The 57671-nt window shown below is 68.0% G+C and carries 42 protein-coding genes and 1 pseudogene (1 of these 43 running past the window's edge); 36 read left to right on the top strand and 7 right to left on the bottom strand.

The annotated features are described in order from the left end of the window. Positions 1 to 9339 carry the 3' portion of a non-ribosomal peptide synthetase gene (locus AMD30_RS17990; RefSeq protein ID WP_156354314.1) on the top strand. The gene continues 444 nt to the left of window position 1, outside the view, so the window shows 9339 of its 9783 coding nt (coding positions 445-9783); its start codon lies beyond the left edge, outside the window; its stop codon occupies positions 9337 to 9339. 101 nt (positions 9340 to 9440) lie between these two features. Here AMD30_RS17990 and AMD30_RS17985 read toward each other — a convergent pair whose 3' ends face one another. Further along, a complete protein-coding gene (locus AMD30_RS17985) occupies positions 9441 to 10487 on the bottom strand; it encodes a helix-turn-helix domain-containing protein (RefSeq protein ID WP_084817308.1) in 1047 nt (348 codons plus the stop codon). 260 nt (positions 10488 to 10747) lie between these two features. Between AMD30_RS17985 and AMD30_RS17980 the strand changes: the two genes are divergently transcribed. From AMD30_RS17980 to AMD30_RS25825, 15 genes and pseudogenes are all read left to right on the top strand, one after another. Beyond that, a complete protein-coding gene (locus AMD30_RS17980; RefSeq protein WP_231632770.1) occupies positions 10748 to 11989 on the top strand; it encodes an acyl-CoA dehydrogenase family protein in 1242 nt (413 codons plus the stop codon). A 218-nt stretch (positions 11990 to 12207) separates the two neighbouring features. Beyond that, positions 12208 to 12576, top strand: a complete 369-nt coding sequence (locus AMD30_RS17975) for an ArsR/SmtB family transcription factor (protein WP_055476544.1) — start codon at positions 12208 to 12210, stop codon at positions 12574 to 12576. A 256-nt stretch (positions 12577 to 12832) separates the two neighbouring features. After that, on the top strand, positions 12833 to 14002 hold the full coding sequence (locus AMD30_RS17970) for an ABC transporter substrate-binding protein (RefSeq protein ID WP_231632769.1): 1170 nt from the start codon (positions 12833 to 12835) through the stop codon (positions 14000 to 14002). A 363-nt stretch (positions 14003 to 14365) separates the two neighbouring features. After that, entirely contained in the window at positions 14366 to 15922 is a 1557-nt protein-coding gene (locus AMD30_RS17965) for an amidase (RefSeq protein ID WP_055476542.1), read from the top strand. Between the two features lie 198 nt (positions 15923 to 16120). Beyond that, positions 16121 to 16822 carry a nitrile hydratase subunit beta gene (nthB, locus tag AMD30_RS17960; protein ID WP_055476541.1) on the top strand — a complete coding sequence of 234 codons (702 nt, stop codon included), beginning with the start codon at positions 16121 to 16123 and terminating at the stop codon, positions 16820 to 16822. Further along, the gene (gene nthA, locus AMD30_RS17955; RefSeq protein WP_055476540.1) at positions 16819 to 17424 is read left to right on the top strand and encodes a nitrile hydratase subunit alpha; all 606 of its coding nucleotides are present in this window, start codon (positions 16819 to 16821) and stop codon (positions 17422 to 17424) included. Before nthB ends, nthA begins: the two co-directional genes overlap by 4 nt. Next, the gene (locus AMD30_RS17950) at positions 17421 to 17837 is read left to right on the top strand and encodes a nitrile hydratase accessory protein (RefSeq protein ID WP_055476539.1); all 417 of its coding nucleotides are present in this window, start codon (positions 17421 to 17423) and stop codon (positions 17835 to 17837) included. Before nthA ends, AMD30_RS17950 begins: the two co-directional genes overlap by 4 nt. Positions 17838 to 17883: 46 nt before the next feature. Beyond that, positions 17884 to 18111, top strand: a complete 228-nt coding sequence (locus tag AMD30_RS17945; protein WP_055476538.1) for a CbtB domain-containing protein — start codon at positions 17884 to 17886, stop codon at positions 18109 to 18111. A gap of 22 nt (positions 18112 to 18133) precedes the next feature. After that, positions 18134 to 18946 (top strand): CbtA family protein, encoded by an 813-nt coding sequence (locus AMD30_RS17940; RefSeq protein WP_055476537.1) that lies wholly within the window; start codon positions 18134 to 18136, stop codon positions 18944 to 18946. Between the two features lie 25 nt (positions 18947 to 18971). Further along, complete coding sequence (locus tag AMD30_RS17935) at positions 18972 to 19445, top strand: group I truncated hemoglobin (protein ID WP_055476536.1); 474 nt, start codon at positions 18972 to 18974, stop codon at positions 19443 to 19445. A gap of 62 nt (positions 19446 to 19507) precedes the next feature. After that, positions 19508 to 19729 (top strand): ferredoxin, encoded by a 222-nt coding sequence (locus AMD30_RS17930; protein ID WP_055476535.1) that lies wholly within the window; start codon positions 19508 to 19510, stop codon positions 19727 to 19729. Positions 19730 to 19849: 120 nt separating this feature from the next. Beyond that, on the top strand, positions 19850 to 20917 hold the full coding sequence (gene oxdA, locus AMD30_RS17925) for an aliphatic aldoxime dehydratase (RefSeq protein WP_055476534.1): 1068 nt from the start codon (positions 19850 to 19852) through the stop codon (positions 20915 to 20917). 264 nt (positions 20918 to 21181) lie between these two features. Next, positions 21182 to 22231, top strand: coding sequence for an ABC transporter substrate-binding protein (locus tag AMD30_RS17920; RefSeq protein WP_055476551.1), 1050 nt, complete (start codon positions 21182 to 21184; stop codon positions 22229 to 22231). Further along, positions 22228 to 23313 (top strand): FecCD family ABC transporter permease, encoded by a 1086-nt coding sequence (locus AMD30_RS17915; RefSeq protein WP_055476533.1) that lies wholly within the window; start codon positions 22228 to 22230, stop codon positions 23311 to 23313. Before AMD30_RS17920 ends, AMD30_RS17915 begins: the two co-directional genes overlap by 4 nt. Positions 23314 to 23341: 28 nt before the next feature. Then, a pseudogene (locus AMD30_RS25825) lies at positions 23342 to 23851 on the top strand (ABC transporter ATP-binding protein); the annotation flags it as partial. Between the two features lie 322 nt (positions 23852 to 24173). On the opposite strand, the gene AMD30_RS17905 reads toward AMD30_RS25825, so the two are convergent. The 4 genes from AMD30_RS17905 to AMD30_RS17890 form a co-directional block, all read right to left on the bottom strand. Beyond that, positions 24174 to 26522 carry a HelD family protein gene (locus tag AMD30_RS17905; protein ID WP_055476532.1) on the bottom strand — a complete coding sequence of 783 codons (2349 nt, stop codon included), beginning with the start codon at positions 26520 to 26522 and terminating at the stop codon, positions 24174 to 24176. Next, positions 26519 to 27181: a hypothetical protein gene (locus AMD30_RS17900; RefSeq protein ID WP_231632768.1), complete on the bottom strand. Its 663-nt coding sequence runs from the start codon at positions 27179 to 27181 to the stop codon at positions 26519 to 26521. The genes AMD30_RS17905 and AMD30_RS17900 overlap by 4 nt, the downstream gene beginning before the upstream one ends. A gap of 136 nt (positions 27182 to 27317) precedes the next feature. Further along, on the bottom strand, positions 27318 to 28412 hold the full coding sequence (locus AMD30_RS17895; protein ID WP_010844351.1) for a DoxX family protein: 1095 nt from the start codon (positions 28410 to 28412) through the stop codon (positions 27318 to 27320). Positions 28413 to 28678: 266 nt separating this feature from the next. Continuing rightward, positions 28679 to 29377 (bottom strand): MBL fold metallo-hydrolase, encoded by a 699-nt coding sequence (locus AMD30_RS17890; protein WP_014927051.1) that lies wholly within the window; start codon positions 29375 to 29377, stop codon positions 28679 to 28681. 242 nt (positions 29378 to 29619) lie between these two features. On the opposite strand from AMD30_RS17890, the gene uvrA reads away from it, so the two are divergent. Continuing rightward, positions 29620 to 32502, top strand: coding sequence for an excinuclease ABC subunit UvrA (gene uvrA / locus AMD30_RS17885; protein ID WP_055476531.1), 2883 nt, complete (start codon positions 29620 to 29622; stop codon positions 32500 to 32502). A gap of 95 nt (positions 32503 to 32597) precedes the next feature. On the opposite strand, the gene AMD30_RS17880 is transcribed toward uvrA, so the two are convergent. Together AMD30_RS17880 and AMD30_RS17875 are read right to left on the bottom strand one after the other, a co-directional pair. Then, positions 32598 to 32885, bottom strand: a complete 288-nt coding sequence (locus AMD30_RS17880) for a hypothetical protein (protein WP_010844354.1) — start codon at positions 32883 to 32885, stop codon at positions 32598 to 32600. A 69-nt stretch (positions 32886 to 32954) separates the two neighbouring features. Continuing rightward, positions 32955 to 33380, bottom strand: coding sequence for a DUF1844 domain-containing protein (locus AMD30_RS17875; RefSeq protein ID WP_010844355.1), 426 nt, complete (start codon positions 33378 to 33380; stop codon positions 32955 to 32957). A gap of 267 nt (positions 33381 to 33647) precedes the next feature. Between AMD30_RS17875 and infC the strand changes: the two genes are divergently transcribed. From infC to tyrS, 19 genes are all read left to right on the top strand, one after another. Then, complete coding sequence (infC, locus tag AMD30_RS17870; protein ID WP_084817310.1) at positions 33648 to 34289, top strand: translation initiation factor IF-3; 642 nt, start codon at positions 33648 to 33650, stop codon at positions 34287 to 34289. Positions 34290 to 34405: 116 nt separating this feature from the next. After that, entirely contained in the window at positions 34406 to 34600 is a 195-nt protein-coding gene (gene rpmI / locus AMD30_RS17865; protein ID WP_004018754.1) for a 50S ribosomal protein L35, read from the top strand. 43 nt (positions 34601 to 34643) lie between these two features. Further along, positions 34644 to 35024, top strand: a complete 381-nt coding sequence (gene rplT, locus AMD30_RS17860) for a 50S ribosomal protein L20 (protein WP_010844357.1) — start codon at positions 34644 to 34646, stop codon at positions 35022 to 35024. Between the two features lie 47 nt (positions 35025 to 35071). Further along, positions 35072 to 35881 carry a TrmH family RNA methyltransferase gene (locus AMD30_RS17855; protein WP_055476530.1) on the top strand — a complete coding sequence of 270 codons (810 nt, stop codon included), beginning with the start codon at positions 35072 to 35074 and terminating at the stop codon, positions 35879 to 35881. A gap of 46 nt (positions 35882 to 35927) precedes the next feature. Continuing rightward, positions 35928 to 38402: a Tex family protein gene (locus AMD30_RS17850; protein ID WP_055476529.1), complete on the top strand. Its 2475-nt coding sequence runs from the start codon at positions 35928 to 35930 to the stop codon at positions 38400 to 38402. A 157-nt stretch (positions 38403 to 38559) separates the two neighbouring features. Beyond that, entirely contained in the window at positions 38560 to 39954 is a 1395-nt protein-coding gene (locus AMD30_RS17845) for an acyltransferase family protein (RefSeq protein WP_055476528.1), read from the top strand. Between the two features lie 118 nt (positions 39955 to 40072). After that, the gene (pheS, locus tag AMD30_RS17840; protein WP_010844361.1) at positions 40073 to 41125 is read left to right on the top strand and encodes a phenylalanine--tRNA ligase subunit alpha; all 1053 of its coding nucleotides are present in this window, start codon (positions 40073 to 40075) and stop codon (positions 41123 to 41125) included. 59 nt (positions 41126 to 41184) lie between these two features. After that, entirely contained in the window at positions 41185 to 43662 is a 2478-nt protein-coding gene (pheT, locus tag AMD30_RS17835) for a phenylalanine--tRNA ligase subunit beta (protein ID WP_014927043.1), read from the top strand. Positions 43663 to 43849: 187 nt separating this feature from the next. Continuing rightward, positions 43850 to 44875, top strand: coding sequence for an N-acetyl-gamma-glutamyl-phosphate reductase (gene argC / locus AMD30_RS17830; RefSeq protein ID WP_197282802.1), 1026 nt, complete (start codon positions 43850 to 43852; stop codon positions 44873 to 44875). Continuing rightward, complete coding sequence (argJ, locus tag AMD30_RS17825) at positions 44872 to 46140, top strand: bifunctional glutamate N-acetyltransferase/amino-acid acetyltransferase ArgJ (RefSeq protein WP_055476527.1); 1269 nt, start codon at positions 44872 to 44874, stop codon at positions 46138 to 46140. The genes argC and argJ overlap by 4 nt, the downstream gene beginning before the upstream one ends. Further along, a complete protein-coding gene (gene argB, locus AMD30_RS17820) occupies positions 46137 to 47054 on the top strand; it encodes an acetylglutamate kinase (protein ID WP_055476526.1) in 918 nt (305 codons plus the stop codon). Before argJ ends, argB begins: the two co-directional genes overlap by 4 nt. Beyond that, the gene (locus AMD30_RS17815) at positions 47051 to 48259 is read left to right on the top strand and encodes an acetylornithine transaminase (protein ID WP_055476525.1); all 1209 of its coding nucleotides are present in this window, start codon (positions 47051 to 47053) and stop codon (positions 48257 to 48259) included. The genes argB and AMD30_RS17815 overlap by 4 nt, the downstream gene beginning before the upstream one ends. Beyond that, complete coding sequence (gene argF / locus AMD30_RS17810) at positions 48256 to 49179, top strand: ornithine carbamoyltransferase (RefSeq protein WP_010844367.1); 924 nt, start codon at positions 48256 to 48258, stop codon at positions 49177 to 49179. The genes AMD30_RS17815 and argF overlap by 4 nt, the downstream gene beginning before the upstream one ends. Before the next feature lie 65 nt (positions 49180 to 49244). After that, entirely contained in the window at positions 49245 to 49751 is a 507-nt protein-coding gene (locus tag AMD30_RS17805; protein WP_010844368.1) for an arginine repressor, read from the top strand. A gap of 156 nt (positions 49752 to 49907) precedes the next feature. Then, on the top strand, positions 49908 to 51107 hold the full coding sequence (locus tag AMD30_RS17800) for an argininosuccinate synthase (protein WP_010844369.1): 1200 nt from the start codon (positions 49908 to 49910) through the stop codon (positions 51105 to 51107). After that, positions 51104 to 52576, top strand: a complete 1473-nt coding sequence (gene argH, locus AMD30_RS17795; RefSeq protein ID WP_014927038.1) for an argininosuccinate lyase — start codon at positions 51104 to 51106, stop codon at positions 52574 to 52576. Before AMD30_RS17800 ends, argH begins: the two co-directional genes overlap by 4 nt. 81 nt (positions 52577 to 52657) lie before the next feature. After that, on the top strand, positions 52658 to 55654 hold the full coding sequence (locus AMD30_RS17790) for an AMP-binding protein (RefSeq protein ID WP_010844371.1): 2997 nt from the start codon (positions 52658 to 52660) through the stop codon (positions 55652 to 55654). A 5-nt stretch (positions 55655 to 55659) separates the two neighbouring features. Continuing rightward, positions 55660 to 55875 carry a Trm112 family protein gene (locus AMD30_RS17785; RefSeq protein ID WP_035718125.1) on the top strand — a complete coding sequence of 72 codons (216 nt, stop codon included), beginning with the start codon at positions 55660 to 55662 and terminating at the stop codon, positions 55873 to 55875. Positions 55876 to 55916: 41 nt separating this feature from the next. Continuing rightward, positions 55917 to 57251 carry a tyrosine--tRNA ligase gene (tyrS, locus tag AMD30_RS17780; RefSeq protein ID WP_055476524.1) on the top strand — a complete coding sequence of 445 codons (1335 nt, stop codon included), beginning with the start codon at positions 55917 to 55919 and terminating at the stop codon, positions 57249 to 57251. Positions 57252 to 57671 lie beyond the last annotated feature (420 nt).

Raw genomic sequence — 57671 nt, 5'->3', positions numbered from 1 at the left:
ATCCTGCGGACCACCTACCCGATCGGCCGCGACGGGCGCCCGGAACAGCTGATCCGCGAGGTCGATCCGGGGTCGCCTGCATTCGACGGAGATGTATTCGACTGGTCAACTGTGGATTCTGAATCCGAAGCACTCGCCGTGGCCGCCGAACCGTACGATCTGACGCGCGACCTGCCCGTGCGTGCCCGAGCACATGTCGAGCCCGGAACGGGTGCGCTGCTGGTCATCAGCATCCACCACATCGCGGCCGACGGCGAGTCGGGTCGAGCGCTGTCACGCGACCTGCTCATCGCGTACGAGGCGCGACGCGACGGTCGGACCCCGGACTGGTTGCCGCTGCCGATCCAGTACGCCGATCACGTCGTGCGCACGGCCGGACGCGTGGACGAGCAGGACGAGCACCGGCACTGGTGGGTCCGGCAGCTCACCGGTGCGCCGGTTCTTCTCGATGTGCCCACCACATATCCTCGTCCGGCCACGCCGACCATGCGAGGTGCCGCGGTCGAGTTCGTCATCCCGGGACGAGTGGCGCAAGGCGTGGACGCACTCGCACGGCACTGCGACGCCACCGCATTCATGGTGCTGCACGCGGCACTGGCCGCGGTACTGGGCCGGCTGGCGGGGACCCGCGACGTCGTCATCGGGACCGCCGCGGCGGGCCGGGACGGCGACACCGACGACCTGATCGGCATGTTCGTCAACACCGTTGCGTTGCGGACCCCGATCGTGCCCGCACAGGCATTCGCCGACCTTCTGCGGGTGGTGCGCGAGGTCGATCTCGACGCCCTCGATCATGCCGACGTGCCGTTCGACGACGTCGTCGACGAACTCGGCGTGGTCCGCGCTGCCCCTCACGCACCGCTGGTCCAGGTTCTGCTCACCACCTCCGAACTCGCCGTTCCCGTCACACCCGACGGTCGATTCGCCGGACTCGAGATCGAACCCGTTTCGGTCGAGGACAATTCGGCGAAACTGGACCTCACTCTGGGTGTCCTCACCGACCCGGCGCAGGGGGCTCCCTGGCGCGGTTCACTCACCTACGCGACGGACCTCTACGACGAATCCGACGCCCGCCGTCTCGTCGATCGCTTCGTCGGCGTGCTGGCGGCCGCGGTCGGCGACAGCACGTGCCCGGTCGGTGACCTCGACGTGCTGACCGGGGATGAGGAGATGGTCCCCCTCGTGTCCGGCATTCCCGATCCCGATCCGACGCTCCTCGCCGACCTGCTCATCGGCGCGACGCGGACGCGTCCGGCGCACCCGGCCGTCGTCGATGGCGAGGAGATCTGGAGCTACGCCGAACTCGACACGGCGAGTTCACATCTCGCGTATGACCTGGTCGAGCGCGGCATCGGCCCGGAGGACGTGGTGGCGTGCGCGTTTCCGCGGTCGGCGACCGCGCAACTCGCGTTGTGGGCCGTGGCCAAGACCGGTGCGGTGTATTGCCCGATCGATCCCCGGTATCCGGCGGAACGCATCGCTCGCGTCCTCGCCGCCGCGGACGCCGCGCTGATCCTGACCGATGGGACCGTGGACGGACTCACCACCGACGTGGCCGCGACGTCGTCGGCGCCGTTGCTGCTCACCCCGGACCTCGTCCGCGACCTGCGACGGCGACCGGTCGTCGACCCCCCTCGTCCCCTCCGACCGATGACCGCCGATTCCGGCGCCTACATGATCTTCACCTCCGGGTCGACCGGAACTCCCAAGGGAGTGCTGGTGACGCACCGAGGACTCGCGGGCGTCGCCGCGGTGCTGCGCGACCGGCACCGGTCCGGGCCGCAGGCGCGCTGGCTGGGTATCAGCTCGCCGGCCTTCGATGCCGCCATTCTCGAGGTTCTCGGAACCTATGGCAGCGCCGCAACGCTCGTCGTCGTACCTCCCGACGTCGTCGGCGGTCGTGACCTCGCCGATTTCGTCACGGCGAACAATGCCACCCATGCCTTCCTGGTGACCTCGGTGGCGGCGTCATTGCCGGACCCCGCCCGTCTGCCCATGACCGACGTACTCGTCGGCGGCGAGGCCGTCCCCGACACCGAGAAGAACCGGTGGGCCCCGCACGTGGGGTTCCACAACGGCTACGGACCGACAGAGACCACGATCATCAGCGTCACCTCGCCCCCGATCGGGACCGACGAGCCGGTCCATCTCGGCAGCCCGGTCCCCGGTGCGAGCGCGGTCGTCCTGGACGAGCGGCTGCACCCGGTACCGCCGGAGGTCGTCGGGGAGCTGTACCTCGCCGGACCCGAACTCGCGCGCGGCTATAACGCAAGGCCGGCGATGACGGCCGAGCGCTTCGTCGCCGCGCCGTTCGGTGAGCCGGGGACGCGGATGTACCGAACCGGAGATCTCGTGCGCCGGTCCCGTGACGGCGCACTGACGTACGTCGGCCGGTCCGACTTCCAGGTCAAACTGCGCGGCCAGAGGCTCGAACTCGGTGAGATCGAGTCGGTCCTGAGCGCGCACCCGGAGGTGCGGACGGCCGCGGTCGTCGGCGTCGGGAACCCGGTGGCCTCGCTGGCCGGCTATGTCGAACCGGTCGATCCCGGGGGCGGACCGGACCAGGCGCGACAGATGACCGCCGCGCTCCGGGAGCATCTGGCGGCCCACCTCCCGCCGCACATGATCCCGGCCGCGCTCGCGGTCCTCGACACCATGCCGCGCAGCCCGATCGGGAAGATCGACCGTGCGCGCCTCCCGGCCATCGAGCCGACGAGTGCCGACGCCGAGCGCGTTCCGCCCTCGACCCACACCGAGCGGGTACTCGCCGCCATCGTCGGTGACGTCCTCGGCGTCGACGAGGCGGCGTCGGACGGCTCGTCCGGCACCGGGGTTTCGGTGACCGCGGATTTCTTCGCCATCGGCGGCAACTCGTTGTCGGCCACCCGCGTCAGTGCCCGCGCCGGCGACGCCTTCGGGGTCCGCGTGGGTGTGCGCGACATCTTCGAGGCGCCCACGGTCCGTCGGCTGGCGCGTCGCATCGACGCCGCCTACGACGACGCATCGCGCCCGCCGCCGTTGCGCCGGGCCGATCCGCGGCCGGCGTTCATCCCGTTGTCGTATGCGCAGCAGCGCATCTGGTTCCTCAACCGGCTCGACCCGGGATCGGGTGCCTACACCATCCCGCTGCTCGCCCGTCTTCGCGGCCGACTCGATCGGGACGCCCTGCGCGACGCCGTAATCGACCTGATCGCCCGCCACGAGGTCCTGCGAACGATCTTCCCGGCGCAGGGTGGCGAGCCCCGCCAGCACATCCTGCCGGTCGACGAGGCCCGTGCCCGCCTGCGGTGGGAGACCGTCGAGGTGTCAGGGGATCTCGCCGATCCGGACGAGCTCGTCGGGGACGTGACCTTCGACGTCACCACCGAACTCCCGCTGCGGGTCCGACTCGTCGCGGTCGGCCGCGATGGGATGCAACCCGACGAGCACATCCTGGTCGTCGTGCTGCATCACATCGCCGCCGACGGCGAGTCGATGCGCCCGCTCGTCGCCGACCTGTGGAGTGCGTATCTGGCACGCGCCGAAGGAAGGGCGCCGGAACCCGGCGCCGGGAGCGGAGCGAGCGGGCCGAATACCATCGCCGCGGCACCGCTGATCCAGTTCGCCGATCACGCTCTGTGGCAACGGGACACGCTCGGCGACATCGACTCGGCGGAGTCCGTTCTGGGTCGCCAGGTCAGCTACTGGACGAACCGACTCGCCGGAGTTCCCGACCTGCTCCCGCTGCCGACGGACCGGCCGCGACCGCCGGTGGCGTCGCAGCGCGGGGGCCGCGTGACCGCGAACATCCCGGTTGAGCTGACGGGGCGCATCGCGGCCACGGCCCGCGCACACGGCGCCACCGAGTTCATGGTGGTCCACGCGGCACTGTCGATCATGCTGGCGCGGCTGTCGGCGACCCGCGACATCGTGATCAGCACACCGGTCGCCGGTCGCGGGCACGCACAGCTCGACGATCTCGTCGGCATGTTCGTCAACACCGTGGTACTGCGTACCGACGTGGACCCGCGGACACCGATCGGAGAGTTTCTCGAGCGGGTGCGCGTCGACGACGTCAACGCGCTCGCGCGTGCCGACGTGCCCTTCGAGTACTTGGTGGACCGCCTCTCCCCGGTCCGGTCGGAGGCGTTCGCCCCGATCAGCCAGGTGATGCTGTCGGTCCTGCATGACCGGGAGGATCCTGACCGGGCCGACGCTGACCGGGACGGCACCACCCCGCGGGTGCCGGTCGTCAGATCCGGCGCGGTGGGGTCGGACGTACTCGTCCTCGAACCGATCGAAGCAACCACCGGCACCACCCAACTCGACCTGACAGTGGCGGTGACGATCCGTCCCGGACGCCCGTGGGCGGTGGAGATCGTCTACGCCACCGACTTGTTCGACGAACCGACCGCGCGCACCGCGATCATCCGGCTGACCAGGATCCTCGAGGCGATCGTCGGGGAAGGTGACCTGCCCGTCGGCGCGATCGACCTGACCGACGGGGCCGAGCGTGCGCGGATCGCCGGGCTGGTGGCGGGACCGGACCTGCCGGTGCCGTGGTCGACGATCACCGATGCGTTCGTGGCCGCCGCGCGCCGCTCACCGGAGTCGACGGCCCTCGTGGCAGGCGAGCGGACGGTGACCTACCGCGAGTTCCTCGACCGGGTCACCCGGCTCGCCGAGACCCTGACCACCCGCGGGGTGGGGCCGGATGTGGCGGTGGGCGTGTGCATCCCGCGCTCGGTCGAACTCGTCCTGGCGATCCATGCCGTCATCATGGCGGGCGGCAGCTACGTCAGCATCGACCCGTCGACACCCACCGACCGGGTCGCGGCCATGGTCGACGCCGCGTCGATCGCGATGATCCTGACGGTCGACGTCCGACCGCCCGCGCTCTCCGCACTGTCCACGCCGACGCTCGTGGTCGACGGAAGCGCGCCGCAGGCGGCGATCTCCGGTCCACGACCGGAACTGCGCCGGCCTCGTCCGAGCAACGCCCTCTACACCTTGTTCACGTCCGGATCGACGGGAACGCCCAAGGGCGTCACCGTCAGTCACGGTGCCGTACTCAACCGGCTGACGTGGATGTCGGTTCGTTCCCCGCTGCGTCCCGACGACGCGGTCATGCTCAAGACACCGGTCACCTTCGACGTGTCCGTCCCCGAGCTGTTCGAGGCGCTGATGGCCGGCGCCCGCCTGGTCATCGTCGAGGACGGTCGGCATGTCGACCCGGCCCACGTCCTCGCCGAGATCGAGCGGCACCGGGTCACGTCCGTCCACTTCGTGCCGTCGATGATGGCGGCGTTCGTCGAGTACATCGGTGACCATCCGCAGCGGCGGGAGGCACTGTCGTCGCTGCGGCGGATCAACGCCTCGGGTGAGGCCCTGCCTGCCGCCGTAGCGGAGGCGATGACCGCACTGGCACCGCAGGCCGACCTCGACAACCTCTACGGTCCGACCGAGGCAGCAGTCGAGGTGACGGCGTATCGCTTCGCTCCCGGTGATGTGCTCGTGCCGATCGGCCGGCCCAACGCGAACACCACGACGTGGGTGCTCGACGACATGCTGCGTCCGGCGCCGGTCGGGGTGGTCGGCGAGCTGTACGTCGGCGGGGACCAGCTGGCGCGCGGGTACGCGGGTCGACCCGATCTCACCGCCGAGCGCTTCGTGGCCGACCCCACCGGGGTGGTGGGAGGGCGGCTCTACCGGACCGGTGACCTGGTGCGCTGGAACGTCTCCGGCGCGCTCGAGTATCTCGGCCGGGCGGACTTCCAGGTGAAGCTGCGCGGGCAGCGAATCGAACTGGGCGAGATCGAGACCGTCCTGGCTCGCGCCGACGGTGTGACGCACGCGGCCGTCACCGTCCGGAGCGGTCCGGCGGGCGATGCGCTGGTCGGATATCTCGCCGGCAGCGTCGACCTCGACGCGATCCGTGAGCACCTCCGACAATCGTTGCCGCAGTACATGCGTCCGGCCCAGTGGGTGATCCTCGATTCGGTCCCGCTCACGGCGACCGGCAAACTCGACCGTCGAGCACTGCCCGCACCGGGCGGCGAGCTGACCGGGATGGAGCCGCCTGCCGACGCCGCCGAACGAGCGGTCGCCCTCGTCTTCGCCGAGGTGCTCGGACTCGACGAGGTGTCGGTGACGGTGCCGTTCTTCGATCTCGGTGGCAACTCGCTGGCCGCGATGCGGGTCGTGGCCCGGATCGGCGAGCAACTCGGTGTCGACCTCGATGTCCGCGACCTCTTCCGCACCCCGACGGTCCGCGAGCTCGCGCGGATCCTGATGCGACGTCGGGTCGCCGAGCATCCGCTCGTCGCGCGCCCCCGTCCGCAGCGCATCCCGTTGTCGTATGCGCAGCAACGCCTCTGGTTCATCAACCAGTTCGACGTGACCTCTCCGATGTACAACATGCCCGTCGCCTTCGACATCCGCGGATTCCTCGATGTCGGTGCGCTGCGCGCGGCGGTCGTGGCCGTGATGACCCGACACGAACCGCTGCGGACCGTCTACCCGCTGGGCGAGGACGGGGTACCCACACAGCACATCCTCGATCCGGCGACGGCTGCGGACGAACTGCGCTTCGACTCGGCCGGCACGCCAGAGGAAGCGATGGCGTTGTGCGCGGAGGGATTCGACGTGTCGACGCAGTTGCCGCTGCGCGTCGCGATCGCCACGTCACGACCGGAGGCGTCGAGCGGTACGCCGCCGACGCATCGGGTGGTGCTGGTCCTCCATCACATCGCCGGCGATGCGGCGTCCCTGGCGATCCTGGCCGGGGAAGTGCTCGGCGGATACCGCCACGACGCGACGATCGACGTGCCGGAGATCGCGTACGCCGATCACGCTCTCTGGCAACGCGACGTGCTCGGGGACATCGACGATCCGACTTCGCCCATGTCCGTGCAGTATTCGTACTGGGCCGAGACGCTCGCCGGCGTCCCGGCCGCGCTGGAGATACCCGGTGACCGTCCGCGTCCGCCGGTCGCCGATCCCACCGGCGGCCGGCTGTCTCTCGAACTCGGCGAGCGACGCAGTGCGGCAGTGGCATCGACTGCACGAGCCCACGGGATGACGCCGTTCATGGTCTGTCACGCCGCGTTCGTCGCCGCACTCGCGCGCGTGGCCGACGTGGACGATGTCAGCGTCGGCGCCGCCGTGTCGGGGCGCGGCCACGCGGCCACGGCAGGGCTGATCGGGATGTTCGTCAACACGGTGGTGCTACGGACCGAACTGCGGGTCGCGGACACGGTCGGGGACCTTCTCCGTCGGGTACGCGACACCGACCTCGCGGCGTTCGCGCACGCCGACATCCCCTTCGAGACACTGGTCGAGCATCTCGCGCCGGTTCGTTCCACGGCTCACGCGCCGCTCGTCCAGGTCATGCTCAACTACATCGCCGAGTCGTCGGGGGGACCGGCCGTACCGGGACCCGGTCGTGGCCCGGTGATCGGTGTGGACTCCCACCCGTTGATCGTGGACGGTCTCGAAGTGGTGGCTGTCGAACCGGGGCCGCCGCCGGCGAAGGTCGATCTCACCCTCGGTCTCGCGGAGCGACCCGTCGGCGCCGGTTCCGGTGTCGAGCTGGTCGGCGAGATCGATTATGCCGCGGCGCTGTTCGACGTCGAGACGGTGATGACGATCCGGGACGTCTTCCTGCACATGCTCGATGCCGTCACCGGTGACGTCGACGCCGTCGTCGACGAGGTCGACGTGTCCGGTGCCGGGGATGGGGTGTCGGCGATCGTCGACTCCGCCGGCCGGGCCGTGCCCCCGCGGGTGCCGGGGGAGCTGTACGAGCGCGCGGAGGACGGTGCGCTGATCCCGACGGGAGTGCGGGCGCGGTGGGTGGACGCACCGGGGTCACGACCCGAGATCGTGGGGCCGATCGCGCGCCATCCCCGGATCGACGGGCGACGAGTGGATCTGGATGTGGTGGAGGAGGCGTTGGCCGCGGTGACAGGCGTGACCGCGGCGGCCGCTGTCGGTCTGCCGACCGATGACGGCGTCGAGGTGGGCGCCTGCGTCGTACTCGACCGTGACGACCTCGATGTTCCCGGGCTCCGCCGCGAACTGTCGCAGACTCTGGCAGCCCATTGCGTGCCGACGATGATCAGCATCGTCGAGAGCATTCCGCTCGGGACCGACGGCCGGCCCGACCACGGCGAGGTCGCCGCACGGATGACCGCCGACGGTGGCGTGCGGAACGGCACCGAGGACACGGCGCCGACGGGTCGTTGGGAGGTGACCGTCGCGGAAGCCATGACGGAGATCACCGGACAGGCGGTGACGAGCGCGGGCCAGGGATTCTTCGACGCGGGTGGGACGTCGTTGTCGGCGGTGCGGTTGGTGTCGCTGCTGCGTCGTCGAACCGGTGTGCCCGTCGAAGTCGCCTGGATCTTCGCCGGACCCACGCCGCGCGATCTGGGCGCGCGACTCGCCGCGTACGTCGTGCAGGAGGACCCGGGCGCCACGGACGTCCCGCGGGGCGAGGTGGTCGTTCCGCTACGTGCGGAGGGCAGCCGCGCGCCGGTCTTCTGTGTTCACCCGGCCGATGGGTTGGCGTGGCTCTTCGCCGGCTTGACCCCGTATCTCGACGATCGGCCGGTTTTCGGTCTGCAAGACCCCTTCGTCGTGGCCGGCGACACGGCCGACGCGTCGATCAGTGACCTCGGCGCACGGTATGTGACCGAGATCCGACGGATCGTCCCGCACGGCCCCTACCACCTCGTCGGCTGGTCCATCGGTGGGCTGATCGCCCAGGAGATGGCAGCCGAACTACGTTCGCAGGGTGCCGAAGTCGGTGTCCTCGCCCTCCTCGACAGCTATCCCGCCACCGGTGACGACCTCGAGATCGACGACGAGACGGCGCATTCCGGGGTGTCCACCCAGGACGCGCCGGCCGGCGCCGCGAACGCGAGAACAGCGGACACACGGACCACGGTCGCGGACCTGCTCGGCGGGTGGCAGGCCGTCATCGACATCGACACGGTCACCGCGGCGGACGATCCGGCCGTGATCGCCGCGGCGATCCGCGAGCGGGTCACCGGACTGGGCCTGCTCGACGGCGTTGCCTTCGATCGCATGCTGCAGCGGATGGCGACGTCGGCCGAGCGCACCGTCGACCACCGGCCGCGTGCCTACGACGGCGACGCGATGCTCGTCATCGCTGCCGCCGGTGAAGCCGACCCGGACATGACGGCCGAGCGCTGGGCACCGTTCCTCCGTGGGCGGGTCACCCGCGTCGATGTCGATGCCGATCACCTCGGGATCGTCGGCAGCGATGCGCTGCGGGAGATCGGACCGCGGATCGACGCGGCGATCGCGGAGGCAGAGGTTACGACTCCTGCGTGAGGAGTTGCACGGTGACCCAGCTGGTGGCCTCGGTCGGGTGCGCACTTCTACCCACTGACGACCGTCGGCGTCCGGGCCCCGGCGATGAGGTCTGTGCCGGTTCAGTCCGTGAGGTCGGTGGTCGTCGATACCGTCGACGCGCGGAACTGCGGAGATCGCTCCTGCCGGTACTGGCCCGGGGTGCAACCGAAGTGTGCGCGAAATGCCTTGGCCATGTGGGCGGAGTCCGCGTACCCCCAGCGTGCCGCGAGCTCGCCGATCGGCCGACGGTGGTCGCCGCTGAGCAGGTCATGGCTGCAGGCGTGGAGACGGCGCTGGCGAACGGCCGCGCCGAAGGTGGTGCCGGATCGTTCGAAGACCTTGTGCAGCGTGCGTACCGAGACGTTGATGGCTCGGGCGGTCCCGGCGGCCGATACCGGCCCGAGCGGCAGATGCGTGTCGATGTAATGGACCGCGGCGGCGTGACGAGCGGCGTTGTCGACGTGACTCGAGTCAGGTGTCGGGGATTGCCGGGCTCCCGCCAGTACGGCGCGGATGACGGCGGTGTGAGCAGCTCCGAGCATCTGGAGTTCGGCCGCGTTCTCGACGCTGCCGGCCGACTGCCACGTCGAGGTCATGAGTGTGCGCGCGATGTTGGCGCTACCACCATCACCGGTGAAAGTCGTTGCGGTGGCTGCCCGAGACGGGTCCGCTACGAGGTCTGCGACAGACTCTCGTGGAAGACGAAACGACAGCACCCGCCACAGCTGTGAGGAGTCCTCGGGCTCCACGAATTCGAGGCTGTAGGGCCGTGTGGAGTCGACGATGGCGAACTCGCCGCGTCCCACGACGCAGCGGCGGCCGTCTTGCTCGGTCAGGCACTGTCCATCGATCTGCAGGTTCACGAAGATCACGTCGTCCGCGGTTCGGGAAACCTCTCGTTCGCCGTGATCGACCCGCTGAGTGCATGACGCGATCTCGGCGGCATTCGAGGTACCGATGGGCAACGAACGCACCCAACCGGGGAGGCCGGTGCTGACGCGGCTGCGCTCCATGTGGTCGCGTGAGCGTGACGGCGCCAGTGGCGTGAATGCCTGGCACAGCACGTCGGCCCAATAGCCGACCTGGTCGGCGGCCCCCAACTCTGTGGTCGTCCAAAAGTCTGTCATTGCGCACTCCGCGATCCGCCGCCGCCAGGTCTCGTACGGCCACTGGGTCCACCCAACCGCATCGACGGGCTCCTCGCCTGTCGAACGGAATATCGGTGCAGAAATCTACTGCGAACTGCGCAGACAGATCCAAGACCGGCGACCCGAGGGTCGGGCACAGTTTCTCCACATGTGACTCGGCCCCACCATCGTCTACCCCGGTCACTGTCGAAGCAGGAGGGAATCCCATGTCGTTGAGTTTCGAGCTCAGCTCTGAACAGATGGCCGTTCGTACTCAGGCACGTCACGTCGCCGACACGGTGCTGTCGCAGGTCGCGGACGCCATCAGCTCGTTGGACAAGCCTGAGGACAGGTTCTACGCGTTGCTGCCCATCTACAAGCAACTTGTCGGAATGGGCTTCCTGAAAGGGTTGGTGCCCAACGAGTATGGCGGCGCCTACTTCGACAACCTGACGTTCGCACTGGCTGCTGAGGAACTGGCTCGGGTCGACGTGAACGTGCCCTCGGCCCTTCTCGGTACCGGACTGGGGCTCAACCCGATCATCAATTTCGGCACCGAGGAGCAGAAGCAACGGTGGCTGCCCCTGTTCTGCGGCGACGAACCTCGCCTTGCGGCGATCGCCTACACCGAGGTCACCGGGGGAGCGAACTACGATTCACCCGATCCGACCGTCGGCATTCAGACGTTCGCGGTTCGTGACGGAGACGAATGGGTCATCAACGGCGCCAAGCACTACACCACCAACGCCTCAGGCTGGGACGGACTCGGTGCTGACCTGATCAGTGTGGTGTGCCGCACCGACCCGGCGTTGCCGCCCGCCGAGTCCCTGGCCGTGATCGTCGTCGAGCGGGGCACGCCCGGAGTGTCGATCACCGGAATGATCGACACCATGGGCCACCGCGCAACCAACTCTCCGCGTGTCGAATTCTCCGACGTCCGTGTTCCGGTCGGCAATCTCATCGGCCACCCCGGTGATGGGCTCGACATCGTGGCCACCGCCTTCTCGTGGACCTGTTCATCCATCGGCGCGGCGTGCGTCGGGCGGATGCGCGCAGCCTTCGACTACGCCTATCAGTTCACGACCACCGATCATCGGTCCGGACCGGTCCCGGTCATCGATTACCAGAACGCCGGGTACATGCTCGCCGACATCAAAACCCGGATCGAAGCCGTGCGCTACTTCGCCTGGAAGGCCGCAGACCACTTCGATCGCACCGGCGGTAAGGATCGTGAACTGGCCAACGGCGTCAAGATCTTCGCTTCGGAAACCGCCGTCCAGACCGTCTACGACGCCATGCGCCTCGTGGGTGTCGACGCGTACACCAACCTCACCCCGATCGCGTCGATCATGGAAGACGTGCTGTGTTTTCCCGTCTATGACGGCGGCAACATGGGCGTCCGGCGCCGCAACCTGCACAAACTCTTGAAAGACCCCTCGTTCGACCCGCTTGCTGCCGCCGAAAACCGGTTGACGACAGGAGCTGACGCACCGGATCGGTGACTCCGCCACCGACCACGGTCGACTCTCCCGAGTTACGCATACAGCCTGGCGTGGCCATCCGAGCGGTGCCACCGCGTTCGGGGCGAACGCGGTCCGTGGACACTCGGCAAGTGGGCCGCGAGCTCGCTGGGGTGGCCGCCACGCACGGAAGTACGATATGTTGACTGTCACTGACGTATCTACTTCTTGAGTGGCCGATGACGGCGAGGGTTGTGGCAATGAGCGTGACCGATGATCAGCAGAGTCGTGAGCTGGTGTTCGCCGCGTTGGCGGATCAGGTTCGCCGCCAGATTCTCGACACGCTTGCGTCGCACGGCGAATGCAGTGCTGGTTTCATCAGCGATCAGATCTCATCGGTCGGCCGCACCACGGTGTCGACTCACCTCAAGGCGCTGAAGCTGTCGGGAGTCGTCGTCGAGCGACGCTCGGGACGGCACCGTTACTTCTCCATCGATCCTGCCGGACCGGCGAATGATGCCTTGCAGTTCTTGCAAGGTGTGCTCGAGCGGGCCCTGAGTTTGGATGAGGACGCTCGAACCGGCGATGTGCGCGACGACAGCGGATCACGCGTGCGGCGCCGAGCCTGACCTTCTGTCTGTCGCCGGCTACCCGGGGTGGTGTTCTGTGCCGACTCTTTCTGTGACTGCCCAGATCTCGACTGTCGACCCGCCAGAAGCCGCCTTCCGTCGATTCGCTGACGGCGGACTTCTCGAGCTGGAATGCACCAAGCTCGTAGTCGGTGCGGCGGTATCGGTGTCGTTACCGGTCGGTGGGGGCCCGGGTGTTGCCGGGTCACCCATCACATTGCTGGGTCATGTCGCGGCGGTTCGTTGGGGAACTTCGGTGACGATCGTCCACCATCAGCCCTGGCGCGGTCGCCTGACCATCCGGTTCTTCGCCGACCGCGACGGTTCGCGAGTGGTGGTGGAATCCAGCCTGGACCAGGATGGCGTGACGTGGCTGGCCCACAAGCGCGGTTACGATCCGCCTGAACCATTGCGTCCCGACCGTCACCGGATCGGATTGCTCGTGAGCAAGTCCGGGTCCGCGGCGGTCTTCGCCCAAGCGACAGAATCACTGGCGCAGTTGGCCGTCGAGGAGATCAACGCCGGCGGCGGCATCGGTGGTGTACCGGTCGAACTCCTGATCGGAGACGACGCATCGGACTCCCTCGCGGGAGCCACGGCCGCCACCCGGTTGTTGCGCAGCGGTTGCCGAATCATCTTCGCCTGCGTCACCTCGGCGACTTTCAACGCCGCAGCCTCCGCGCTGCGGGGCACGAACGCGCTGCTCGTGCACACGGTGCTCAACGAGGGCGGCAGACCGAGTCCGACCACAGTGCGGCTGGGTGAACGGCCGTTGGCGCAAGCGCGCGCCGCGGTTCCGGTGTTGATGACGGAAACGGGCAGCCGCAGATGGTTTTTCGTGGGCCATCGGTACTCCTGGTCCTACGGCGCCCACTGGGCGGTACGGCGGGTGGTGGCCGAGAACAACGGGTCGGTCCTCGGCGACGTCTACGTGCCGTTGGGCACCCAGGACTTCAGCTCCACCGTCGCCGCGATCGAGGAGTCGGGTGCCGAGTTGATCCTCTCGACGCTCGTGGGTCACGACGAAGTCGTCTTCGAGCGGCAATGCGCTCAGCAAGGGCTGCGCAGTACGACCAGAACACTCGCTCTCGTGCTCGACGAGGCCACCCTGCAGCTGATCGGCGACAGCGCTGCCGACGGGGTATGGGCGGCATTTGCGTATTTCCAAGGCGCTCTTGACGGTTACCGGGATCTCGAGCGCCGCTACCGTGACGAACAGCGGGGGCCGGTACCGCCCATGAGTTCACTGTCCGAGACAACGTACGAAGCGATCAAGATCTACGGCCAGCTGATGACGAGCGAACCAGGACTCGACAGAGAAGAGCTGCGGCACAGGATGATCGCCGGTACAGCAACTTCGAGCAACGAGACTGCCCGACCCATTCTGCTCGCCGAATCGCGTCGGGGCACTCTGCGCCCTCGATAGGCAGACGTCGATATGTCTGTACTCATTGACATATGTGCAGTGGGCCACTACCGTGTGCATATGTGCGGGCAGCCACCAGGGTTCTCCGGGTCGTCCAGAGAGGCTCGACAGCCTGATCGGTGCGCGCCGCCAGCCGTTCGATGGTGACCACGCGAGCCAAAACATATGGCAGGCAGTGTAGTTCGCATCTCACCGGTGAGGTGCGGACCCATCCGGCCGGCGAGAAACACAACCTTAACATGTCAATATGTCGGCATATGTTGACGTATTGGAGGTGGTGTTCGTAGCCTCGAGTTGTTCAGACATCGGCGGAGGCGCCGGCGGGCGCCGGTCTCACACGGTTCACTTCGAGAAGGGGATAGCATGGCGGTTCTTCGTCCTGACGGAAATGACATCAGTGCTGCTGCAGCGCATTTCGGACTGACGCTGACGAGAGCGGACTGCGATGAGTTCGCGGCACTCGTCGACGGCGCCCTGGGGTCCTACGACGTGGTCGACGACCTGTACGAAGCATCGGCGGCACCGGTGGCCCCGGCTCGGACCTACGACGTGGTGCCGCCGGGGGAGTCGAATCCGCTGGGCGCGTGGTACGTGAGAACCGCTCTCACCGAGGACGCACCAGGAGATACCCGACTCGCCGGCCGCCGGGTGGCGATCAAGGACAACGTCGCGGTGGCCGGGGTGCCGATGATGAACGGGTCTCGATCACTCGAGGGTTTCGTTCCGGCCCGGGACGCGACCGTTGTCACGAAGTTGCTCGATGCAGGTGCTGAGATCGCGGGCAAGGCCGTCTGTGAGGACCTGTGCTTCTCCGGTTCGAGTTTCACCCCGGCCTCCGGGCCGGTCCGCAATCCGTGGGATCGCGACCGTGAGGCCGGCGGGTCCTCGGGTGGCAGCGCGGCGTTGGTCGCCAACGGCGACGTGGATCTCGCCATCGGTGGAGACCAGGGCGGGTCGATACGGATTCCGGCATCGTTCTGCGGAATCGTAGGGCACAAGCCGACTTTCGGACTCGTCCCGTATACGGGCGCTTTCCCCATCGAGCGCACCATCGACCATGTGGGCCCGATCACCCGTACGGTCGCAGACGCGGCTCTGGTGCTGTCGGTGATCGCCGGTCGCGACGGGCTCGATCCACGCCAGCCCGACGCGATCACGCCCGCTGATTATCTGTCGGGTATCGCCGATGGTGTGCGCGGATTGCGGATCGGTGTGGTGGCGGAAGGTTTCGGCCACGATGCGTCACAGCTCGAGGTCGACGCCACGGTGCAGGATGCGGCCCTGAGGTTCGCCGATGCCGGAGCGGTTGTCGAGCAGATCAGCATTCCGTGGCATCGGGACGCTTTCCACGTGTGGAATGTGATCGCCACCGACGGCGGCGCTTATCAGATGCTCGATGGGAATGGGTACGGTCTGAACGCCGGCGGTTTGTACGACCCTGAACAGATGGCCTACTTCGCCGGTGGTCGCGTGGAGTTCGCGGACGAACTCTCCGAGACCGTCAAACTCGTTGCACTGTGCGGCCATCACGGCGTCAGCGCCCTGGGTGGGGCGAGCTACGGCAAGGCCCGCAACCTCGTTCCACTGGTTCGAGCAGCCTATGACAATGCCTTGCACGACTACGACGTCTTGGTGATGCCCACGGTTCCCTACGTTGCCACCGAACTCCCCTCGGCCGGGATCGATCGCGCCACGTACCTGACCAAGGCCCTGGGGATGATCGTCAACGCTGCACCCCTCGACGTCACCGGACATCCCGCGTTGTCGGTGCCTGCCGGTCTCGTCGACGGACTGCCCGTCGGAATGATGATCATCGGCAAACACTTCGACGACGCCACTGTCTTGCGCGTCGGGCACGCCTTCGAAGAACTGAGCGGTGGATTCGCCACACCACAACGTGATTCGGTGTCCGCGCGCTGATGAAGGGGACGCGAGGGGTCCGTCTGGTGAGGGAGCTGCCGCCCGACCGCACCGCTGCTCGAACTCTCCGGAGAACAAGAGCGTGAGCAGGATCGCGAATCGGGATTCTCGCGGACCGGGCTCCGCGAGAACGACTGTCAAGCGTCAGACGGTGCGCGACGTGCTCGCCGTTGCACAAGAAAACAAGGAGGCCATCTCATGAACGGTGTTTTTGATCTCGGTGGGACCGACGGTCTCGGTCCGGTCGTCGTCGTCGAGGACGAGCCGGTGTTCCGCGCCGAGTGGGAAAAGCCGATGTTCACCATGTTCCCGGCGTGCTTCCGTGCCGGGTACTTCGGAGTCGATTCGTTTCGGCACGGCATGGAGAAGATGGACCCTGCGGTCTATCTGAAGGCTCCGTACTACGAGCACTGGCTGTACTCGATCGAGAATCACGCCATTGCCGCCGGTGCGATCGATCCGGCCGAACTCGATCGCCGCACCGAGTACTACCTCGCGAACCCGGATGCCCCGTTGCCTGAGCACGAGGAGTCCGAGGAACTCATCGATTTCGTCAACGCTGTCGTCCCGGCCGGCGCGACAGCCATCCGCGCGACCGACAAAGTCGCCAGGTTCAGTCCGGGTGATGCGGTGACGGTGACCGACGTGAGCCCGTTTGGTCACACCCGGCGTGCACGGTACGTCCGGGGCAAGACGGGAACCGTTGTGGCGCATCATGGCTCGTTCATCTACCCGGACACCGCCGGCAACGGACTGGGCGAAGACCCCGAACACGTCTACACGGTGAAGTTCGCCGCCGCGGAACTGTGGGGTACCGGCTACGCAGACCCGAACAGCTCCGTCTACTTCGACGTGTGGGACCCCTACATCGAATTCGCAACAGAAGGAGCAGACAAGTGAGCAACGGAGTACCCAGCCAGGAAGAAATCGCCGCGCGCGTCAAGGCCCTGGAGTCGATGCTCATCGAGAACGGAGTGATGACCACCTCGATGGTCGACCGCATCGTCGACATCTACGAGAACGAGGTCGGCCCACAGCTCGGCGCCAAGGTCGTCGCCAAGGCCTGGACAGACCCCGACTACCGCGCGCGGCTCCTCGCCGATGCCACCGAGGCCTGCAAGGAATTGGGCATCAGCGGCCTGCAGGGCGAGGACATGCGGGTCCTCGAGGACACCGAGACCGTCCACCACGCGATCGTGTGCACCCTGTGTTCCTGCTACCCGTGGCCGGTGCTCGGGCTGCCGCCGAACTGGTACAAGGAACCTCAGTACCGTGCGCGCATCGTGCGTGAACCACGCAAGGTCCTCGCCGAGGATTTCGGGTACGACATCCCCGAGACCACCGAGATCCGGATCTGGGACTCCAGTTCAGAAATGCGGTACTGGGTCCTGCCCCAGCGACCCGCCGGCACTGACGGCTGGACCGAGGAACAGCTCGCCGACCTGGTGACCCGGGACTCCATGATCGGTGTCGGACCGGTCAAGGAAGCGATGGCGTCATGAGGACCATCGCACCGATCTCGGCCGAGCAGCGTCAGACAGTCGAAGACCTGGTCTGTGATCTGCCCGGTGGTCGACCCGAGGACCTCGCATTCAACAGCCCGTGGGAGATCAGGGCGTTCGCGCTCGCCGTGGCGGCCCACCAGAGCGGCCACTATGAGTGGACACAGTTCCAGGGCGCGCTCATCGCCTCGATCCAGGAGTGGGAGACCTCGGTCGCGGACCTGTCAGACGAATCCTGGTCCTACTACCAGCACTGGGTCACAGCGCTCGAACACGTCCTCTCCGAAGTCGGCGCCGTGCACCCCGGCGATGTCGCCGGCCGCACCGCTCGTGTCCTGGCCACGCCACCGAACCGCAACCACCACAAAGCCGTTCTCGAACCAGTCGCCATCGACCGCGCCACGACGTCCTGAGGCATCAGGGCACCCGCCGGTCATCCCGCCCCAAGGAGGCAACGTCATGTCCAACACCGCAGCCCACACCCGCACCGCCGTCCGCGGCTGGGCGGTACCGCATCTGGAGACCGCGTCCGTCGCACTCACTCTGAGTCTGACGACCGCGCTGGCACTGCTTGCGTACTACTTCATCGGCTACGACCAGGGAGCGGTGTCGATCTTCGGATCCGACACCCACGTGCACGAGTTCGTGCACGATGCCCGCCACTTCCTCGGCTTCCCGTGCCACTGACGCACCGACGGACACCAGACCAATGGAGAAGAAGTTCATCGGCGCGGGTCTCTGCGCCGGCCTGATCTCAGGCATCATCACCTATGTCTTCGCCCGCCTCTTTCTTCAGCCACAGGTGAGCGCGGCGATCACCTATGAGGAGGGTCGCGCAAGCGCACAGGAGGCACTCGACAGCGCCGGTGCACACGCGCACGACCACGGCGAGGTCTTCAGCCGGGCCATGCAGGCGAATCTGGGCGCCGCCGTCGGCAGCATCGCGTTCGCGCTCTGCATGGGCGCCCTGTTCGCCGTCGCATTCACCCTCCTGTGGAGCCACGTCGGCAGTCGCCACCCCGACACCGACCCGCGGTGGGTTGCCGCGGCGCTGGGCGCAGCCGGGTTCATCTCGGTGTTCGCCATCCCGTATCTCGTCTATCCCGCCAACCCGCCCGCGGTCGGCAGCGACGAGACCATCGGAGCACGGACCAGCGCATTCCTCACCATCACACTCGTGTCCGTTCTGGCCGCGGTCGCCTCGACGATGCTGGTGACCGGTTGGCTACGAGCGCGATTCGGAGGGCTCGTCTCAGCACTGGCCGGTGTGGCCGTGTACCTGGCGGCCATCGCGGTCACAGCCACCATCCTGCCGAGGTTCGACGAAGTGCCCGGTCCACTCATGAACGGCTCCGCGATCGCCTACCCGGGTTTCCCCGCCGATGTTCTCGGCGCCTTCCGGATGTACACCATCGCCGATCATGCCGTTCTGTGGGCCTCACTCACGACGGTGTTCGCCCTGTTCCTCACGGCGCTGCGGCAGACACGACGGCCCGAAGCAGCAACGTTTCAGCCCAAATGATTCATCGACACACCAAGGAGAGAACATGACCGAGCCCGCAAGCCTCTACGACCGGCTGGGTGGACTGGAGACAGTGAAGTTCCTGGCGAAAACACTTGTGGTACGGGCAATGTTGAACCCGACCATCGGGCACATCTGGAACCACAAGACCGAAGCCGAAGTCCAGGAGGAGATCAGTGGATTCGTCGAATTCCTGGGCATGCACTGGGGTGGCCCGCACACCTACCACGGACCCGACATGGCCACGTCCCACAGGGGCATGGGAATCACCGAAGAGTACTGGGACGCACTGTTCGACGACATCGTCACACCGGCGTTCGCGGAGTTCGACATCCCGGCGAGGGAAGCAGAGGACATCGAAGCCTTTCTGAGGTCGTACAGGTCGGTCATCGTGGGCAGCCCGACCTTCAAGGATGTCATCAAGGAACACCCTGACATGGACGTGATGGCAGGGATGAAGAGTGTCGGCGTGACCTGGCCGGCATCAACGGACGCATAGGTGCCCGACTGTCTCTGTGGCCGGTTCCCGAGACGACCTGCGAAGTGACGGAAGGAGTTTCGATGTCCGAACAGCGCTGGCATTCGGAGGTCTCGCGCCACTGCATCGGTGCCGGCCTCTGTGTCTCTGTCGCGCCCGACCACTTCGAGTTCACGGAGGGGCGCGCACAGAGCACAACTGCGGTCATGGAGAGCGCGGACGATGTCGTCAGCGTTCGCCGGGCCGCCGCCATCTGTCCCGCGCAAGCCATCGCAGTGACGACGATCCAGACCGGCCCGTCCTGATTCCGCGACGCCGCACCACATTGCCGCGAACGCGAGCCCGCCTCCGGTGGCAATCCCGGCCCGTGGCGGCAGACCTCGGCCGGCGACTCAGTACAGAATCTCTGAAAGGAGCAGCCCTCCATGGAATCCGCGATCGACACCCACCTCGCCTGTCCGCGCAGTATCTCCCGCCGGGTGCCAGCCGACTATCAGCCACCGTTCCCCATGTGGGTCGGACGCGCCGACCACCAGATCGAGCAGGTCACCATGGGCTACCTCGGGGTCCAATCCCGCGGTGAAGACCAGCGATTCGCCGCGTTGGGGGCGGTCAGACACCTGGTGGACAGTCTTTCCACCGCCGACGGCACGCAGCACCACGACATCACCCACCATGTCGACAACCAGGGTTACGACAACTACATCGTCGTCGGCTACTGGAACGACCCCGCAACCTTCCGCCGATGGTTGCGTTCACCCGAGGTCGACCAGTGGTGGACATCAGAGGACCGAATCACCGATGGCATCGGCTATTTCCGAGAGATCATCTCCCCGCGAGTCGACCAGTTCGAGACTCTCTACGCATTCCAGGAGCAGCTTCCCGGAGTCGGTGCACTCATGAGCGACATCAGTGGCGAGATCAACGAGCACGGATACTGGGGATCGATGCGCGAACGTGTCCCGCTCTCCCAGACGGACTGGATGCAGCCCGCGGAGACCGACACCCTCCACATCGTTTCCGGGGACCCACATTCCGGCGGCCGAGTGGTCGTGGCCGGTCACGACAACATCGCGCTGATCAGGTCCGGTCAGGACTGGCGCGAAGCCGGAGTGGAAGAGCGAGCACTCTATCTCGACGAAATCCAACCGACACTACAAGCCGGCATGGATTTCCTCCGCGACAACGGCGCCGACGTCGGTTGCTACAGCAACCGGATGGTGCGCAACATCGACGTCGACGGCAATCCCGTCGACGAGTCCTACAACATCGGACACTGGCGATCACTCGAGAGGCTGGAACGCTGGGCAGAATCCCATCCCACCCATCTGCGCATCTTCACCACATTCTTCAAGGTCGCCGGCGATCTCGACAAACTCCGTCTGTATCACGAGGTCTCGGTATCCTCCGGTGCCGATCAGACCTTCGAGTACATCAACTGCCATCCCGCGACCGGAATGATGCGAGATGCCACACCGGGTCCCGCCGCCTGACCTGACACTCGTGCACCGCTGATGTGAGGCGGACGATTCGGACAAGACGGATTCGGACAAGACAAGGGGACGGCGTATGGTGACCCTGGCCGCTGGTGCGGCGCCGATCGGTCGAGAGAATCCGGTGTGAATCCGGAACTGACGCGCAACGGTGAGTGTCCGGCCCCCGCCTGGGGCCGGATGCGAGTCCGATCGCTCCTCCGATCCGGCACAGGTGAACCGAGGTCCCGCGAACGGACCTACGACCAGAAAGTGTTCCCACTCATGCCCATGTCAGCTCTGCGCTGCGCACTCACCCTGGCTGTGTCGGCCCTGAGCCTCGCCGCGTGCGGCAGTTCGACCACCGGACCTGACGCCTCGGCGGGCGGCAAGGAAACCTCCATCTCGCTCGAGAACTGCGGTCGAACGATCCACGTCGAGACTCCGCCACAGCGAGTGGTCTCGCTCAACCAGGCCTCCACGGAGATCCTGCTGTCGTTGGGACTTGCTGATCGCATGGTCGGGACCGCGACGTGGACCGATCCGGTGCGCGCGAACCTTGCCGAAGCCAACGCCTCGGTCCCGAGGCTCGCCGACAACAAACCCACCATGGAGACGGTGCTCGGGGCCAATCCCGATTTCGTGACCGCGTCGTTCGGCTCGTCTGTGGGCGACGGGGGATCGGCGGGCCGGGATCAATACGAGAAACTCGGTGTGCCCACCTACCTTTCGCCGACCGACAACGGTTGCAGCGGTGAGGTGTCGTCGGCATCCAACGCTGACGGTGCGCGGACGACCCCGTACACGATGGACAGCGTCTATCAGGAGATCCGGGATCTCGCAGCGATCTTCGGGGTCGACGAACGTGGCGACGAGTTCATCGGCGAGCTGCAGGACCGCGTGCGAGCGGCATCTCATCCGGTCGACGAGGCAGGCGTATCGCTTGCGTTCTGGTTCGCCGACACCCACACCCCGTACATGGCGGGTTGTTGTGGTTCCTCGGGCGCGATCAGCCGAGCCGTCGGCGCGACGAACGTCTTCGCCGACACCACCGACGAATGGCCGCAGGTGCCATGGGAGACGGTCGCCGATCGCGATCCCACCGCACTGGTACTGGCCGACCTGAGCAGGCGCAGCATCGACGGCGACGCACTCGACAGCAAGATCGCGTTCCTCGAATCCAATCCGGTCACCTCCCAGATGAGGGCCGTGCGTGACAAGCGCTACGTCATCGTCAACGGCGCGGACCTGAACCCGACGATCCGCACCGTCGACGGGATGGAGAAGGTCGCCACTGCCCTCCAGGACTGGAACCTCGTGACTCCTCGGTCATGAGCACCGGTGCAGTCGAATCGGGGGTTCGGGTGTCCGGCGGCCCCGCTGTGCCCGCGCCGCGTCATGAGTCCGCGACCGTTTTCGCGGCGGTTGTCGTCGTCGGCGTCGCGCTACTGGTCGTCTCGGTCGCGGTAACGGTCACGTTCGGGCCGGCGGACCTGTCGGTACGCGACGTGTACGCCGTCATCGGTGCGCACTGGGGCATCGGCTCATCAGGTCTGACCGCACTGCAGGACGGCATCGTCTGGCAGCTCCGGCTCCCGCGCACCCTACTCGCCGCGGTGTGCGGTGCGGGTCTCGCATTATGTGGCGCGATCATGCAATCGCTGCTCCGCAACCCGCTGGCCGACCCCTTCGTCCTCGGCATCTCCTCGGGTGCCTCGACCGGCGCAGTCCTGGTGGCGATCCTCGGGATCGGGGGCGGCGCCGTCTCGCTGTCGATGGGCGCGTTCGGCGGCGCGGTGCTGGCGTTCGCCACAGTCATCGCCCTCGCCGCCGGCGCGGGAGGAGGAACCGCGCGGGTCATCCTCGCGGGAGTCGCGGGCACGCAACTGTTCTCCGCGGTGACCTCGTTCATCGTCATGTCCTCGGCGAACGCCGAACAGACCCGTGGCGTGCTGTTCTGGCTACTCGGTTCACTCAGTGGCGCCGACTGGACCGACGTCATGGTCTGCGGTGCGATCACGAGCTTCGGAATCATCGTGTGCCTGCTGATGTCCTCGTCGCTCGACGCGTTCACCTTCGGCAACTCCGCCGCGTCGTCGTTGGGCGTGTCCGTCCGTCGGGTCCGGTTCCTGTTGCTCACGGTGACCGCTCTGATCACGGCGTCACTGGTCAGCGCCGCCGGCGCGATCGGATTCGTCGGCCTGGTCCTGCCACATGCGGCCAGGCTCCTCGTCGGCCCGCGGCATGGGCGGTTACTTCCGGCCACCATCCTCGTCGGTGCGGTGTTCATGGTCTGGGTCGACGCAGTCGCGCGCACTCTCTTCGCTCCGCAGGAGATTCCGGTCGGTGTCGTCACGGCGCTGGTCGGCGTCCCGGCCTTTGCTCTCATCCTGTTCCGGATGCGTGGCAGCCAGTGACCCCACCCACGCGGAGATCGGTGCGCTGATGCCGCTACACGCCAAGCACATCGGATGGAGCCGCGGCGGCCACCTCGTACTCGACGGGGTCACCGTCGAACCCACCCCGGGTGAGACCATCGGACTCCTGGGGCCGAACGGGTCCGGAAAGTCGTCGCTCCTCGGTCTCCTGGCCGGGGTTCACCATCCAGACACCGGGCGAGTTCTGCTCGACGACAACGACATCCGAACGCTGCGCCGGCGTGACGTCGCGCGACGAGTGGCCATCGTCGAGCAACAGGCCGACACAGAAGTCGACATCACGGTCGGCGACATCGTCCGACTCGGGCGCATCCCACACCGAGGCATGTTCGGAGGTGACGAGGTCGCCGACCGCTCGGCGATCGACGAGGCACTCGCCCACACCGGCATGCTCGGGTATCGGAATCGCCGTTGGCACACGCTTTCCGGCGGCGAGCGCCAACGCGTCCAGATCGCGCGGGCGCTTGCACAGCAACCCGACGAACTGCTTCTCGACGAACCGACGAACCACCTCGACATCTCTCACCAGCTCGACCTCCTGGCCCTGGTCTCCGATCTCCCGATGACCAGTTACATCGCGCTGCACGATCTCAACCTCGCGGCGATGTTCTGCGACCGCGTCGTCGTTCTCGCCCACGGGTCGATCGTCGCACTCGGCACCCCGGCCGAAGTGATCACCGAGCAACTCGTCGAGCACGTGTACTCTGTTCGCGCCCACATCACCGTCGACGATGGAATCCCGCAGGTGACGTGGAGCAGGTACAGACGAGACCGGCTGCTGCACAACGAGTCACCGCACCAGCACGTCGCCGGCACGCGACCCTGACCCCCGCGGCCGATCAGCCGTCCGGGAGGTCGTCGAGTACGTCGGGGAGGTCGTCGCGATGGACGACGACGAGTCGCTGGGTCGCCCGGGTGAGGGCGACGTACAGGTCGCTGAGTCCGCGCGGCGACTGGTCGATGATCGCAGCGGGCTCGACGACGATCGTCGTGTCGAACTCCAGGCCCTTGCAGCTTCGTACCGTGTACACCCGGGGCGGCTCGCGGTCGGTGAGGGCGAAGCCGTCCGGCGACAGAGCCGCATGGATCACGTCGTGCAGGTGATCGGGGACCACGACGGCGGTGAGGCCCTCGGGTTCGGCGAGCGCGACGGCTCGGAGGACGGTGGCGACGATGTCCTGCGGCGACCCACCGTTCGCACGCAGTGCCACCGGTTCGATCCCGTTGCTGCGCAGAGAGGTCGGCGCCTTCTCGCCGTTGCCGATCTCGTCGAGCACACGGGCCGCGTACTCCATGATCTCGCTGGGCGTTCGGTAGTTGACCGATAGTTCCTTGAACTGCCAGCGGCTCGCGACGTACGGCTCGAGGACCTCGCCCCACGAGCGGGTGCCCGCCTCGTCGGACGTCTGGGCGGTGTCGCCGATGATCGTCATCCACCGATTCGGGATGCGCCGCATCACCATGCGCCAGGCCATCGCCGAGAGCTCCTGGGCCTCGTCGACGATGACGTGGCCGAACGTCCAGGTCCGGTCGCCGTAGGCGCGCTCGGCTGTGGTGGCGCGCCGGGTCTCGGTCTGGCGGGAGGCGAGTTGCTCGGCATCGATCAGGTCGTAGGCCATCAGGATCTCGGGGTCGAGTTCGTCCTCGAGGTCCTGAGGCGCCGAGCCGGTCAGGATGTCCAGGGCGTCTTGTGCGTCGGCGAGCTGGCGGCGCCAGCGTGCGCGTTCGGCCCGCTCGGCGTCCTCGGTGCCATAACCGATCAGCTCGGCGAGCTCGTCCAGCAGCGGGACGTCGGCCGGTGAGAAATCCTCGCCCGTCGTCGTGGCCGGCCGCGACGACCGCTGCAGCGCAGCACGATCGGCGTCCGTCCATCCCGGGGTGGCCTTGCGTATCGCGCGCTCGTCGGCGAGGAGGTCGCGCAACAGTGCCTGCGGCGTGAGGGTCGGCCAGTATCGCAACAGCGCGGCACGGATGTCGGGATCGCGGCTCATGTCGTCGCGGATGTCGGCGATGTCGGCGGGACTGAGCAATTGTGAGCCGTCGAGCAGGCTCGATCCGATCGTCGCCGCGTGCCGCGCGGCGAGCTCGGCGAGTCCCGCCTTGAGGAAGGCGTTCTGCGACAGGTTGTGGGCGCGACGCGTGGCGCGGGCCTTGGCGCGCGCGGTCTTGATCAGCTCGGAGTCGATCTCGACCCGGTAGCTGTCGAAATCCACCGCCTCGGGCCGGGACGGCAGCGACTGCTGTGCGCGGACCGCTCGCTTGAGTACGTCGACCATCCGCAGTCCACCCTTGACCGCCGCGGTCGGCCGCGGGTCCTCGGTGCCCGCCCGCACGCCGGGGAACAGATCCCCGATGGTCGACAGGAGTACGCCGGACTCGCCCAGTGAGGGGAGCACCTGGCCGATGTAGTTCAGGAAGTCGTCATTGGGTCCGATGATGAGAATGCCACTGCGCGAGAGGTTCTCGCGATGGGTGTAGAGCAGATAGGCGGCCCGGTGGAGTGCGACCGCGGTCTTGCCGGTGCCGGGGCCCCCCTGGATGACGGTGACTCCCCGGTGGGTTGAGCGGATGATCAGGTCCTGCTCGCGCTGGATGGTCTCGACGATGTCGGTCATCTCACCGGTGCGCGCCGCATTGAGTGCTGCCACCAGTGCCGACTCGTTGACGACGTCGCCGTGCCCGAAGTCGTCGAGTAGGGCATCGCCGGCGGTCAGGGACTCGTCGCTGACGCCGCGGACCTTGCGGCTGCGGGTGCGGATGTGCCGACGGCGCGCGACGTCCTCGGGCGCCGCCGGGGTCGCCAGATAGAACGGACGGGCCAGGGGAGCGCGCCAGTCGAGCAGGAGGGTGGCGTCGGTTGCGGTGGCGTCGAGCTCGCCGTCGTCGGCGAAACCGTCGTCGAGGACACCGATGCGTCCGATGCGCCGGACCTCGCCGTCTTCGAGATCGAGTCGTCCGAAGTACAGATTGTGTTCGGCGGCATCGAATTTGGCGAGATCCTCGTTGTACATCCGCTCGTACGACTCGCGCTCGGACAAGGCCTGCGGGGTGCCGCCTCGCTCGGACAACGTCGACGACAACCGGCGCTGCGTGGTCCGCCGCATCCGGTCGAGGCGGCCGTATACGCGGTCGAGGTGCCGTTGTTCCTCGTCCACCCGGGGATCGGTGTCCGGAGAGAGCGCGGTCATCGGCCGTGTCCGATCGGCAGCGGATCGTCGGACCCGCACGGCCGGGACAATCCGGCGGCCCGGATCCGGGCGGTCGTCGCCTGAGGATCGGCCGCCAGTCGGGTGCACACCTGCGATGCCCGGGCAGCGAGGGACAGATCGTCGAGCTGCAGGGACAACCACGCGAGAACGTCGGCCTGCGGAGCGAAGGGGAGTGGTTCACCGGTCACCGGGTCGGCGAGCACGCCGTGCCGGGACACGTAGAGGTCGAAATCCGTGGGCAGGGGCGGCCGATCGTCCGAGAGGAGAGTGGCGGGCCGGCCATGTGTCAAGGGGTGGTCGCGCGTATTCACTGTCTGTCGATGGTAGTTGGGTTCGGTGGCGTCCAGTGCCGCGACGTGTGCGGGACCGAGCCAGGCCGCGATGGTCCCGATTGTCTGTTGACCTGCGAACACCGGGGCAGCAGGTAGATAGCCGCGGGCCGCGACATGCGCGGAATGGCCGACTGTGATGTTCGTGACGTGGACCGCCTGCAGGCAGATGGTGTCCGCCGACGGCACGTGCGCCAGCTTGCGGCGCAGGACGTCCGGGGCTGCGTTGGATCCGACTGCGACGACCAGCCGGGCGCCGACGGGCGGAACGGTCCCGAACGCCGGATGGCCGAGCACGTCCTGTAGCATTGCCTCTCTCAGCGCCACGGACGCGGGCACCCAGGGATAATCCTCCGGCGGGTGCACCGCGTCCGTGGTCGTGAGATCGGTTGTGTTCAGGGTCGTGCTCGTATCTTGTGCTCGTTCGCGAAAGGATCCCGAGGGATCAGCGACGTGCCTTGCGCAGACGCTTGCGGCCCTGATCGGCCGAGTCCTCGGCGGCTGCGGCGAGCTGACGCGCGGTCTCGGCGAGCTCGGCCGATCGTGCGCGGGCCACGTCGGCCAGCTCGGCGGAGCGGTCGCGGGCCACGTCGGCGAACTCGGGTGCGCGCTTGCGCGCGGTGTCGGCGAGATCCGACGCGCGGTCGCGGGCGGAATCGGCGATCTTCGGAGCCTTCTTCTTGGCCTGCTTCTGCGCCTTCTTGGCCTGCTTCTGGGCCTTCTCGGCTCGCTTCTGCGCTTCCTTGACGAGCTTCGGGCCTCGCTTGCGGGCGGTCTCGGCGAGATCCGACGAGCGCGCGAGAGCGGTGTCGGCGAGTTCCGACGAACGAACGAGCGCCGCATCGGCCAGAACCGGGGCGCGGTCACGGATGCGGTCGGCGACGTCGGATGCGGTGTCCGCAGCCTTCTCGGCGAACTCGAGCGAACGCTTCTGCGCGGCCTCGGCGATCTCGGGAGCGTGCTCGCGGAACTTCGCCGCGGCGTCGGCAGACCGCTCCGAGACGATCTCGGCGCCGTCGTGCGTGCGTTCGACGAGGTGTTCCCAGGTCGACGACCCGGCGGCGGCACCGATCGGCAGGGCCGCGGCGACGGCGGAAGCCTTCTGACGTCCGCGCCACGCGAGCGAGGGCTTGCCCTCGGTGTCGACGGCAGCCAGGAGAACGCCGCCGAGGAGACCGACGTTCTTGATGAAGGCGTTGCGCTGCGCTTCCTTCCTGACCGGGTCCGCCTCGTTCCAGAAATCGGTGCCGGCCGCGGTGGTCGGGATCAGTGTCCCGGCCAGGACGACCGACGCGACTCGCGGGAACTTACCGGTCGCGAGGAGGATGCCGCCGCCGATCTGGGCGGCCGCGTTGATCTGGACCAGCGTCTCGGTGTTCTCCGGGATCCGGCCGGCCACCTCCGGCGGGAGCGACGACCGGGCCTTGTCCACAACCGGTTCCGCGGATTGCGCGATCGGTTTGGGGCTCCGGATGGCGTCCACGCCGCTGGCGACGAACGCCGAGGCGAGGAGCGGACGGGCTATACGGCGGAGAATCATCGGTCACAACCTTCTTCAGTCGGGTTTGGCTATCGAGATCCGTCGGGTGAAGCACGTTTCTGGCCCGTTCAACGCTACCCTCTCGCGACGAATCTGCAGGTCACTCGGCGTGCCGTGATGAGTTTGCCGCTCGCGGGGCCTCCCGGGTCACGTCTCGCCGAACGATCCGATGAACAGGTAACCGTCCACGACGAAGACCAAACACCCGGTGTTCACGAGCGTCGCTCGCGCCACAGTGGTCACCCGCGACGCTCGCGCCGCAGTGGTCACCAGCGGCGCTCGCGCCAGTCCGGCAACGACCCGCGCTCGGCACCCAGAGTCGTGTCCTTGCCATGTCCGGGATAGACGACGGTCGAGTCGTCGAACCGGTCGAACAGCTTCGTCGAGACATCCTCGAGGAGGGTGTCGAAGTCCTCCGGCTTCCAGGTCTTCCCGATGCCGCCCGGGAAGAGGCAGTCGCCGGTGAACAGGTGCACGGTTCGCTCGCCGCCGTCACTCACGTCGGTGAGGGCGAGGGCGATCGACCCCGGAGTGTGTCCGACGAGGTGGATGGCCTCGAAGGAGAGGTCGCCGACCTCGATCACGTCACCGTCGTCGACGAGGCGGTCGGGTGCGACCGGGAGTTCGCCGGCGTCGAGTCGTCCGGCAGCGGTGGGAACCCCGGTCGACTCGGCCACAGCGGCGAGGGCCTGCCAATGGTCGAAGTGCTGATGGGTCGTGAAGATCAGTTTCGGGGTCCCCTCGACAGCCGAGAGCACCTCGGTGATCGTGTCCGCGTCGTTGGCTGCGTCGATGATCAGCTGATCACCTGTCGCGCGGGAGGTCACCACGTAGACGTTGTTGTCCATCGGACCGACGGACAACTTCACGATCGTGGCCGACGACAGCGTGCGGCGCTGCGGGGTCTTCGACTCGGAGAGATCGCCGGTGTAGGTGTCACTGATCGGTGTCGCTTCGGAGGTCATGCCGACAGGCTATGACAGCGGGCGGCCGGAATGTGACGGTCGTGACCCTGAGGGTTTGCGTGGCGCGCGTATCCTGGACTATCGGTTCGACGATGACACACGGGCGGCGAGACCGATCGCCCGGTCGTCGGACTCCGAATCTTTCCCGGGGCGAGCTCGTGATGACGATCCTGTCGGTGGCCGTCGGTACTGTGCCCCTGCGCCGGTCGTGCGCCCTGTGACTCGAGAATGTTAGGACTGCAGTGGTTGATCGTCTGATCGTCCGAGGTGCCCGCGAACACAATCTGCGCGGCATCGATGTCGACCTGCCCCGGGACAGCCTCATCGTCTTCACCGGGCTGTCGGGATCGGGCAAGTCGTCCCTGGCCTTCGACACGATCTTCGCGGAGGGCCAGCGGCGCTACGTCGAGTCGCTGTCCGCCTACGCGAGGCAGTTCCTCGGGCAGATGGACAAGCCGGACGTGGACTTCATCGAGGGGCTCTCGCCCGCGGTGTCCATCGATCAGAAGTCCACCAACCGCAATCCTCGGTCGACCGTCGGCACGATCACCGAGGTCTACGACTACCTGCGTCTGCTCTACGCCCGCGCGGGCAAGGCGCACTGCCCGATCTGCGGCGAGCCCATCGCCAAGCAGACGCCGCAGCAGATCGTCGACCAGGTCCTCGCCATGGACGAGGGCACGCGTTTCCAGGTCCTCGCGCCGGTTGTCCGCACGCGCAAGGGTGAGTTCGTCGACCTGTTCGCCGAACTCCAGACGCAGGGCTTCTCACGTGCGCGCATCGACGGGGTCGTGCACCCGCTGACCGATCCGCCGAAGCTGAAGAAGCAGGAGAAGCACGACATCGAGGTGGTCGTGGACCGCCTGGTGGTCAAGAGCAGTGCCAAACAGCGCCTGACGGATTCGGTCGAGACCGGTCTGCGCCTGGCCGACGGCATCATCGTGCTCGACTTCGTCGACCTCGACGAGGACGACCCGGAGCGCGAGCGGCGCTTCTCGGAGCGGATGGCCTGCCCGAACGCGCATCCGATCGCGATCGACGACCTCGAACCGCGGTCGTTCTCGTTCAATTCGCCCTACGGCGCCTGCCCGGAATGCGACGGGCTCGGCGTCCGCAAGGAGGTCGACGAGGAACTGGTCGTGCCCGACCCGGAGATGTCACTCGCCGAGGGTGCGATCGCGCCGTGGTCGACCGGACACAACGCCGACTATTTCCTCCGGTTGATGTCGGGTCTGGCCGACCAGATGAAGTTCGACATCAACACGCCTTGGAAGAAGCTGCCCATCAAGGCACGTCGGGCTCTGCTCAACGGCAGCGATCACCAGGTCCACGTCAAGTTCCGCAACCGATACGGCCGGACCCGGTCGTACTACACCGAGTTCGAGGGTGTCCTCTCGTTCCTCGCGCGCCGCATGGACCAGACCGAGTCCGAGCAGATGAAGGAGCGCTACGAGGGCTACATGCGCGACGTGCCGTGCCCCGCATGTCAGGGTGCGCGCCTCCGCCCCGAGATCCTCGCGGTGACGCTCGATCACCCGGAGTACGGGCCGAAGTCGATCGCCGAGGTGTGTGCACTGTCGGTCGCCGACTGTGCCGACTTCCTCGACCAGCTGCAGCTCGACTCGCGGCAGGCAGCCATCGCCGGCCGTGTCCTCAAAGAGGTCCAGGCCCGCATCCGGTTCCTGCTCGACGTCGGGCTCGAGTACCTGTCCCTGGAGCGCGCGGCGGGTTCGCTGTCGGGCGGTGAGGCACAGCGCATCCGACTGGCCACCCAGATCGGATCCGGCCTCGCGGGCGTGCTCTACGTCCTCGACGAGCCGTCGATCGGTCTGCACCAGCGCGACAACCGCCGGCTCATCGACACGCTGACCCGTCTTCGGGATCTCGGCAACACACTCATCGTCGTCGAACACGACGAGGACACCATCCGCGCGGCCGACTGGATCGTCGACATCGGTCCCCGGGCCGGCGAGCACGGCGGCCACGTCGTGCACAGCGGTAGCTACAAGGACCTGCTGAAGAACCGGAAGTCGCTGACCGGTGCGTACCTCGCGGGTCGCGACACGTTGCCGGTGCCGGAGATCCGCCGGCCGATCGACCGCAAGCGGCAGTTGACCGTGGTCGGTGCGCGCGAGCACAACCTGCGTGGCATCGACGTGTCATTTCCGCTCGGCGTGATGACCGCGGTGACCGGTGTTTCGGGGTCGGGCAAGTCGACGCTCGTCAACGACATCCTGGCGACCGTGCTCGCCAACAAACTCAACGGTGCGCGGCAGGTGCCCGGACGTCACACGCGAATCAAGGGTCTGGACAACCTGGACAAGCTCGTCCAGGTCGACCAGTCGCCGATCGGCCGCACCCCGCGGTCCAACCCGGCCACCTACACCGGTGTCTTCGACAAGATCAGGACGCTCTTCGCGGCGACCACCGAGGCCAAGGTGCGCGGCTACCAACCGGGCCGGTTCTCGTTCAACGTCAAGGGCGGCCGCTGCGAGGCGTGCACCGGCGAGGGCACGATCAAGATCGAGATGAACTTCCTGCCGGACGTCTACGTCCCGTGCGAGGTCTGCCACGGTGCGCGCTACAACCGGGAGACCCTCGAAGTGCACTACAAGGGCAAGACCATCTCCGAGGTCCTCGACATGCCGATCGAAGAGGCAGCCGACTTCTTCGAACCCGTCACGTCGATCCACCGCTACCTCAAGACACTGGTCGACGTCGGTCTCGGTTACGTCCGGCTCGGACAGCCGGCACCGACCCTGTCCGGTGGCGAGGCGCAGCGCGTCAAGCTGGCCGCCGAGTTGCAGAAGCGGTCGATGGGCCGGACCGTCTACATCCTCGACGAACCCACCACCGGGCTTCACTTCGAGGACATCAAGAAGCTGCTCGCCGTGATCAACGGCCTGGTCGACAAGGGCAACACGGTCATCGTGATCGAGCACAACCTCGACGTCATCAAGACGGCCGACTGGGTCATCGACATGGGACCCGAGGGCGGCGCAGGCGGCGGGACCGTCGTCGCCGAAGGTGTCCCGGAGGACATCGCGGCGACCCCGGGCAGCCACACCGGCAAGTTCCTGGCCGAGATCGTCGACATCGACCGCGCGGTGGCGTCGGTCGGCTGACCCACCGGACAGAATCGCCACTTCCGTTGCAGCAGCGCTGGTCACAGCCTGCGCGTCTGCGGGGAAGTGGCGATTACGTGTAAGTGTTGCCGGGCCTACTTGCCCATCGACTTGCGGATCTCATCGAGACGTTTCTTCGCGGCCTCGTCGCGCTTGCGCATCATCTCGTCGACGCTGTGTCCTTCCGGACTGGCCTCCGCGAGCTCCTGGGAACCGATCGCGGTCGTGATCCGGTTCTCGATCTTGTCGCGGACGAAATCGAAGGTCGGGACGCCGCTGTCGGAGTAGTTCGGATCGGGGAACGCTCCCGGTACCGGGGCGGTCGGCACGATCTCGGCATCGACGATCTCGTCGGATCCCCCGGGCTCATCGGCATTCGTCATGAGTCCAGGGTAGAGGGTTTCGACACGGCTCGTCGCTACGCTCCTCGCCTGCTCAACCAGCAGGAACCGCTACCGCCGAGGCGCGCGAACCGGACCGGTGTACTTCTCGCCCGGGCCCTCGCCGGGCTCGTCCGGGTAGGCACTCGCCTCCCGGAACGCCAGCTGCAGGCTCTTCAGGCCGTCACGGATGGGCGCGGCATGGATGCCGAGATCGGCCTTCGACGCGTCGACGATGCCGGCCAGGGCGGTGATCAGGGTGCGGGCCTCGGGGAGGTCGATGCGGTCGGCGGGGGTGCCCTCGGCCAGTCCGAGCTTCTCGGCCGCCGCACTCATCAGCATGACGATGGACCGGGTGATGACCTCGATGGCCGGAATATCGCCCAGGTCACGGACGTTGTCCGGATCGGTGTGCGCTGCATCTCCCGTGTCGGCGCCGCCACCCGTCGCACCTTCCGGGGGTAACGGTGCAGGTGACGAATAGGAGTTCTCGGCCATGGCTGTTAGACTCCCATAGCACGACCGCCCTGGTATGCGCCGGGGTCGTAAGTGGAGTTCCGCTCCCACCGTTCGACGCGAGGTCACTCGCAGTCGCACGGTCCGGTTCACGCCGATCGTCGCAGATCGCATCTTTCGATGCTGAGCTGTACATCGGCGGCAACGTGTGTCAGTGATGGCATCCGCGTTGCGAACCGGTCGGTATCGGAGCCCCGCGGACAAAAGTCCCGGGGCTTCCTTGCTGAGGTGTCCCGCAGGTTCTCTTGCATACGTCCCTCGCCACGACGCGACGGTTACCACTGCAGGATTGAACAAGGAGGCCCCATCAGCACTGAGACCCGCATCAACGAGCGCATCCGCGTCCCTGAGGTCCGACTCGTCGGACCCAACTCGGAGCAGGTGGGCATCGTGCGTGTTGAAGATGCGCTTCGCTTGGCCTACGAGGCCGATCTCGACCTGGTCGAGGTGGCTCCGGACGCCCGTCCGCCGGTCTGCAAGATCATGGACTACGGCAAGTTCAAGTACGAAGCGGCCCAGAAGCAGCGCGAATCGCGTCGCAATCAGCAGATGACCGTCATCAAGGAGCAGAAGCTCCGTCCCAAGATCGACGACCACGATTACGAGACCAAGAAGGGTCACGTCATCCGGTTCCTCGAGGCGGGATCCAAGGTGAAGGTCACCATCATGTTCCGCGGCCGCGAGCAGTCCCGTCCCGAGCTCGGCTACCGACTGTTGCAGCGCCTGGGCAACGACGTCGCCGACTACGGCTTCGTCGAGACGTCGGCCAAGCAGGACGGTCGCAACATGACGATGGTCCTCGCCCCGCACAAGGGCGCGAAGACCCGCCAGAAGGCGCAAGAGAGCCGTGAACGTTCCGGTGGCCCGAAGGCCGCCGCGGACGAGAACTGAGTCGATCGGCCGGACGAGAGTCCGAACCGTTCCGGCCGAGATCACGACACGCGAACCCGGTACACACCGGACCTCGCCAGGTCCGGTGCCCGAGTTCGCCCGAGAGAAGGAAGAACATGCCGAAGAGCAAGACCCACAAGGGCACCGCGAAGCGCTTCAAGGTGACCGGCAGCGGAAAGATCGTCCGCCAGAAGGCCAACCGCCGCCACCTGCTCGAGCACAAGTCGTCCAAGCGCACCCGTCGTCTCGACGGCACCACCGTCGTCAGCGAGAACGACGCCCCGCGCATCAAGCGACTGCTCAACCGCTGACGCCAGCGACCCCAGACATCTGACAAGCAAAAGGATCTAACACATGGCACGCGTGAAAAGGGCCGTCAACGCCCAGAAGAAGCGTCGGTCCACCCTCGAGGCCTCCAAGGGCTACCGCGGACAGCGGTCGCGCCTGTACCGTAAGGCGAAGGAGCAGCAGCTCCACTCGCTGAACTACGCCTACCGCGACCGTCGCGCGCGCAAGGGTGAGTTCCGCAAGCTGTGGATCTCGCGTATCAACGCCGCGGCCCGCGCCAACGACATCACCTACAACCGACTCATCCAGGGCCTCAAGGCCGCTGGTGTCGAGGTCGACCGCAAGGTGCTCGCCGACATCGCCGTGACCGATCCCGAGGCCTTCACCGGTCTGGTCGAGGTCGCCCGCAAGGCACTGCCGGCCGACGTCAACGCCCCGGCTGCCTGATTGCGCCCCAGCACCCACGACCCGCGAGTCGCGCGGACGAGCCTCCGATGACGGAGATCCTGTCCGAGCGATCCTCGCGGGTCGTGTCGTATGCGAAGCTGCATCGCGCCGCCGAGCGGCGGGAGCAGGGTCGCTTCCTCGCCGAAGGGGCGAACGCCGTCGCGTCGGCGCTCTCCGTCGGACGGGTCGAGGCGCTCCTGATCGCCGACGAGGAGCACCACCGCCACCGCGCTCTCGTCGACACCGCCGCGGCGGCCGACATACCGGTGTCGGTGATCACCGACCGTGCCGCGTCCAAACTCGCGGAGACATCCACGCCCGCAGGTATCTTCGCGATCTGTCCGCTTCTCGACGTTCCGCTCGAGTCCGCTCTCGCCGGTGAACCCCGGCTCCTGGCGATCGCCGTCGAGGCCCGTGAGCCCGGCAATGCGGGGACGCTGATCAGGTGCGCCGACGCGATGGGCGCCGACGCCGTCGTCCTGCTGGGCGACGCCGTCGATCCGCACAACGGCAAGTGCGTCCGGGCGAGTGCGGGAAGCGTGTTCACGGTGCCCGTGGTGCGCGAGCGGTCCGTCGAGGACGCGCTCGACGCCATTCGCGCGGCCGGTGTCACGCTGCTCGCCACGGCGGCCGACGGCGAGGTCGACCTGGACTCCGCCGGCGACATCCTCGCCGGCCGCGTCGCCTGGCTCTTCGGCAACGAGGCGCACGGGCTGCCGCCGCACACTCAGCGCTCGGCCGACCATCGCGTGTCCATTCCGATCCGCGGTCGCGCGGAGAGCCTGAATGTCGCTGCCGCGGCGGCCATCTGTCTGTACGAGAGCGCTCGCGTCCACCGCGCGGCGGGTCGCGTCTGACCGCTGTCCGAGTCGGCCGGTAGGGTCGGCGATCGTGTCAGAAACTGTGTCACCCGACTCCGCCCCCGAACCCGCGCCCTCGACCCCCGGCTCGCCGGCCGCCGCACCGCAGACGGTGCCCGCGCCCGATCCCGCGGTCGTGAACTCCCGCATCGCCTCGGCGATCGCCACCGAGCTCGGTGTGGGCGTCGGCCAGGTGCGGGCGGCGATCGAACTGCTCGACGGTGGATCGACCGTTCCGTTCGTCGCCCGGTACCGCAAGGAGGCCACCGGTGGTCTCGACGACGCGCAACTCCGCACGCTCGACGAGCGTCTCGGCTACCTGCGCGACCTCGAAGCCCGACGTCAGGCGGTCCGCGAATCGATCGCCGCGCAGGGCAAGCTCGACGCCGCTCTCGACGCACGCATCCTCGAGGCCGACACCAAGGCGCGCCTCGAGGACATCTACCTTCCCTACAAGCCCAAGCGCCGCACCAAGGCCCAGATCGCGCGCGAGGCCGGCCACGAGCCCGTGGCCGATGCGTTGCTCTCGGACCCGACGACGGACCCGTCGACCTTCACCGCCGAGCAACTCGACGGTGCTCGCGCGATCGCGGTGGAGCGGTTCGCCGAGGACGCCGACCTGGTCGGTGAACTCCGCGAACTGATGTGGCAGACGGGAGTGCTGCGCACCGCGGTTCGCGAGGGCAAGGAGTCGGCCGGCGCCAAGTTCGCCGACTACTTCGAGTTCTCCGAACCGTTCACCTCGCTGCCGTCGCATCGGGTCCTGGCGGTGCTGCGCGGGGAGCGCGAGGAGATCCTCTCGGTCACTCTCGACGCCGATCCCGAGGCGGCCGATCGACCCGCCGGCCCCGGGCCGTACGAGCAGCGGATCGCCGCCCGTTTCGGCATCTCCGATCAGGGCCGTCCCGCCGACCGCTGGCTTGTCGACACGGTGCGATGGGCATGGCGCACCAAGCTCTTCGTCGGGTTGTCCCTCGATGTCCGGATGCGGCTGCGTCAGGCCGCGGAAGCGGATGCGGTCGCCGTGTTCGCGACGAACCTCAAAGACCTCCTGCTGGCCGCGCCCGCCGGATCGCGCACGACCATGGGGCTCGATCCGGGTCTGCGGACCGGTGTGAAGGTCGCCGTCGTGAACGCGACCGGCAAGGTCGTGGACACCGCGACGATCTACCCCCACGAGCCCCGGCGTGACAAGTCCGGCTCGCTGGCCGTGCTGGGCGCGCTGGTCGAGAAGCACGGCGTCGAACTCATCGCCATCGGCAACGGCACCGCCTCGCGGGAGACCGACGCGCTCGCCGGGGAACTGCTGTCCGCGATCAAGGCGGCCGGCAAGACTCCGCCGACGAGCGTCGTCGTGTCCGAGGCCGGTGCCTCGGTGTACTCCGCGTCGGCCTACGCCTCGAAGGAGCTGCCCGACCTCGACGTCTCCATCCGCGGCGCGGTCTCGATCGCGCGTCGACTCCAGGACCCGCTCGCAGAGCTCGTGAAGATCGACCCGAAGTCCATCGGGGTCGGCCAGTACCAGCACGACATCTCCGAGACCCTGCTCGCGCGCTCGCTCGGCGCGGTCGTCGAAGACGCGGTGAACGCGGTGGGCGTCGACGTGAACACCGCCTCGGTGCCCCTGCTGTCCCGGGTCTCCGGCATCACCGCCGGTCTCGCGGAATCGATTGTCGCGCACCGTGACACCAACGGCGCGTTCCGGAATCGCAAGCAGATCACAGCTGTACCCCGACTCGGACCCAAGGCGTTCGAACAGTGCGCAGGCTTCCTGCGCATCGCCGACGGCGACAATCCGCTCGACGCGTCGAGCGTGCACCCCGAGGCGTATCCGGTCGTCACTCGCATCATCGAGAAGGTGGGCACCGACGTCCGGTCGCTGATCGGTGACACCGCGACCCTCACCACGCTGCGTCCCGAGGAGTTCGTCGACGAGACGTTCGGTCGTCCGACCGTCGTCGACATCATCGCCGAACTGGACAAGCCGGGACGCGACCCGCGTCCCGAGTTCAAGACCGCCACCTTCGCCACCGGTATCGAGAAGGTCTCCGACCTCACCCCGGGCATGGTCCTCGAAGGTCAGGTCACCAACGTGGCCGCCTTCGGTGCGTTCGTCGACGTGGGTGTCCACCAGGACGGACTCGTCCACGTCTCCGCGATGGCGCACCGCTTCGTCTCCGACCCCCACGAGGTCGTCAAGTCCGGTGACATCGTGAAGGTGAAGGTCATGGACGTCGACGTCGAACGCAAGCGCATCGGCTTGTCGCTCCGGCTAGACGACGAGCCGGGGAGCGATGGCAAGCCTGCCCGCGCACCTCGCGGTCAGGCGCGTGAGGACTCTCCGCGCGGCGGCGGGCAGCCGCGTAAGAACGACCAGCGCGGCGGCGGTCGCGGCAACCCGGCCGGGCAGGGTGGCCGGGGAGGTCAGGCCAATCGAGGCGGGAATCGCAACGATCGGCGGCCGGCGCCCAGCGGAGCGATGGCCGACGCGCTCAAGCGAGCCGGCTTCGGCAAGTAGCGTCACAGCCCCGGCGGTCCGGTTTCTCGAACCGGGCCGCCACGGGCACAGGTGGTGTCCAGAGGTTCCGGCCGGCGTCCGGCGACACGGGAATTGCTGACCCCGACCGAGTAGTTCTGCTCAGGTCGTCGCGGCCGCCGCTGCCGAGACTGACGGCATGCTCAGCACCGAATCCGGATGGCCGGCGTCGACCGGTCTGCCGGGTACCCGTGACCTCGACGCTCTCACCGGCAACCGTGATCGCGTCGTCGACCTCCTCCGCATCGTCTCGCTCGTCGTGGTCGTCGCCGGCCACTCGATCATGCTCACCGTCGAGGTCGCCGACGGCTCGATCCATCTGGGCAACACACTCGGCGACGTGCCCGCATTGCAGCCGGCGACCTGGGTGCTGCAGGTGCTGCCGCTGTTCTTCTTCGCCGGGGCCGCCGCGGCGACCCTCGGCTGGACCTCACGCGGCCCTGCCGACATCCCGACGGCGGGGCAGTGGCTGTTCGGGCGGTCGCAGCGCTTGTTGCGCCCGGTCTTCTGGTACCTCGGAACCGTCGGGGCCGTGTACGCCGTCCTGTCCCGCATCGGTGCCTCGGCAGCGGCCGACGTCGTCGCGCGTCTCGGGGTGCAGTTGCTGTGGTTTCTCGGCGCCTACCTGCTCGTGCTGGCCGTCGTCCCGTTCCTGCAACGGCTCTCCTCCGGTGGTGGCGTGGCGCTCGCCCTGGCGTTCTGCTGGGGGAGTACGGCGATCGTCGACGCCGTCCGACTGGCGGACGGTCCCGCCGCACTGGGCTACCTGAACTTCCTCACCGTGTGGACGATCCCCGCTGTCCTCGGAGTCGCCTACGCCAAGAGGATCCTCCGACCCGCCACGGCACTCGCGGTGGCCGTCGGCGCGCTCGTCGCCGACCTCGCCCTCGTCGCGTGGGGGCCGTATGAGGTCTCGCTCGTGACCGTGCCGGGCCAGCAGTTGTCCAACATGAGTCCGCCGAGCCTGCTGCTCGCCGGTCACGCGATCGTGTTGTGCGCGGGCGCGATCGCCGTGCGCCGGTTCCTCGCGGTCGTCGTCGGCCGTCCGCATGTCTGGTGGTGGGTGGTGCTGGGCAACCGGGGTGCGATGACGCTCTATCTCTGGCATCTGCCGGTGCTCGCGGCGATCATCGGGACCGGTGCTGCGCTCGGTGTCGACCGTGCCGATGTCGGGTCGGCATCGTTCGGGGCCGTCGTCGGTGTGCAGACCCTGCTGCTGCTCGCGGCCATGATCCCGGTGGTCGGGGTGCTGTCGCCGCTGGAGAACCGGCCCCTGCCGTGGTGGGACGATCCCGTTGCCCGACGCAGCGGGCCGCTGCGGAATGCGACCCTGCTGATGCTGCTGGCCGGTGTCGGCGTGGCGATCCTGATGGTCGCGCGTGCCGGACTGGCCGGTGGAGGCGTGTGGTGGCTGGTCGTGGGCCTCGTGTGTGCCGTCGCCGCTCGTGGGCTGGCGGTTCCCGCCGGTCGCCGGACCACGGCGGGAGTTGCTTCCCGGAGACGGGGCTCCCGGCAGGTCAGCGCGTCGCGGTAGTCGACTACCCTCGACGGGAGTCATCGTCGGCACCCGAGGTGTGCCGCTGGGTCAGCGTGCGCAGCGGGACGACGGTGGCCCACCATCCACCGATCGACGCATGAGGAGCACGCCCACCGTGGCCACTTCCGCCGACGCAACGGCATTCCCGGGACCCGACGACCTCGAGGCGGCCGCATCCGCGGCGATCGCGGCCTTCGAGGCGGCGGTCGATCTCGATCAGCTCGCCGCGGCCAAGTCGGCGCACCTCGGTGACCGCTCGCCGATCGCTCTCGCCCGCCGCGCGCTGGGTTCGATTCCCAAGGACCAGCGCTCGGAGGCGGGCAAACTGGTCAATCAGGTCCGCGGCCGGGTGTCGGCGGCTCTGGAGGCACGCACCGCAGTCCTCGACGCCGAGCGCGACGCGGCGGTCCTCGTCGCCGAGTCCATCGACGTGACGTTGCCGAGTGGGCGGCGTCCGGTGGGTGCACGTCATCCCATCACCGTCATCGCCGAGCAGGTGGCCGACGTGTTCGTCGGCATGGGCTGGGAGATCGCGGAGGGCCCGGAGGTCGAGACCGAGCACTACAACTTCGACGCGCTCAACTTCCTTCCGGATCATCCCGCCCGGTCCATGCAGGACACCTTCTACATCGCGCCCGAGGGGTCTCGTCAGGTCCTGCGGACGCACACCTCGCCGGTGCAGGTGCGCTCGATGCTGAGCCGCGACCTGCCCATCTACGTCGCCTGTCCCGGCCGTACGTTCCGGACCGACGAACTCGACGCCACCCACACGCCGGTGTTCCATCAGATCGAGGGCCTCGCCGTCGACAAGGGGCTCACGCTCGCCAATCTGCGCGGCACTCTCGAGACCTTCGCCCGAGCGCTCTTCGGACCGGAGACGACGACCCGTATGCGGGCGAGCTACTTCCCGTTTACCGAACCCTCCGCCGAGGTCGACGTGTGGTTCCCCGCCAAGAAGGGCGGGCCGGGCTGGGTCGAGTGGGGCGGTTGCGGCATGGTCAATCCGAATGTGTTGCGCGCCAGCGGTATCGATCCCGACGTGTACTCCGGCTTCGCCTTCGGCATGGGTCTGGAGCGCACCCTGCAGTTCCGCAACGACATCTCCGACATGCGCGACATGGTCGAGGGTGACATCCGTTTCACCCTCCCGTTCGGTCCGGCCGCCTGACACCACGCGGCCGCACCTCCGCCGACTTCTCACGACGCGACGAAAGTAGTTGATACACAGTGCGTGCACCACAGTCCTGGTACACCGAGGTCCTCCGATCCGGCGACCCACAGTGGTCGGCGACCACCGAGGAGATCGACGCGGGATTCGTTCGCGTCGGGTTCGAGATCGAGGACATCGAGGCGTTCCCGGAGATCACCGGTCCGCTCGTGATCGGTCGCGTGGAGACGATCGAGGAACTCACCGAGTTCAAGAAGCCGATCCGGTTCTGCACGGTCGCCGTCGGTGAGGCCGAGCCGCGCGGGATCGTGTGCGGCGCGCGCAACTTCGCCGAAGGTGACCTGATCGTCGCCGCCCTGCCCGGTGTCGTGCTCCCCGGTCCGTTCGAGATCGCCTCACGCAAGACCTACGGCCGGGTCTCCGACGGCATGATCTGCTCGGTCTCCGAGCTGGGGATCGGTACCGATCACAGCGGCATCCTGGTACTCGCGCCCGGCACCGCCGAACCGGGTGCCGACGCCCGTGAGGTCCTCGGACTCGACGACGCCGCGATCGATGTGAACGTCACCCCCGACCGCGGTTACGCGTTCTCGGTGCGCGGTCTGGGCCGCGAACTCGCCGGCAGCTTCGGGGTGCCGTTCGTCGATCCGGGACTGCGATCGGCGGACCTGCCGGACGACGGGTCGGTCCCGGCGTGGCCCGTCGCCATCGACGAGGACTCCGGCGCGACGCGCTACACCGCACGGGTGATCACCGGCGTCGACCCGACGGCCATCTCGCCGTGGTGGATGCAGAAGCGGCTCATGGTCGCCGGGATCCGTCCGATCTCGGCCATCGTCGACATCACCAACTACGTGATGATCGAGCTCGGTCAGCCCCTGCACGCCTTCGACGCCGACCGGGTCACGGGCACCGTCACCGTCCGCTCGGCACAACCGGGGGAGAAGCTCACCACCCTCGACGACACCGTGCGCGTCCTCGACCCCGAGGACGTGCTGATCACCGACGAATCCGGGCCGATCGCGCTGGCCGGGGTCATGGGCGGCGCGAGCACCGAGGTGGGGTCCGAGACCACCACCGTGCTGTTGGAGTCGGCGACCTTCGATCCGGTTCGGGTCTTCCGTACCGCGAAGCGCCACAAGCTGACCTCCGAGGCGAGCAAGCGGTTCGAGCGGGTCGTCGATCCCGAGATCACCGCGGTGGCCTCCGATCGCGCGGCGCAGCTGATCGTCGAGATCGCCGGTGGGCGGGTCGCCTCGCCGCTCGCGGAGACACACGTCCAGACCCCGGCCCGGCCGACGATCTCCATCGCGGCCGACGAACCGGACCGCGTCGCGGGGGTCGGCTACCCGCCCGGCACCACCCTGACCCGACTGACCGAGGTCGGCTGTGTGGTGACCGGAACCGACGAGCTCGACGTGTTCCCGCCCTCCTGGCGACCCGACCTCCGTCAGCGCGCCGACCTCGTGGAGGAGGTCCTGCGGCTCGAAGGTCTCGAGGACATCCCCGCCGTGGTTCCCCGGGCACCCGGCGGCACCGGTCTGACGCCGGTCCAGCGACGCCGGCGCAGCATCGGGCGCACGCTCGCGCTCGACGGATACGTCGAGGTCCTGCCGTACCCGTTCATGCCGTCGGGTGTGTTCGACCTCTGGGACCTCCCGGCCGACGACGAACGGCGACGCACGGTCAAGGTCCTCAACCCGCTCGAGTCCGACCGTCCCGAGCTGAACACGACGCTGCTGCCGGGCCTCCTCGAGATGGCGGCCCGCAACATCGCCCGGGGACAGCGCGATCTGTCGCTCTTCACCATCGGTCAGGTCGTCGTCGCGGGCGATCACGTGGCCGCGGTGCCGGCGCTCGACGTGACGCGCCGTCCCACCGACGAGGAGATCGCCGCGCTCGACGCCTCCTTGCCGCATCAGCCGCTGCACGTCGGCGTCGTTCTCACCGGACTGCGCGATCCGGCCGGACCCTGGGGTCCGGGACGCGCCGCCGACCATCTCGACGCCTTCGAGGCGGCACGCACGATCGGCCGGGCGGCCGGTGTCACCGTCGAGCTGACGGCCGACGATCACCGCCCGTGGCACCCCGGCCGCTGCGCGCGGCTCACGGTCGACGGACGCACGGTCGGATACGCCGGCGAGCTCCACCCCGCGATACTCGAGCGAGCCCATCTGCCCAAGCGAACCTGCGCAGTGGAGATCGACGTCGACGCGCTGCCCCTGGGCGAGCGACTTCCGGCGCCGTCGGTGTCGGTGTTCCCCGCGGTGCTGCAGGACGTCAACGTCGTCGTCGGTGGCGATGTCCCGGCCGCGGACGTCGAGAAGGCGCTGCGTGACGGGGCCGGCGACCTGCTCGAGGACATCGCGCTGTTCGACGTCTTCACCGGCGAGCAGGTCGGCGCGGGGAACAAGTCGTTGACGTTCTCCCTGCGGTTCCGCGCACCCGACCGGACACTCACCGAGGAAGAGGCCAACGAGGCCAAGCTGGCCGCCGTCGATGCCGCAGCCGCCCGGGTGGGGGCCCGACTCCGCTGACAGTCCAGATCCACACCCACCCCTGAGTGAATTCATTTGCACCCTGCTGCATAATGATCCCATGGCTTCGACAAGCTCAACCAGCGGCGAACTGCGCTCGACCAGTGGCGAGGGTTCGTCCTCGACCAGCGGCGAGGGTTCGTCCTCGACCGGCAGTGCAGGGACATCCTCGACCGGCAAGGTGAAGGTGGCGGTGGCCGGCGCGAGCGGCTACGCGGGTGGCGAGATCCTCCGGTTGCTGTGCGGGCATCCCCGTCTGCGATCCGGTGAGCTCGAGATCGGGGCGCTCACCGCGGGCGGAAACGCCGGGTCACTCCTGGGCACCCACCACCCTCATCTGCTCCCGCTGGCCGACCGGGTCCTGCAGGACACGACACCGGAGATCCTCGGCGGGCACGACGTCGTCTTCCTGGGCCTGCCGCACGGCGCGTCGGCGGTGATCGCCGATGCGCTGCCGCCGACCACGCTCATCATCGACTGCGGTGCGGACTTCCGGCTCCGCGACGCCGGTGAATGGACGTCGTACTACGGCGGCGACCACGCCGGGACCTGGCCGTATGGTCTGCCGGAGCTGCCCGGCAATCGGGAGGTGCTCAAGGATGCGAGTCGGATCGCGGTGCCGGGCTGCTATCCGACGGTCTCGATCCTGTCGCTGCTCCCGGCGATCGCCGCGGGCATCGCCGACCCGCACGTGACCGTCGTCGCGGTGAGCGGTGCCTCGGGTGCCGGCCGGTCACCCAAGGTCGACCTCCTGGCGTCCGAGGTCATCGGGTCCGCGCGGGCCTACGGGGTGGGCGGGGTCCATCGGCACACACCGGAGATCTCCCAGGCACTGTCGGCCGCCGCGGACCAGCCGGTGACCGTCTCGTTCACGCCCATCCTCGCCCCGATGGCCCGCGGGATCCTCGCCACTTGCACCGCGCGCACTGCAGCGACCGCCGAGGAGGCCCGCGCGGTGTACGAAAAGGCCTATGCCGACGAGGAATTCGTGCACGTCCTGCCGGAAGGGCGGCTACCCGCCACCGGTTCGGTGATCGGCTCCAACGCCGTACAGCTCGGCGTGACCGTCGACGAACGCGCGCAGACCCTGGTGGTCGTCGGAGCGGTCGACAACCTGACCAAGGGCACCGGCGGTGCCGCCGTCCAATCGATGAACCTGGCTCTGGGTTGGACCGAGAACGAGGGACTGAGCACCGTGGGAGTGGCACCGTGACCGGATCGCACGACACCGACAGCGCCGACACCGGGCAGGACCGGATCGAGGGCGGCGCACCCGGCGACCATCCCCGCCTCGTGCGGGGGCAGGGCGTCACCGCGCCGCTCGGATTCCGGGCCGCCGGCATCGCCGCCGGGATCAAGGCGTCCGGCGCGCTCGACCTCGCGCTCGTCTTCAACGAGGGTCCCGATCACTCCGCCGCAGGCGTTTTCACCCGCAATCAGGTGAAGGCGGCGCCGGTGCTGTGGTCGCAGCAAGTCCTCACCACCGGCCGGTTGCGCACGGTGATCCTCAACTCCGGCGGCGCGAACGCCTGCACCGGACCGGGCGGATTCCAGGACACCCACAAGACCGCGGAGGCCGTGGCCGACGCGCTCAGCAACTGGGGGACCAGCACCGGTGCCGTCGAGGTCGCGGTGTGCTCCACCGGACTGATCGGCGACCGGCTGCCGATGGACAAGGTGCTTGCCGGGGTCACCGAGATCGTCCAGGACATGGGCGGCGGCCTGTCCGGCGGGACGGATGCCGCGCACGCGATCATGACCACCGACACCGTGCCCAAACAGGCTGCGCTGCATCATCCGCAGGGGTGGAACGTGGGCGGCATGGGGAAGGGGGCGGGCATGCTTGCGCCGTCGCTGGCGACCATGCTGGTGGTCCTCACGACCGACGCCGCCGCGACCCCCGAGCAACTCGACACCGCCTTGCGCAGGGCGACGGCGCGGACCTTCGACCGGCTCGACATCGACGGCTCCTGTTCGACGAACGACACGGTGCTGCTGCTGAGTTCGGGCGCCAGCCAGATCCCGGTCGAGCAGACCGACCTCGACGACGCGGTGTTCGCGGTCTGCGACGATCTCGCCGCCCAGATGATGGCCGACGCCGAGGGCGTCACCAAACGGGTCGTCATCACGGTGATGGGGGCCGATACCGAGGACGACGCACTGACCGTCGCCCGCGCCGTCGCGCGCGACTCCCTGGTGAAGACCGCCCTGTTCGGGTCGGATCCGAACTGGGGCCGGGTGCTGGCCGCTGTCGGTGCCTCGCCGGTCACGATCGATCCCGACCGGATCGCCGTGTCCTTCAACGGGAGTCCGGTGTGCGAGAACGGTTTCGGCGTCGAGGGAGCTCGCGATGTGGACCTGTCGGGTCCGGACATCACCGTCGTCGTCGACCTGAAGCTGGGGGAGTCCGCGGCGAGTGTCCGGACCACTGATCTCTCCCACGCGTACGTCGAAGAGAATTCGGCGTACTCGTCATGAGTGGGACGACATCGGGGGCCCACCCGATCGACCCGGCCGCCGGCCTCGCGAAGGCGAAGGTCCTCGCCGAAGCCCTTCCCGCGCTGCAGCGACTCGCGGGTGCGACCGTCGTCGTCAAGTACGGCGGCAACGCCATGATTGACGACGCGCTGAAGAAGGCGTTCGCGGCGGACATGGTCTTCCTGCGCGCGTGCGGCCTGCATCCCGTGGTGGTTCATGGTGGCGGCCCGCAGATCTCGGCGATGCTGAAACGGCTGGGACTCTCCGGTGAGTTCAAGGGCGGCTTCCGGGTGACGACCCCGGAGGTCATGGACGTGGCCCGGATGGTCCTGTTCGGCCAGGTCGGGCGCGAGCTCGTGGGCCTGATCAACTCACACGGCCCGTACGCGGTCGGCATCACCGGCGAGGACGCCCATCTGTTCACCGCGACGCGCCGCACGGTGCTCGTCGAGGGCGTGCCCACCGACATCGGGCTCGTCGGCGACATCGCGTCGGTCAACACCTCGGCCGTGCTGGACCTCGTGGCCGCCGGCCGTATCCCGGTCGTCTCGACGATCGCGCCGGACCGCGACGGGGTGGTGCACAACATCAACGCCGACACCGCGGCAGGTGCTCTGGCCGAAGCGCTCGGTGCTGCTCGGCTCGTGATGCTGACCGACGTCGAAGGTCTGTACACGGACTGGCCCGACCGCGGGTCCCTCGTGTCCCAGATCGACACGGACACACTGACCGAGCTGTTGCCGTCGCTCGACTCCGGCATGGTCCCCAAGATGGAGGCGTGCTTGCGCGCGGTCACCGGCGGCGTCGACCGCGCGCACGTGATCGACGGGCGTGTCGCCCATTCGGTACTGGCCGAACTGTTGACCGAGAGCTCGACCGGCACCACCGTCGTCGTTCCCGAGGAGGACGCATGACCGCCCCACTGCAGCAGCGCTGGACACAGTCGCTGATGAACAACTACGGCACCCCCGCCATCGCCCTCGTCGAGGGTTCGGGAGCGTATGTCACCGACGCCGACGGCAAGCGCTATCTCGATCTCCTCGGCGGGATCGCGGTGAACGCCCTCGGTCATGCGCACCCGGCGATCGTCGACGCAGTGACCACTCAGCTCCAGACGCTGGGGCACGTGTCGAACCTGTACATCGCGCCGCCCGTGGTCGAGCTCGCCGAGAAGTTGCTCGACCGGTTCGGCCACCCGGGCCGCGTCTTCTTCTGCAACTCCGGGACCGAGGCGAACGAGGCCGCGTTCAAGCTCGCCCGGCGGACCGGTCGGCCCGAGATCGTCGCCGCCGAGAAGGCCTTTCACGGCCGGACGATGGGTGCGCTCGCGATGACCGGACAGCCGGCGAAGCGCACGCCGTTCGAACCGATGCCCGCCGGCGTGCGGTTCGTTCCCTACGGAGACGTCGACGCCCTCGACGCGGCGGTCTCCGACCAGACCGCCGCGGTGATCCTCGAGCCGATCCTCGGGGAGGCCGGCGTCGTGGTGCCCCCGGCCGACTATCTGGCGGCCGCACGCCGGATCACCGAGGAGCGCGGCGCACTGCTGATCCTCGACGAGGTGCAGACCGGCGTCGCCCGGACCGGAACGTTCTTCGCCCATCAGCAGGTGGGCGTGGTGCCCGATGTGATGACGCTCGCCAAGGGGCTCGGCGGTGGCCTGCCGATCGGCGCGTGTATCGCCACCGGCCCCGCTGCCGACCTGTTCGAGCCCGGTCAACACGGCACCACCTTCGGCGGCAATCCCGTCAGTGCGGCCGCCGCGCTGGCCGTACTCCGGGTCATCGAGTCCGACGATCTAATCGATTCTGTTGCAGCGGTGGGGAAGTCGATCGCGACCGGTATCGAGGACCTGCAGCACCCGCTGGTGTCCCACGTGCGGGGGTCGGGTCTGTTGCTCGGAGTGGTGCTGACCCAACCGCTCTCGCAGCGCGTCGAGGCCGCGGCCCGGGACGCCGGATTCCTCATCAATGCGCCCGCGCCCGACGTCCTACGCCTGGCCCCACCGCTGATCCTCACCGAGGAGCAGGGACGGGGTTTCGTGCGCGCACTGCCAGAACTGCTCGACACCGCCGCGGCCGCACACGCCGCCACATCGAACGAGGGGGACAAGCCATGACCAGACACTTCCTGCGCGACGACGATCTGACCCCGGCCGAGCAGGCCGAGGTGCTCGCACTCGCGGCCGAGGTCAAGGCGAAACCGTTCGACTTCCGGCCATTGGAGGGCCCGCGGGGAGTCGGGGTGATCTTCGACAAGAACTCCACTCGAACCCGGTTCTCGTTCGAGGTCGGCATCGCTCAGCTCGGCGGTCACGCGGTCGTCGTCGACGGCCGGACGACGCAGCTGGGGCGCGAGGAGACGCTGGAGGACACCGGTCTCGTCCTGTCCCGCTTCGTCGACGCGATCGTGTGGCGGACGTTCGGGCAGGACCGCCTGGAAGCGCTCTCGTCGACCGCCACCGTGCCCGTGGTCAACGCCCTCTCCGACGAGTTCCACCCGTGCCAGGTGCTCGCCGACCTGCAGACCATCGCCGAGCACAAGGGTGCGCCTGCGGGGCAGACGATGACGTATCTGGGTGACGGTGCCAACAACATGGCGCACTCGCTGGCCCTCGGCGGCGTCACGGCCGGCATGCACGTGATCATCAGCTCGCCGGACGGCTTCCAGCCCGACCCCGTGGTCATCGCCGCCGCCGAGAAGCGCGCCGCGCAGACCGGCGGCTCGGTGAAGCTGGTGACCGATCCCGTCGCCGCCGCGACCGGTGCCGACGTGCTGGTGACCGACACCTGGGTGTCGATGGGGCAGGAGGCCGACGGCAAGGACCGCACGGCGCCGTTCCGGCCGTACCAGATCAACGACGAACTCCTCGCTCATGCCGCGGACGACGCGATCGTGCTGCATTGTCTGCCTGCGCATCGCGGCGACGAGATCACCGCCTCGGTGATCGACGGTCCCCGCAGCGTGGTGTTCGACGAGGCCGAGAACCGCCTGCACGCGCAGAAGGCCCTGCTGATCTGGCTGCTGGACCACCAGTGATCCGGTACCACGAGTGACCGGGGAACGACAGTGAGCGTCGAACCGACCATGACCAGGAATCCACGATGACCGCCGGAGCCGAGCCCTCGGAGAGCCGACTCGCCGCCACCCGCGCGGGGCGACATGCGCGGATCATCGAGATCCTCTCCACGCATCAGGTCCGCAGCCAGTCCGAACTACAGCGGCTGCTCGCCGAGGAGGGCGTCGACGCCACCCAGGCGACGCTGTCGCGCGATCTCGACGAGCTCGGCGCGGTGAAGCTGCGCGCCGCGGACGGCGGCGCCGGTGTCTACGTGGTGCCCGAAGACGGTTCGCCCGTCCGCGGGGTGTCCGGCGGGACCGACCGGCTCGGCAGGCTCGTCTCCGACCTGTTGGTGTCGACCGACAGCAGCGGCAACCTCGCGGTGCTGCGAACGCCCCCGGGTGCCGCGCACTATCTCGCGGCCGCGCTCGACCGGGCACGCCTGCCCGACGTCGTCGGGACGATCGCCGGGGACGACACGATCTTCGTGGTGGCACGCGAACCGCTCGACGGAGCCGAACTCGCCCGCCGGATCGAGGGCCTCGTGTAGCCGTCCCCTCATCCATGTCCGGTTCCGCCCCCCATGGCGGACAGACCACACCAACCACAACAGACGAGACGCCGCCAACCGAGACCCGGACGGTGGCGTCGGAACACCGGGGCCGATGATGGACTCGGTCAACGCGCAGAACAGGAGCTTCACCTCATGGCAGAACGTGTCGTACTCGCATATTCGGGCGGCCTGGACACCTCGGTCGCGATCAGCTGGATCCAGAAGGAGACCGGCAAGGAGGTCGTCGCCGTGGCGCTCGACCTCGGCCAGGGTGGCGAGGACATGGAGGTCATCCGTCAGCGTGCACTCGACTGCGGCGCGGTCGAGGCCGTCGTGGTCGACGCCCGCGACGAGTTCGCCGACGAGTACTGCCTCGGCGCCATCACCTCGAACGCGCTCTACATGGACCGCTACCCGCTCGTCTCGGCGCTGTCCCGCCCGCTGATCGCCAAGCACCTGGTCACCGCGGCCCGTGATCACGGCGGCACCGTCGTCGCCCACGGATGCACCGGCAAGGGCAACGATCAGGTCCGCTTCGAGGTGGGCTTCGCGACCCTGGCGCCCGATCTGCAGGTCCTCGCGCCGGTCCGCGACTACGCGTGGACCCGCGAGAAGGCCATCGCCTTCGCCGGGGAGAACGACATCCCGATCAACGTGACCAAGAAGTCGCCCTTCTCGATCGACCAGAACGTGTGGGGTCGCGCCGTGGAGACCGGTTTCCTCGAGGACCTGTGGAACGCGCCGACCAAGGATGTCTACGACTACACCGAAGACCCCACGGTCAACTGGAACTCGCCCGACGAGGTCATCATCGGCTTCGACAAGGGCCGCCCGGTCAGCATCGACGGCCGGCCGGTGAGTGTGCTCGAGGCGATCCAGGAACTCAACCGCCGTGCCGGAGCCCAGGGCGTCGGACGCCTCGATGTCGTCGAGGACCGACTGGTGGGCATCAAGAGCCGTGAGGTGTACGAGGCTCCCGGCGCGATGGTCCTCATCCGCGCGCACGAGGAGCTGGAGCACGTCACCGTGGAGCGCGAGCTCGGCCGCTACAAGCGCGGCACCGATCAGAAGTGGGCCGAGCTGGTCTACGACGGTCTGTGGTTCTCGCCGCTGAAGCGGTCGCTGGACGCCTTCGTCGCCTCGACGCAGGAGCACGTCACCGGCGAGATCCGACTGACCCTGCACGGCGGCACGATCGCGGCCACGGGTCGTCGCAGCTCGGAGTCGCTCTACGACTTCAACCTCGCCACCTACGACGAGGGCGATACCTTCGACCAGTCCGCGGCGCGCGGCTTCGTCGAACTGCACGGCCTGTCGTCGAAGATCGCCGCGAAGCGGGACCTGAATCTGTGAGTGCGGGCACCGGCGGCGGCACCGGCCCGGAGACCGGTGGGACGACCAACCAGGGTTCGCTCTGGGGCGGTCGTTTCGCCGGTGGGCCGGCCGAGGCGATGGCCGCGCTGAGCAAGTCGACTCATTTCGACTGGGCCCTGGCCCCTTTCGACATCGAGGCCTCCAAGGCGCATGCCCGGGTGCTGAACAGCGCCGGGTTGCTCACCGATGACGACCTCGTCGGCATGCTCGACGGGCTCGATCGCCTTGCCGCCGATGTCGCCGACGGCAGTTTCGGGCCCGCGGAGTCCGACGAGGACGTCCACGGCGCCCTCGAGCGAGGCCTGATCGAGCGGGTCGGTCCCGAACTCGGCGGCCGGCTGCGGGCGGGGCGGTCCCGCAACGACCAGGTCGCCACCTTGTTCCGGATGTGGCTGCGTGCCGCCATGCGTCGGGTCGCGCTCGGCCTGCTCGATGTCGTCGACGCGCTGACCGCCCAGGCGGCGGCGCATCCCGATGCGATCATGCCGGGCAAGACGCACCTGCAGGCCGCGCAGCCGGTGTTGCTCGGTCACCATCTGCTCGCGCACGCGCAACCCCTGTTGCGCGACATCGACCGGCTCGCCGATGCGGATCGTCGAACCGCGGTGTCGCCGTACGGTTCCGGCGCACTCGCCGGCTCCTCGCTGGGCCTCGACCCGGCGGCGATCGCGGCCGACCTCGGCTTCGACGGGCCTGCCGAGAACTCGATCGACGCCACCTCCGCGCGCGACTTCGCCGCGGAGGCCGCGTTCGTCTTCGCGATGATCGCGGTCGATCTCTCCCGGTTGTCCGAAGAGGTGATCATCTGGAGCACACCGGAATTCGGCTACGTCACGCTGGCCGACGCATGGTCCACCGGCAGCTCGATCATGCCGCAGAAGAAGAACCCGGACGTCGCCGAGCTCATGCGCGGCAAGGCCGGTCGACTCATCGGTGACCTGACCGGACTGCTGGCCACGCTGAAGGCGCAGCCGCTGGCGTACAACCGGGACCTCCAGGAGGACAAGGAACCGGTCTTCGACGCGGTGGCGCAGCTGGAACTGTTGCTGCCGGCGGTGACCGGACTGGTCGCGACACTGGAGTTCCACACCGACCGCATGGCGGAACTCGCCCCCGCGGGCTTCACCCTCGCCACCGACATCGCCGAATGGATGGTCCGAGAGGGCGTGCCGTTCCGCGTGGCCCACGAGGCCGCGGGCGCCTGCGTCCGCGAAGCGGAATCACGCGGTGTCGGCCTGGACGAACTCGACGACGCGACGCTGGCGGGTGTCCATCCGGCGCTGACGCCGGCGGTGCGGGAGGTCCTGACGGTGCGCGGTTCGGTGGAATCGCGCAACGCACACGGCGGTACCGCGCCCGGACAGGTGCGGCGACAGATCGAGGTCGTGACGGCCGCGACCACCGATCTTCGAACACGCTGGACCGCTGGGCCCGGCGGGCGTCGCTGATCCCGCCCGACTGGGTACAGTGACCTGAGTCACCGACTCGTCGGTGAGTCCGGGAACACCGACGACTGGAGGATCGACACGATGGCGGTGTGGGACGGGGGCCCCGATCTCGCGGGGATGGTCGGCAGGGTGCTGGCCACCGCGCAGAACGGTCTGGAGGTGCTGCGCTTCGGCGGGCTGGAGACCGGTACCGAGCCGGCGCCCTTCGCGGTGGTCGAGACGCACAAGATGTTCAAGCTTCGCCGGTACTTCCCGAACGATCCGTCGACCGGCCCGAACATCGTTCTGGTGCCGCCGATGATGGTGTCCGCCAACGTCTATGACGTGACCGAGCACAACGGTGCCGTGTCGATCCTGCACCGCAACGGCATCACGCCGTGGGTCGTCGACTTCGGCTCGCCGGACTCCGAAGAGGGCGGGATGGAGCGCAATCTCGCCGACCACGTGGTCGCCATCAGTCGGGCGATCGACCTGATCGTCGAGGCGACCGGGCGCGACATCCATCTGGCCGGGTACTCCCAGGGCGGGATGTTCGCGTACCAGACCGCGGCGTATCGCAGATCCAAGGGGATCGCGAGCCTGATCACTTTCGGTAGCCCGGTCGACGTGCTCGCCGCACTGCCCCTGGGGCTGCCCGCGGGACTGGTGGCACCGGCCGCCGAATTCCTGGCGGACAAGGCGTTCTCGCGCAATCTCTGGGTGCGGGATTGGATGGCACGCACCGGATTCCAGCTGTTGGACCCGGTGAAGACGGTCCGCAGCCGCATTGATTTCCTGCGTCGCCTGCACGACCGCGAGGCGCTGCTGCCCCGCGAGGACCAGCGCCGGTTCCTCGAAGCCGACGGCTGGGTCGCGTGGTCGGGGCCGGCGATCGCCGAACTGCTGCGGCAGTTCGTCGCGCACAACCGGATGGTGTCCGGGGGCTTCGTGATCAACGGTGATCTGGTCTCTCTCGCCGAGATCACCTGCCCGGTCCTCGCGTTCGTCGGCGATGCCGACGACATCGGGCAGCCCGCGGCGGTGCGGGGCATCGTCCGGGCCGCGCCCGACGCGGAGGTCTACGAATCGACCCTGCCGGTCGGACATTTCGGACTCGTGGTCGGCAGCGCGGCCGGTGAGCACACCTGGCCGACGACCTCCGACTGGGTGAACTGGATCTCCGACAACGGTCCGCGCCCGGAACTCGTCTCCGAGATGTCGCTCGTGGAGCCGGGGCACGGCGGCGGGGTCAGCCTGTCCTCGCGCATCACGCACGGAATGGGCTCGGTGGCCGACGCCGGGACCGCAGCCTCGCGCGAGCTGCTCGGTCTGGCCAACTCCCTGCAACGGACCTCGCGGGCGGTGGCCTCGGAGTCGGTGCGGACCGTGCCCCGGCTGTTCCGACTGGGCCAGATCCAGAGCGGGACGCGCATCTCGCTCTCGAAGCTCATGGCCGAGAACACCAAACGCGGCGGCGACAGCGAGCTGTTCCTGTTCGAGAACCGCGTGCTCACCCACGCACAGGTCAATGCGCGCATCGACAACGTGGTCGCGGGTCTGGTCGACTGCTGCATCCGTCCGGGCCAGCACATCGGCGTCCTGATGGACACCCGGCCCAGCGCGCTGGTCGTGATCGCCGCGTTGTCCCGCCTGGGTGCAGTGGCGGTGCTGCTCGCCGCGGACGCCGACGTCCGCGAGATGATGCGGCTCGCCGACAGTTCGGTGATCGTCACCGATCCCACGAATCTCGACCTCGCGACCGCTGCATCGGATCGGGTTCTGGTGCTCGGCGGTGGAAGTGGCGATTCCCGCGCCATCGAGGGTGCCGATGGGACGTCGATCGTCGACATGGAGCGCATCGACCCCGACGAGGTGGTGATGCCGACCTGGTACCGGCCCGATCCCGGGCTCGCGGGCGATCTCGCATTCATCCTGTTCAGCCGGGCGTACGGCAAACTCGTCCCGTGGCCGGTGACCAACCACCGGTTCGCGATGTCGGCCTTCGGTGCGGCGTCGGCGGCGGCGCTCACCGACCGCGACACCGTGTACTGCCTGCCACCGCTGCACCACGCGTCGGGACTGCTCACCACGCTGGGTGCGACCGTGGTCGGACGGTCGCGGATCGCGCTGTCGAACGGCATCGATCCGGCGAACTTCTCGGTGGAGGTACAGCGCTACGGCATCACGGTCGTGTCGTACACGTGGTCGATGCTCAGCGGCATCGTGCGAGATCCCGATTTCCACATCAACCAGCACAACCCGATCCGGTTGTTCATGGGCTCGGGCATGTCGGCGGGACTGTGGGAGGACGTGTGCTCGAGCTTCCCTCGGGCGCGGATCCTCGAGTTCTTCGCGACCGCCGACGGTTCGGCGATCCTCGCGAACGTGTCCGGGGACAAACTGTCCTCCGTCGGCCGGCCACTGCCGGAGACCAATCCGGTCGAGGTCGCGGCCTACGACATCGTCGGCGACCGGTTGCTCATCGACGACTCGGGCTTCGTCCGCCGGGCGGAGACGGGGGAGCCGGGTCTGCTCCTGGCCAAGGCGAAGCACAAGTTCGACACCAACGGGACGGTGTTGCGCGACGTCTTCACGACTCGTGACCGGTGGGAGGTGTCGGGACATCTGTTCGTACGTGACGCCGACGGCGACCTGTACTTCCTCGGTGCGACAGACCGGGTGATCCGGACCGCTGACGGGCCGGTGTTCATCCCCCCGCTCACCCACGCACTGTCGCGGCTCAAGAGTGTCGACCAGGTCGTCGTGTACGGCGTCGGCGAACCCGGACACCAGGTCGTGGTCGCCGCGATGACCCTGCGTCCCGACGCGAAACCGGACTCGCTCACGGTCACGCAGCTGCGGATCGCGCTGGGGGAGTACCGCGCCGACGCCCGGCCGCACCTCATCCACGTCGTCGACGACATCCCGCAGTCGGCGTCCTTCCGTCCGCTGAGCACCGGCCTGGTCGAGGACGGACTGCCGAAACCGGGTGCGCGCGTCTGGTATCGCGACGAGGAGGGGCGTTACCGCAGGTACACCCGCACCGTGGCCGGCAAGCTGGACTGGGCCGGGTCGCGGACGAGCGATGCCCTAGGGTGATCGGGGTGACGACACGCGCTGAGGCCATCGACCCGATCGTGCGCGAACGACTGGCCTGCCCGCAGGACCACGGTCCGCTGATCAATGCCGGCGACGAGCTCTACAACCCGCGGTTGCATGTCGCGTACCGCATCGACTCCGACGGAATCCCGGTGATGCTGATCGACGAGGCGCGCGCGGTCGACGACGCCGAGCACGAACGCATCGTCGCCTCGCAGTAGTCGCCGATCGGGGGTCTCTCGTCGGATGACAAGATCGAGGGGTGAGTGCTGACAACGCCGAACCCCCCGAGCCGGCCGAAACCCCCGAGCCGACTGACGTCCCCGCAACCGTCGACATCCTCGACGAGCTCCGGTGGCGTGGGCTGATCGCTCAGTCCACCGATCTCGGCGCCCTGGGTGATGCGCTGGCGAACGGGCCGGTGACCTTGTACGCGGGGTTCGATCCGACGGCGGCAAGTCTCCACGCCGGTCACCTGGTCCCCTTGCTGACCCTCAAGCGGTTCCAGCTCGCGGGCCATCGGCCGATCGTCCTCGCCGGAGGTGCCACCGGCCTGATCGGTGACCCCCGTGACGTGGGGGAGCGGACCATGAACTCGCCCGACGTCGTCGCCGAGTGGGCCGGACGCATCGATGCCCAGCTCCGACGATTCGTCGACATCGAGGACACGCCCACGGGTGCCGTGGTGGTCAACAACCTGGACTGGACCGGTGAGCTGTCGGCGATCGAGTTCCTGCGCGACCTGGGCAAGCACTTCTCGGTGAACGTGATGCTCGCCCGCGACACGGTCAAGCGACGCCTCGAGGCCGATGGCATGAGCTATGCCGAGTTCAGCTACCTCCTCCTGCAATCGAACGACTTCGTCGAGCTCCACCGCCGGTACGGCTGTGTCCTGCAGATCGGTGGCTCCGACCAGTGGGGGAACATCGTCGGCGGTGTGGACCTGGCCCGACGTCTCGACGGCTCGGCGCTGCACGCCCTGACGGTTCCCCTCGTGACGTCGTCGGACGGGAAGAAGTTCGGCAAATCGACCGGCGGTGGCAGCCTGTGGCTCGACCCCGAGCTGACGAGCCCCTACTCCTGGTACCAGTACTTCGTGAACACCGCCGACGCCGATGTCGTCCGCTACCTGCGGTGGTTCACCTTCCTCGGGCGGGAGGAGATCGACGAACTCGAGCGCGCGACGGTCGAGACCCCGCATCTTCGGCGCGCGCAACGAGCACTCGCTGGCGAGATGACGACCCTCATCCACGGCAAGGCCAACACGGATGCGGTCGAGCTGGCCAGCCAGGCGCTCTTCGGAAGGGCCGAGCTCGGCGAACTCGACGAGAGCACGCTTGCCGCGGCCGTTCGGGAGACCTCGATCGCCGAATACCCCGAGACACGTCCGACCATCATCGAGTTGCTCGTCGACACGAAGCTCTCGGAGAGCAACAAGGCTGCCCGTCGCGCGGTCTCGGAGGGCGGCGCGTACGTGAACAACACCAAGATCACGGACCCGGAGTGGCAGCCGGCGGACGCCGACCTGCTCCACGGACGGTGGTTGGTGGTCCGTCGCGGCAAGAAGAGTTTCGCCGGCGCCAGACTAGGCCGCTGACCAGGCGATTTGACGCGTTGTTCGCGCCTGTGTAACTTAATCGACGCACCGCAGAGAGCAACTCCCCCGGAGCCGCAAGCCCCGGGGAAGCCGAAGTGCCCGAGCAACTCGCTCGGGCCGCCTGTGCGGGGCCACTCCCGAGAACGAGATCGCGAGCGTTCAGCGCGCTCTGGGGAGAGCTCATCGGAGCCGGCTTCATACCGAAGACGTCTGGTGGGTGTGTGTTCTTTGAGAACTCGATAGTGTGTTGGTGGATTGTTTGATGCCATTTATTGTGGCGTCGAATGGTTTGCTTAGATGATGTGTCACGCGGCTTCAAGTCGTGTGACGCTGATGAGTTTATTTTTTGATGCCAGTTTTTTTGAGGTTTATTTTGGTCAGGTTTTGCTTTCCTGATTATTGTTGAAACGCTGGCCCTTT

It is taken from the genome of Gordonia sp. HS-NH1, from assembly GCF_001418765.1.
In the GTDB taxonomy this organism is placed as follows: domain Bacteria; phylum Actinomycetota; class Actinomycetes; order Mycobacteriales; family Mycobacteriaceae; genus Gordonia.
Note: the sequence above shows the minus strand (reverse complement) of the source record. Positions and strands in the feature narration are given on the sequence as shown.

Bases quoted from the DNA above. Each gene is read 5' to 3' on its own strand.
- AMD30_RS17985 (WP_084817308.1), bottom strand. From the start codon at position 10,487: ATGACAGACTTTTGGACGACCACAGAGTTGGGGGCCGCCGACCAGGTC.
- AMD30_RS17980 (WP_231632770.1), top strand. From the start codon at position 10,748: ATGGCCGTTCGTACTCAGGCACGTCACGTCGCCGACACGGTGCTGTCG.
- AMD30_RS17975 (WP_055476544.1), top strand. From the start codon at position 12,208: ATGAGCGTGACCGATGATCAGCAGAGTCGTGAGCTGGTGTTCGCCGCG.
- AMD30_RS17965 (WP_055476542.1), top strand. From the start codon at position 14,366: ATGGCGGTTCTTCGTCCTGACGGAAATGACATCAGTGCTGCTGCAGCG.
- nthB (WP_055476541.1), top strand. From the start codon at position 16,121: ATGAACGGTGTTTTTGATCTCGGTGGGACCGACGGTCTCGGTCCGGTC.
- AMD30_RS17950 (WP_055476539.1), top strand. From the start codon at position 17,421: ATGAGGACCATCGCACCGATCTCGGCCGAGCAGCGTCAGACAGTCGAA.
- AMD30_RS17945 (WP_055476538.1), top strand. From the start codon at position 17,884: ATGTCCAACACCGCAGCCCACACCCGCACCGCCGTCCGCGGCTGGGCG.
- AMD30_RS17940 (WP_055476537.1), top strand. From the start codon at position 18,134: ATGGAGAAGAAGTTCATCGGCGCGGGTCTCTGCGCCGGCCTGATCTCA.
- AMD30_RS17935 (WP_055476536.1), top strand. From the start codon at position 18,972: ATGACCGAGCCCGCAAGCCTCTACGACCGGCTGGGTGGACTGGAGACA.
- AMD30_RS17930 (WP_055476535.1), top strand. From the start codon at position 19,508: ATGTCCGAACAGCGCTGGCATTCGGAGGTCTCGCGCCACTGCATCGGT.
- oxdA (WP_055476534.1), top strand. From the start codon at position 19,850: ATGGAATCCGCGATCGACACCCACCTCGCCTGTCCGCGCAGTATCTCC.
- AMD30_RS17920 (WP_055476551.1), top strand. From the start codon at position 21,182: ATGCCCATGTCAGCTCTGCGCTGCGCACTCACCCTGGCTGTGTCGGCC.
- AMD30_RS17915 (WP_055476533.1), top strand. From the start codon at position 22,228: ATGAGCACCGGTGCAGTCGAATCGGGGGTTCGGGTGTCCGGCGGCCCC.
- AMD30_RS17905 (WP_055476532.1), bottom strand. From the start codon at position 26,522: ATGACCGCGCTCTCTCCGGACACCGATCCCCGGGTGGACGAGGAACAA.
- AMD30_RS17900 (WP_231632768.1), bottom strand. From the start codon at position 27,181: ATGCTACAGGACGTGCTCGGCCATCCGGCGTTCGGGACCGTTCCGCCC.
- AMD30_RS17895 (WP_010844351.1), bottom strand. From the start codon at position 28,412: ATGATTCTCCGCCGTATAGCCCGTCCGCTCCTCGCCTCGGCGTTCGTC.
- AMD30_RS17890 (WP_014927051.1), bottom strand. From the start codon at position 29,377: ATGACCTCCGAAGCGACACCGATCAGTGACACCTACACCGGCGATCTC.
- AMD30_RS17880 (WP_010844354.1), bottom strand. From the start codon at position 32,885: ATGACGAATGCCGATGAGCCCGGGGGATCCGACGAGATCGTCGATGCC.
- AMD30_RS17875 (WP_010844355.1), bottom strand. From the start codon at position 33,380: ATGGCCGAGAACTCCTATTCGTCACCTGCACCGTTACCCCCGGAAGGT.
- rpmI (WP_004018754.1), top strand. From the start codon at position 34,406: ATGCCGAAGAGCAAGACCCACAAGGGCACCGCGAAGCGCTTCAAGGTG.
- rplT (WP_010844357.1), top strand. From the start codon at position 34,644: ATGGCACGCGTGAAAAGGGCCGTCAACGCCCAGAAGAAGCGTCGGTCC.
- AMD30_RS17855 (WP_055476530.1), top strand. From the start codon at position 35,072: ATGACGGAGATCCTGTCCGAGCGATCCTCGCGGGTCGTGTCGTATGCG.
- AMD30_RS17845 (WP_055476528.1), top strand. From the start codon at position 38,560: ATGCTCAGCACCGAATCCGGATGGCCGGCGTCGACCGGTCTGCCGGGT.
- argB (WP_055476526.1), top strand. From the start codon at position 46,137: ATGAGTGGGACGACATCGGGGGCCCACCCGATCGACCCGGCCGCCGGC.
- AMD30_RS17815 (WP_055476525.1), top strand. From the start codon at position 47,051: ATGACCGCCCCACTGCAGCAGCGCTGGACACAGTCGCTGATGAACAAC.
- argF (WP_010844367.1), top strand. From the start codon at position 48,256: ATGACCAGACACTTCCTGCGCGACGACGATCTGACCCCGGCCGAGCAG.
- AMD30_RS17805 (WP_010844368.1), top strand. From the start codon at position 49,245: ATGACCGCCGGAGCCGAGCCCTCGGAGAGCCGACTCGCCGCCACCCGC.
- AMD30_RS17800 (WP_010844369.1), top strand. From the start codon at position 49,908: ATGGCAGAACGTGTCGTACTCGCATATTCGGGCGGCCTGGACACCTCG.
- AMD30_RS17790 (WP_010844371.1), top strand. From the start codon at position 52,658: ATGGCGGTGTGGGACGGGGGCCCCGATCTCGCGGGGATGGTCGGCAGG.